The following is a 56,714-nucleotide window of genomic DNA, read 5'->3' on the forward strand; positions in this document are numbered from 1 at the left end:
GATGTCGCCGATGCAGAGGACTTCGAGGCCCTCTATCAGATCCAGGCGCTGACCAATCCACGGTTACAGAACGAGATTGGCCGCCTGGAGCTGATACCGCGTGACCAGATTCCCTTTGGCATTGTCGGTTGCTCCTATGCAACGGCGCCCTTTACTCACGTCAATCCGGCAGGCTCGCGCTTCAGTGATGGCCGTTTCGGCGTGCTGTACCTGGCGGACAGAATGGATACCGCAATTGCCGAGGTGTGCTATCACCAGGAGCGCTACTGGTCGAAGGTGCCGGAACTCAACTATGAGCGCTTCGTATTCAGAGGGCTGACCGCCAGTTTCAACGAAGGAGGATTCAGAGACGCGACGGTCGTGCCACTGTCAGACCCCATCTATAAGCCGGGCGATTACACCGACTCCAACCGATTGGGGGCTGAGGCCAAAAAGGCCGGATGCAGTGGCCTGCGCTATCACTCGGTCCGCTCTGCCGGCAGTATCTGCTGGGCACTGATGACCCCACGCCCTGTCACCTCGATCATCCAGAGTGCTCATTACGAAATGATCTGGAGCGGACAGGTAATCAGCGTCAATCAGATCGCGACGCTGCTGCCGACATAGTTGTCCTCTCCCTGACGCCCACCCTACGGACAATTCCCAACGCAGTTATAAGTCTGTTCAGCCGAGAAACAGTCTCCGAAACGCTGCGTTAGAGGCCTAGATATTTGAACAGTGATGGCATTCGGTCTATATGCCTTTATGCGCCAATACGACGCTGAAGCGAAGAACCGATGCGCCCACTGCTCAGCAATATTCGCAGAAGGGAAATCCCAAGGGAGGGAGCCATGGAGTTTGAAGAGAAGCTGGCCAGTCTGGCCGCCAAGATTCGGCAACAGAAATCTGCCATCCAAACAGAAGAAGCGACCAAGACTGCATTCGTCATGCCTTTCATCCAGTCGGTTATGGGGTACGACGTGTTCAATCCACTCGAGGTTGTTCCGGAATTCACCGCAGATGTTGGTACCAAGAAAGGCGAGAAGGTCGACTATGCCATCTTGAAAGACGGCGAAATCCAGATACTCATCGAAAGCAAGAAAATCGGCGAACCGCTCAATATCAATCACGCCAGTCAGCTGTTCCGCTACTTCCATGTCACGAATGCCAGGATATCCATCCTGACCAATGGCCAGGTCTATAAGTTCTTCACTGACTTGGACGCACCAAACAAGATGGATGAGAAGCCGTTTCTCGAACTCGACCTCTTGGACATCGATGATCATGCGATCCCAGAACTTCAGAAGCTCACAAAGTCCGCATTTGATGTAGACTCGATCATTAGCGCAGCAGGCGAACTCAAGTATGTTGGCCAGATCAAGCGTGTCCTCGCCTCTCAATTCAGCCAGCCAGATGAAGACTTCGTTCGATTCTTCGCCTCACGTGTGTATGAAGGGATCATCACCCAGAAGGTACGCGAACAATTCACCCATCTCACTCGAAAGGCAGCGTCTCAATTTCTGAGCGACCAGATCAACGAACGCCTCAAATCTGCAATCACCGGAAACTCTCAACCGATCCTCGTGGCCCAGGCTCAAGCTGAACAGCCGACGACCAAGCAGCAGGACGAGACCGAAGAAAAAGACCGTATCGTGACCACCGCTGAAGAAATCGAGGGTTACACCATCGTCAAGGCTATCGTGCGGACCGAGGTCGACGTTAAGCGCATTGCTGCCCGTGATACACAGAGTTATTTCGGCATTCTGCTGGACGACAACAATCGCAAGCCGATTGCACGCCTCCACTTCAATCGCACGCAGAAGTACCTTGGAACGTTCGATGCAGACAAGAACGAAACCCGGCATCCCATCGATTCATTGGATGACATTTTCTCTCATGCCGACGCGTTGAGAGCGACCGCAAGCTTGTACGACTCCCCCGAATAAGGAAACCCTCATCCAGAGTTTTAACTTGAAGAATGGTGAACGGTAATGATGGTGCCAGGTGCAAAAAACCGACATAGAAGCGGATATCCGGCATTGCAACCCCAGTGAATTAACACTTCACCGCTTCTATGTGCTATGCACAAGCACCCACATAGCGATTGATACTGTGGGCTTGCATGGGGACTTTACTAGATGGTGCCCGAAGCCGGACTCGAACCGGCACGCCCTTGCGAGCGAGAGATTTTAAGTCTCCTGCGTCTACCGATTTCGCCATTCGGGCGGTAGCGCTGTGCGAAGGGCGGACTATATACAGCCCTCCGCGTCCTCGCAAGGCATGCAAAAACATGCTTACGAGAATGAAAAAGGCCTCGTAAATCATTGATCTACGAGGCCTTTTAGATTGGAGGCTGAGGTCGGAATCGAACCGGCGTTCACGGATTTGCAATCCGGTGCATAACCACTCTGCAACTCAGCCATGAAGCAAACGAGCCGCCGTGGCGGCTCGTGTAAAACTGGAGCGGGAAACGAGACTCGAACTCGCGACCCCGACCTTGGCAAGGTCGTGCTCTACCAACTGAGCTATTCCCGCTTGTCTTGTCGACGGCCGCCATTCTATAGAATCGAATCGCGCCGTCAACCCTTTGATTCAAAAATACTTATTTCTTTTCCGAGGTGGTGCTGAGGTGCGGCCATGCTGCCAGCAGGTACTGCAGCATCGACCACAAAGTCAGCACCGCCGCGATCACCAGCAGGACATATCCGAGCACGACCCAGAAGGTGAACACCGGCGGATTGGCCAGCAGAATGACCAGCGCCACCATCTGTGCCGCGGTTTTCCATTTGCCGAGATTGGATACTGCTACCTGTGCTCGGGCCCCCAGTTCGGCCATCCACTCGCGCAAGGCAGAAACGACGATCTCGCGACCGATGATGGTCGCCGCCGCCAGGGTCAGCCACAGATTGGAATGCTCTGCAGCCAGCAGCACCAGCGCCACGGCGACCATCAATTTGTCGGCCACGGGGTCGAGGAAGGCGCCGAACGGCGTGCCCTGCTCCCAGCGACGAGCCAGATAGCCGTCGAGCCAGTCGGTCGCGGCGGCCACGGCGAAGACGCTACTGGCCGCCCAGTAGCTCCAGGAGAACGGCATATAGAACAGCAGGATGAAGACCGGAATCAGGGCGACCCGGAGCACGGTAAGCAAGTTGGGGATATTCATCGGCACAACTAGGCTGCGAAATGAACGGGCATTCTACTCACTGTGCAGAGTGTCATAAATCAACTCGGCGAGCTTTTTACTGATTCCGGGCGCTTTGGCGATTTCTTCGGCGCTGGCGCGCGACAGTTCCTGAAGGCCGCCGAAGTGATTGAGCAGCTCACGTCGCCGCTTCGGACCAATCCCGGCGACTTCTTCCAGCGTGGAAGTGCGCCGGGTCTTGCCGCGTCGTGCACGGTGCCCGGTGATCGCGAAGCGGTGCGACTCGTCACGAATCTGCTGGATCAGGTGCAATGCTGGCGAATTGCCGGGCAAGGTGAATTCGTGCTCGGCATCGTTGAGGTAAAGCACTTCGAGGCCTGGCTTGCGTGTCGTGCCCTTGGCCACACCGAGCAGGATCAGATCCGGCACCGCCAGCTCCTGCAGCACCTCACGGGCCATGGCCAACTGGCCCTTGCCGCCGTCTACCAGCAGCACATCAGGCAGCTTGCCTTCCCCGTCCCTGATCTTGCTGAATCGGCGAGTCAGAGCCTGATGCATGGCGGCGTAGTCGTCGCCAGCGGTCACACCTTCGATATTGAAACGACGGTAATCGGACTTCAGCGGGCCTTCTGGGCCGAACACCACGCAGGAAGCGACCGTCGCTTCGCCGCTGGAGTGACTGATATCGAAGCACTCCATACGCTGTGGCGGCTCGTCCATCTCCAGCACGGTGGCCAGCGCTTCGAAGCGCTCAGCCAGGTGCTGTCGGTTGGCCAGGCGCGCGGCCAGTGCCTGCTCGGCGTTGGTAATGGCCAGTTGTTGCCAGCGTGCCCGAGTACCGCGCACACGCAGGCTGATGCTGAGACTACGCCCACGCAGCGATTCGATGGCTTCGATCAGCGTGGCGAAGTCTTCATGCTGCACGTTGACGATCAGTTCGCTGGGCAGGTCGCGCTCGGCGTTGCCCAGGTAGTACTGAGCGAGAAAGGCCATCAGTACATCACCGCCCTCCTCCTCGATCGCCACCTGCGGGAAAAAGTTCTTGCTGCCCAGCACACGCCCGCTACGCACGCTGATCAGGTGCACGCACGCGCCGCCCGGCGAGAGCATTACGGCGACCACGTCGACGTCGCCGGTGCCGCCCTCCATGCTCTGCTGATCCTGAACACGGCGCAGCATGGCGATCTGGTCACGCAGCTCGGCAGCGCGCTCGAACTCCAGAGCCATGGAGGCCTTTTCCATGCTGGCGGAAAGCTCCTCGCTGAGTGCATTGCTGCGACCGTCGAGAAACATCACCGAATGGCGGACGTCTTCGGCGTATTCTTCCGGGCTGACCAGCCCAACACAGGGTCCCTTGCAGCGCTTGATCTGATACTGCAGACAAGGTCGCGTACGGTTCCTGTAATAACTGTCCTCGCACTGACGAACCAGAAAGGTCTTCTGCAGCAGACTCAGGCTCTCGCGAATCGCCAGAGCGCTGGGGTAAGGACCGAAATAGCGCCCCTTGGCCTTCTTCGCGCCGCGGTGGATGCCAAGGCGTGGGAATTCGCCGTCGGAAAGAAATACATACGGGTAGGACTTATCGTCGCGCAGCAGGATGTTGTACGGCGGCCGCCATTCCTTGATCAGGGTCTGCTCGAGCAGCAGCGCCTCGGTTTCGTTGGCGGTAATGGTAGTTTCGATCTGCGCGATACGGGCAACCAGAGCGGCGGTCTTGGGCGCCTGCCCGGTCTTGCGGAAATAACTGGAGAGACGCTTCTTGAGGTTCTTCGCCTTGCCGACGTAAAGCAGCCGGCCCTCGCCATCGAACATGCGATAGACGCCAGGGCGACCACTGCAGGTCGCCAGGAAGGCACTTGAATCGAAGGGAGCAGACATCTTCAGCTGACGGCGTCGACCATGCCGTGGCGTACCGCAAGCAGGGCCAGCTCGACGTCGCTGGTAATGGAGAGCTTCTCGAAGATGCGATAACGGTAGGTGTTGACCGTCTTTGGCGACAGGCACAGCTTGTCGGAGATGTTCTGCACCTTGTGACAGTTGGCGATCATCAGCGCGATCTGAATTTCACGCTCGGACAGAAGATCGAAAGGTGAACCACTGGTCTGCGGCTGGAAGGATTTCAGCGCCAGCTGCTGGGCAATCTGCGGGTCGATGTAGCGTTGGCCGCCGAACACCAGGCGGATGGCCTGCACCATTTCCTCCAGCGCGGCTCCCTTGGTCAGATAACCGGCGGCGCCGGCCTGCAGCAGACGAGTCGGGAACGGGTCTTCCTCACATACGGTCACTGCAACGACCTTGATATCGGGGTGACTGCGCATCAGCTTGCGGGTGGCTTCCAGGCCGCCGATGCCGGGCATCTTGACGTCCATCAGGACGACATCGGGCTTGAGCTCTCGGACCTTGAGCAGGGCTTCTTCGCCGGTGCAGGCTTCACCTACGACTTGCAGGCCATCGATGTCGGCCAGCATGCGGGTGATGCCCGTACGGACCAGATCGTGATCGTCGACCACCAGGACCCTAATCAATCGCCACCTCGTTGCATCTTGTCAGCCACCGTGTAACGACGGTGGGATTGAAACTTGCCGGCCACACCTTAACAAAAAGCCAGAACCTGACCTAGCTTGGCGCACAACAGTCAAAAAGCAAGCGCCAGATTAAGGTCAGCAATCGCAACAAGGCAATATGGGGAATTGGCGGAAGCGGTGAGATTCGAACTCACGGATAGTTGCCCATCGACGGTTTTCAAGACCGTTGCCTTAAACCACTCGGCCACGCTTCCGAACTTCGAGCGCGGAGTCTGAAATTCGACCTCCGCAGCAGTGCGGGCGGCAATCTTACCCGAACGCAACACACTGTCAAACTCTCTGTCTTGGCACCTCGCCAGGCTCTGTTATGATCCGGGACATTCGAATAACGGAATTCTTGTGTTACAGGAGCGTGCCATGCAAGAGCGAGACTACGTACTAAACCATTCGCAAGCCGAACAGCTGGAAGTCAGCAAGGTTCTGCGCAACACCTACGGCCTGCTGGCCATCACTCTGGCCTTCAGTGGCCTGGTCGCATTCCTCAGCCAGCGCGCCAACGTGGCCTACCCGAACTTCTTCGTGGTGCTGATCGGCTTCTATGGCCTGTTCTTCCTCACCTACAAGCTGCGTGATTCCGCCTGGGGTCTGGTGTCCACCCTCGCCCTGACCGGTTTCATGGGTTACACCCTCGGCCCGATCCTCAACCGTTACCTGGGCATGGCCAACGGTGCCGAAGTAATCAGCTCGGCATTCTCCATGACCGCACTGGTGTTCTTCGGCCTGTCTGCCTACGTGCTGACCACCCGCAAGGACATGAGCTTCCTCAGCGGCTTCATCACCGCCGGCTTCTTCGTCCTGCTCGCCGCCATCCTGGCCAGCTTCTTCTTCCAGATCAGCGGTCTGCAACTGGCAATCAGCGCCGGTTTCGTGCTGTTCTCCTCGGTCTGCATCCTGTTCCAGACCAGCGCCATCATCCATGGCGGTGAGCGCAACTACATCATGGCGACCATCAGCCTGTACGTTTCGATCTACAACCTGTTCGTCAGCCTGCTGCAGATCTTCGGCATCATGGGCGGCGACGACTGATCACGGTTCGTCCCCCTTGGAGCCCGCTTCGGCGGGCTTTTTCTTGCGCGCCTGACAGCTAGGCGTAGTGATTCTTTGTTTGCCACTCCCCCTGGCCTTATCATTGCCTCAGTTTGCCTCGCCGGACATCCCATGAAGTTTGCCATCGCCCTGTTCGCCGCCCCTCACCAACCCACCTCGCGCCGTGCACTGCGCTTTGCCCAGGCCGCATTGGCCGGCGGTCACGAGATCGTTCGCCTGTTCTTCTATCAGGACGGCGTGCACAGCGCCGCCAGCAATGTCGTGAACTCACAGGACGAGCTGGACCTGCCGCGAGAGTGGCGGGAATTCGTCACGGCCAACCGGCTCGATGCCGTGGTGTGTATCGCCGCCGCATTGCGTCGTGGCGTGCTGAATGCTGAGGAAGCGCAGCGCTATGCGCGCCCGGCAGCCAATCTGGAGGCACCCTGGGCGCTTTCCGGCCTTGGCCAGCTGCATGAAGCGGCGCAGCAGGCTGACCGACTGATCTGCTTCGGAGGCCACTGAATGAGCAAGTCACTGTTGATCATCAGCCGCCAGGCCCCTTGGAGCGGCCCCGGCGCACGCGAAGCGCTGGATATCGCCCTGTCCGGCGGCGCCTTCGATCTACCCATCGGCATGCTGTTTCTCGATGACGGCGTCTTTCAGCTCTGCGCCGGGCAGCAACCCGGCCAACTGCAACAGAAAGACCTCGGCGCCAATCTGCAGGCCCTGCCGATGTTCGGTGTAGAGAGTCTGTACGCCAGCCAGCGCAGCCTGGCCGAACGCGGTCTTGGCGACAGCGAACTGAATCTGCCGGTAGAGCGCCTCGATGACAACGCTCTGACTGCCCTCCTCGATCGTTACGACCAGGTGATCACCCTCTGATGGCCACCCTGCATATCCTTTCCCACTCGCCTTTCGCCGACAGCCGTCTGGCCAGCTGCCTGCGCCTGCTGGGTGCCGACGACGCGCTGCTGCTCACCGGTGACGCGGTGTACGCCCTGCAACCCGGCACCGCCAATCTGCAGGCCCTGCAACTGATGCCGGACAACATCATGCTCTACGCACTGGAAGAAGACCTCGCCGCACGCGGCCTGCAGGCTTCCGGGCGCGCTCAGGCCGTGGACTACCCGACATTCGTCGAACTCTGCACCCGCTACGCCAAGGTCAACAGCTGGCTATGAGCACCTTGAACGTCGGCGGACGCGATATCGCCCTGGACAAGGATGGCTACCTCATCGACCTGCAGGACTGGTCGCGCCCGGTTGCCGAGGCGCTTGCCGCTGCCGAAGAGCTGCAGCTGAGCGGCGAGCACTGGGAAATTCTCGATCAGCTGCGCGCCTTCTATGACGAGTTCCAGCTGTCACCGGCCAACCGTCCGCTGATCAAGTACGTGGCGCTGAAGCTGGGACCAGACAAGGGCAACAGCCTGCACCTCAACCGCCTGTTCAAGGGCACGCCCGCCAAACTCGCCGCCAAGCTCGCCGGCCTGCCGAAACCGACCAATTGTCTATGAAACTGATCACGCCTGAAGAACACCCTTTTGCCCAGTTCGTGCGCGTACTCGGCAAGGGCAAACGCGGCGCTCGCGGCCTGACCCGCGAGGAAGCCCGCGAAGCCATGGGCATGCTGCTCGACGGCAAGGTCGAAGATGCCCAGCTTGGGGCCTTTCTGATGCTGCTGCGGCACAAGGAGGAAAGCGCCGAGGAGCTCGCCGGCTTTACCGAAGCCATTCGCCCGCGACTGGCCGCGCCCGCCATCCAGGTCGATCTGGACTGGCCCAGCTACGCCGGCAAGAAACGTCATCTTCCCTGGTATCTGCTGGCCGCCAAGGCGCTGGCTGCCAGTGGTGTGCGCATCTTCATGCACGGCGCTGGCGCCCATACCGCAGGCCGCCTGTATACCGAACAACTGCTGACAACACTGGATATCCCCTACTGCCGCGACTGGCAGAGTGCGGCAGCGGCGCTCGATCAGCACGGTCTCGCCTACAGCTATCTGGGCGACTGGATGCCGACGCTGCAGCGCATGATCGACTTGCGCAACACCCTTGGCCTGCGCTCGCCCATTCACTCCCTGGCACGCGTGATCAACCCGCTGAGCGCACGCTGCGGACTGCAGAGCATCTTTCATCCTGGCTACCAGGCCGTACACCGCGAGGCCAGCCGACTGCTGGGCGATGAGGCCATCGTGATCAAGGGCGAAGGCGGCGAGATCGAGGCCAACCCGGACGTGGCCTGCCATCTGTACGGTACCCGTAACGGCGAAGCCTGGGACGAGGAATGGCCGCCACTGTCGGCACAGCGCCACGTCAAACCCGAGCGACTGGATCCGGACGTACTGGGCGCGTTCTGGTACGGCGAGCATGAAGACGCCTACGGCGGGCTGGCGGTGATAGCCACCATGGCCATCGCGTTGCGCGGATTGGGCATGACCCGCGAAGAGGCCTTCCAACAGGCGCAACAACGCTGGGATGCACGCCTTCAATCTAACTGACCGATCTTTTCAGCCAGCTTTTTCCACCTTTCAATCGACTTCATATCGCTAGACTTCGGGTTCATTCAGAACGAAGGCACGCGTTATGGGCTTATTGATCGATGGACGCTGGCATGACCAGTGGTATGACACCGGCGACAGTGGCCGCTTCCAGCGCGAAAGTGCACAGCGGCGTAGCTGGGTGACCGCGGATGGCAGCGCCGGCCCGAGTGGTGAAGACGGCTTCAAGGCTGAGGCCGGGCGCTATCACCTGTACGTCTCGCTGGCCTGCCCCTGGGCACATCGCACCCTGATCCTGCGCAAGCTCAAGGGGCTGGAATCCCTGATCGACGTGTCGGTTGTCAGCTGGCTGATGCGCGAACAAGGCTGGACCTTCGATCGCGACACCGGCTCGACCGGCGATCAGCTCGACAGTCTGAGCTACATGCATCAGCGCTACACCGCAGATGACCGGCACTACAGCGGCCGTGTCACCGTACCCGCACTGTGGGACAAGCAGAGCGGTGGCATCGTCAGCAATGAATCGGCCGAGATCATCCGCATGTTCAACAGTGCATTCGATGGTCTGACCGGCAACCAACTGGACTTCTACCCCGAGCCGCTGCGCGAGCGTATCGACCAGCTCAACGAACTCATCTACCCGGCGGTGAACAACGGCGTCTACCGCGCCGGCTTCGCCACCACTCAGGAAGCGTATGAAGAAGCCTTCGACGAGCTGTTCGCCATGCTTGACGAGCTGGAAGCACTACTGGACGAAAACCGTTACCTGGCTGGCGAATACCTGACCGAGGCAGACATTCGCCTGTTCACCACGCTGATTCGCTTTGATGCCGTCTATCACGGGCACTTCAAGTGCAACCTGCGGCGTATCGAGGATTATCCGAGCCTGTCCAACTGGCTGCGCGAGCTTTATCAGTGGCCGGGCATCGCCGAGACGGTGGACTTCACCCACATCAAGTCGCACTACTATGCCAGCCACGCCACCATCAATCCGACCGGTGTGATTCCCAAGGGGCCGCAGCAGGACGTCATGCGTGCGCATGATCGCCGGCGCCTGCCAGGAAAAGGTGTGTTCAAACGCTGACAGATGACAGAAGCCTCGCCAAGAGGCTTCTGTTTTCAGATACCGCCCTGAGCGCCTTCGAACCAGGCCAGCTTGTCGCGCAGGGTGACCACCTCGCCGACGATCACCAGGGTGGGCGCGTGCACTTCGTGCTCGGCCACCAGTTCCGGCAGGGTTTCCAGCGTGCCGGTGAAGACCCGCTGATTCTGCGTTGTGCCCTGCTGCACCAGCGCAGCCGGCGTTGCGCCTGAACGGCCGTGAGCGATCAGCTGTTCGCAGATACCCGGCAAGCCCACCAGGCCCATGTAGAACACCAGCGTCTGCCCGGGCGCCACCAGATCCTTCCAGGGAAGGTTGCTGCTGCCATCCTTGAGGTGCCCGGTAACGAAACGCACCGATTGCGCGTGGTCGCGATGGGTCAGCGGAATGCCCGCATAGGCTGCACAGCCTGACGCGGCGGTGATGCCTGGCACGACCTGAAACGGAATGCCTTCGACCGCCAGCTGCTCGATCTCCTCGCCGCCGCGGCCGAAGATGAACGGGTCACCGCCCTTCAGACGCAGCACACGCTTGCCCTGGCGCGCCAGATCGATCAGCAGGTGGTTGATCTGTTCCTGCGGCACTGCGTGATCGGCGCGGCGCTTGCCTACATAAATACGCTCGGCATCGCGCCGGCACAGCTCGATGATCGCAGGCGCCACCAGGCGATCGTAGAGCACCACGTCGGCCTGCTGCATCAGACGCAGGGCCCGGAAGGTCAGCAGGTCCGGATCCCCCGGGCCGGCGCCGACCAGGTACACCTCACCCAAAGCGCGCGGTGCAGCATCTGCCAGACGCTCTTCCAGCAGTCGTTCGGCTTCGTGTGGCTTACCGGAAAAGACGCTCTCGGCGATCTGCCCCTGAAAAACATCCTCCCAGAACACCCGGCGCTGCTGCACATCGGGAAACAACTGCTTGACCCGCTCGCGGAAGCGCTTGCCCAGGTTGGCCAGCTGGCCATAGGTAGCCGGAATCCAGGTTTCGATCTTGGCGCGAATCAGCCTGGCCAGAACCGGCGCGTCGCCCCCACTGCTGACCGCGACGATCAGCGGAGAGCGATCGACGATGGCCGGAAAGATCACGCTGCATAGCGCTGGAGCATCCACCACGTTGACGGGTATGCCCAGCGCCTGAGCGTCAGCGGAAATCTGCGCATTGAGCGACACGTCATCGGTGGCGGCGATGACCAGGGAGACGCCCTGCAGGTCGCCGCTTTCATAGCCGCGCAGGACGAAACTCTCGGGGCCTGCCAACGCCTGCAGTTCGCTACGGATCTGCGGCGCGACAACCCGCAGCCGGGCACCGGCATCGCTCAGCAGACGCGCCTTGCGCAGCGCGACCTCACCGCCACCGATCACCAGCACCGGACGATCCTGCAGCTTGTGGAACAGCGGAAGGAATTGCATCAGATCAGCCTCATAGAGGTCGGCGTAGGGTGCGCTTGGCGCACCCTAACCATGAAGCGAGGCAGCTGCTGCCGCCGCGCTTCGTATATCGGGGATGGCCGCTCAGCCGATCACCTCGATGCCGCCCATGTATGACTTCAGCACCTCGGGGACGCGAATGCTGCCGTCGGCCTGCTGGTAGTTCTCCAGCACCGCCACCAGCGTACGGCCAACCGCCAGGCCGGAACCGTTGAGGGTGTGCACCAGCTCCGGCTTGCCGGTTTCCGGATTGCGATAGCGTGCCTGCATGCGGCGCGCCTGGAAGTCGCCGCAGTTGGAGCAGGAGGAAATCTCGCGGTACTTGTCCTGGCTCGGCACCCAGACCTCAAGATCGTAGGTTTTCACTGCAGAGAAGCCCATGTCGCCGGTGCACAGCGCCAGTTTGCGGTACGGCAGCTCCAGCAGTTGCAGCACACGCTCGGCGTTGGCGGTCATGCCTTCCAGCGCTTCGAAGGATTTGGACGGCTCGACGATCTGCACCATCTCGACCTTGTCGAACTGGTGCTGGCGAATCATGCCGCGGGTATCACGACCGGAAGCGCCTGCTTCGCTACGGAAGCACGGCGTGTGGGCGACGAACTTCAGTGGCAGCTGCTTGGCGTCGAGAATTTCGCCAGCAACGATATTGGTCAGCGAGACTTCGGCAGTCGGGATCAGGTACAGGTCGGCCTGGTCCTCACGGCGGATCTTGAACAGGTCTTCCTCGAACTTCGGCAACTGGCCGGTACCCTGCAGTGCCGGAGCCTGCACCAGATAAGGGGTGTAAGCCTCTTCGTAGCCATGCTCGCCGGTGTGCAGGTTGATCATGAACTGCGCCAGGGCACGATGCAGGCGCGCGATGGGGCCGCGCAGGAGAGCGAAGCGCGCACCGGACAGCTTGGCCGCGGTCTCGAAGTCCAGCCAGCCGTGCTGCTCGCCGAGAGCGACATGATCCTTGATTTCGAAATCGAAGCTGCGCGGCGTACCCCAGCGTGCCACCTCGACGTTGCCGTCCTCGTCGGCGCCGACCGGCACGGACTCGTGCGGCAGGTTGGGGATGTTCAGCAGCAGGTTGTCCAGTTCGCTCTGGATGGCGTCCAGCTCACGCTTGCCGGCCTCCAGATCGCTGCCCATCTGATCGACTTCCGCCAGCAGCGGCGCGATGTCTTCGCCGCGCGCCTTGGCCTGGCCGATGGACTTGGAACGGCTGTTGCGCTCGGCCTGCAGCTGTTCGGTGCGCACCTGCACCGACTTGCGCTGACTCTCCAGGGCCTCGAAGCGGGCGACGTCGAGGACGAAGCCACGAGTAGCCAGACGCTCGGCGATTTCGGAGAGTTGCGTGCGGACGAGTTTGGAATCGAGCATGTTCGGGTCTCAATACAACAGCGTAATGGTGAAGGCCAGCACTGTGGCGCGGGTTGTGGAGTGTAAAGCCTTAACAGGCGGTTGAAAAACCACCTGCGTTGTTTTCAGCGCCCTGCAGACAGTTCAGGCAGCCAAACGAGCCAGGCTCAAGCCAGCCCAGGCCGCCAGCAGACCGCCGATGATGCTGAACGCCAGGTAACCGAGGGCTTCGGCAGCGCGCCCCCCCTCGATCAGGTTCATGATTTCCAGACTGAAGGAGGAAAAGGTGGTAAAGCCCCCCAACACGCCGGTAATCAATCCGCTGCGCAGCTCCAGCGGTATGTCGGAACGCGTGAGAAACAGCCCGGAAAGCACGCCGATCAACAGGCAGCCAATGACATTGACGGCAAAGGTGCCCAGATAAAAGTGCCGGGGCCAGTTCCCGGCGACCCAACCGGACACCAGAAACCGCAGCACCGAACCGGCCGCGCCGCCAGCGGCCACGGCAAGCACCACACGTATCATGGGGTTCTCCTTTGCCTCGGGCTCGCAGCGTCCAGCTTGCGCAAATGCTGCAGTTTGTCGCGAATCTTCAGCTCCAGGCCACGCGGCACCGGTTGGTAATACTGGCGCGGCTGCAGGTGCTCGGGGAAGTAATCTTCACCCGCTGCGTAGGCATCCGGCTCGTCATGGGCGTAGCGGTATTCATCGCCATAACCTAGTTGCTTCATCAGCTTGGTCGGCGCGTTGCGCAGGTGCAGCGGAACCTCCTGCGAGCCCTGCTCGGCGGCATCGCGCATGGCAGCCTTGAAGGCCGTGTACACCGCATTGCTCTTCGGCGCACAGGCCAGATAGACGATGGCCTGTGCCACCGCCAGCTCGCCCTCCGGACTGCCCAGGCGCTCCTGCACGTCCCAGGCATTGAGACACAGGGTCAACGCCCGCGGATCGGCATTGCCGATGTCCTCGCTGGCCATGCGCACCACACGCCGGGCGATGTACAGCGGATCGCAACCGCCGTCGAGCATGCGTGCATACCAGTACAGAGCGCCGTCCGGACTGGAGCCGCGCACCGACTTGTGCAGCGCGGATATCTGGTCGTAGAAGGCCTCGCCGCCCTTGTCGAAACGGCGACGGCTGTCGCCCAGCAGATTCTGCAGCAGCTCGACGCCGATCTCGCCATCGTCCTCTGCCAGGTCCGCGGCGTTCTCGAGGAAGTTGAGCAGCCGGCGACCATCGCCATCGGCGGCAGCCAGAAGAATCTGGAAAGCGTCGTCCGGCAGGCTCAGACGCCGATCGCCCAGCCCCTTCGGGTCGGTCAGGGCACGATTGACCAGCTTGCGCATGGCCGCCTCGTCCAGACTTTTCAGCACATAGACGCGTGCGCGCGACAGCAGTGCGTTGTTCAGTTCGAACGACGGATTCTCGGTGGTGGCGCCGATGAAGATCAGGGTGCCGTCTTCAACGTAAGGCAGGAAGGCGTCCTGCTGACTCTTGTTGAAACGATGCACCTCGTCGACGAAGAGAATGGTGCGGCGGCCATACTGCGCCGCGTGCTGTTGAGCGACTTCGACCGCCTGACGAATCTCCTTCACGCCGGACAATACGGCGGAAATCGTCTCGAAATGCGCATCGGTGACCTTGGCCAGCAGGCGCGCCAGAGTGGTCTTGCCAACCCCGGGCGGCCCCCAGAAGATCATCGAGTGCAGCGCGCCCTGCTCCAGCGCCTCGCGCAGCGGCTTGCCCGGCCCCAGCACATGCTCCTGCCCGACGTATTCGTCCAGGCTGGTGGCACGCAAACGCGCAGCCAGAGGCTGCGCGACAGGTTGGCGGCCGAACAGGTCCACGGCTTACTCCTGGATGACGTCCGCACCTTCCGGAATGTCGAAGGTGAACTGGCTGTCATTGACCGGCTCGTTCATCTTCACATTGAGGAACAGAATGTTGGTGCGTTGACCGATGCTGTCGATCAGTTGCATGTCGTTGAGCACGCGGTTGCGGAACGACAGACGCAGGCTGTCGAACAGGCTGTCCTTGGCCTTCGGCTTGAGGATGAAGTCGACCACGCTACCGCCTTCCTTGTAATCGATCTCGAAGTTCTCGCGAATCTGCGATACGTCGCCGGACAGCAGCAGGGCCGGGGTATGCGTCAGGCGCTGATCGAGGGTCTGGATGGTCACCTGCTCCAGATCGGGGTCGTACAGCCAGACCTTTTCGCCGTTGGACACCAGCAACTGCTCCATCGGCTGGTCGGTATGCCAGCGGAACAGGCCTGGGCGCTTGAGCACCAGTTCACCGGCAGTTTCCTGCAGCTGCGTGCCGCTGGCATCCAGGGTCAGTTGGGAAAAACGGGCATTGATGGTTTGCGCCTGATTGAGCAGTTCGGTCAGGCGCTTGGTAGCCGCCTCTTCGTCAGCCTGGGCGGTTAGCAGGGTAAAGCTCAGAGCAGCCAGCATCAGCAGGCGAATAACACGCATATAAACCCCTTGATTCCGTATGAGAATGACGGGGCGACTCCGCACCCCGTGCTGCCCGGCAGCATCTGAGCTGCCGAGAACCCTGTAGACCGCGGATTCAGTGCTTTATCCGCGGCGCGCAACACTCAGTCACGCGATGAGCCCGGCGCCAGAACCTCGCGCGAGCCATTGGTATTCATCGAGCTGACCACACCGGCCATCTCCATCGCCTCGATCATGCGCGCGGCGCGGTTGTAGCCGATCTTCAGCTTGCGCTGCACGGCGGAAATGGAGGCGCGGCGGCTTTCCAGCACGAAATTGACGGCTTCGTCGTACAGCGGGTCCTCCTCGCTGCCCTCACCGCCTTCGCCGCCACCGCCTTCGAAGCCGCTGCCACTCTCTTCGACGCCCGCGAGGATGTCCTCGATGTAGTCCGGAGCGCCGCGCTGTTTCCAGGCCTCGACCACGCGATGTACTTCGTCGTCAGAGACGAAGGCACCATGCACGCGAATCGGCAGACCGGTACCGGGTGGCAGGTAGAGCATGTCACCATGGCCAAGCAGCTGTTCGGCGCCACCCTGATCGAGGATGGTGCGCGAGTCGATCTTGCTCGATACCTGGAAGGCCATGCGAGTCGGGATGTTGGCCTTGATCAGGCCGGTGATCACGTCCACCGACGGACGCTGGGTGGCGAGGATCAGGTGGATACCGGCCGCACGGGCCTTCTGCGCGATACGCGCGATCAGCTCTTCGACCTTCTTGCCGACTATCATCATCATGTCGGCGAATTCGTCGACCACCACGACAATGGTCGGCAGCGTCTTCAGGTGAGGCGGTTCGTCTTCCATCGACTCGCGCTTGTACAGCGGGTCATGCAGCGGCGTGCCGGCTTCGATGGCGTCCTTCACCTTGCGGTTGAAGCCGGCCAGGTTACGCACGCCCATGGCAGCCATCAGCTTGTAGCGGCGCTCCATCTCGGCAACCGACCAGCGCAGCGCATTGGCGGCTTCCTTCATGTCGGTGACTACCGGGCAAAGCAGGTGCGGAATGCCCTCGTAGATCGACAACTCGAGCATCTTCGGGTCGATCATGATCATCCGCGCCTCTTCCGGCGTGGACTTGAACAGGATCGACAGAATCATCGCGTTGACGCCCACCGACTTACCGGAACCGGTGGTACCGGCTACCAGCAGGTGCGGCATCTTGGCCAGATCCGCAATGACCGGGCGCCCGCCAATGTCATGGCCCAGCGCCAGGGTGACTGGCGACTTGGCGTCGTCGTACTCGCTCGACGACAGCACCTCGGAGAAGCGCACGATCTGCCGGTCTTCGTTGGGCACCTCGATACCCACGGTGGTCTTGCCGGGAATCACCTCGACCACACGCACGCTGACCATGGCCATCGAACGCGCCAGATCCTTGGCCAGATTGGAAATGCGGCTGACTTTCACCCCGGCAGCGGGCTGGATTTCGAAACGGGTAATCACCGGGCCGGGATGTACGGACTCGACCACCACATCGACGCCGAACTCCTTGAGCTTGATCTCCAGCAGACGCGACATGGCCTCCAGCGACTCGGGAGAGAACTGCTTCTGTTTCTTCTCGGCGACGTCGAGGATAGAAATCGGCGGCAGGCTGCCTTCGATGGCGGTATCAACGAACAGTGGCGCCTGTTTTTCCTTGAGTACACGCTTGCTCGGCTCGGCTGCCTTGGGCGGGGCTGGCGGGGTAATGACAGGTGCCGGACGCTTCTCACGCTCGCTCATGTGCTTGCTCAGCGATTCTTCGCGTTCGAGCAGGCGCTCCTTGACCTTGGCCTGCTCGCGACGATCCGAAACCACCGGCGCAGCCACCTCGGTGACCCGCTCGTCCAGTTCGCGCAGTTGAGTCTTCATCTGTTTGCGTTCGTTGCGGGCATTCCACCAACTGGTGATGGCGCCGTGGATCAGCTCGATCAGATCCAGCGTGATCTTGCCCGTCAGATCCATTACGCGGAACCAGGACAGATCGGTGAATACCGTCAGCCCGAACAGGAACAGCGCCAGGAACAGCAGCGTGCTGCCCTGCACGTTCAGCGCGTGCACTGCCAGGTCGCCCAGGCTGGCACCGAGCATGCCACCACCAGATCCCTGCATGCCAGGGGCAGCCGTGAAATGAATGTCACCCAGCGCGGAACCGGAAAGAATCAGGAAAACCAGGCCAATGCTGTGCCAGGAAAACAGCCAGCCGTTCCAGTGCCAGGGTTGATTGCGGGTGCGGAAGACCTGCCAGGTCTTGGCAGCCAACAGGAGAGGAAAGATATAGGCGAAATAACCCAGAGCACCGAACAGCGCACTGGAAAGCCAGGCACCAATGCTGCCGCCGGCATTGATGATGCGTTCGACCTGCACACTGTTGTCCCATGCCGGATCGGCAACGTTATAGGTCAACAGCGCCATCAGCACGTAGAGACACATCGCCCCCAGGGCGATCAATGCGCCTTCCTTCAGTCGATACTGAAGTTTCTGGCGCCAATCGGTGATCTGGGTGGTGGAATTCTTCAAAACAGCCATTTCCTGCGCCTCTGGCGCGTCCATCTGATGGTTAACCGCAGAAGCGGCCTATTGTAGGGCCAGCCTGACAAGTAGGCCAATCAGCGCGCTCCCGCACCTGCCCTGCTTCGGTGTAGCATAGCCGCCAGCAGCTTCCATGCGGCTCAATTGGAGCACGCATTCTCTTTTGTGACAAAGGCTTATGGGGTTTTTTTATGAGCGAAGTCAAGCATTCCCGCCTGATCATCCTGGGTTCCGGCCCTGCCGGTTACAGCGCAGCGGTTTACGCCGCCCGCGCCAATCTCAAACCCGTCGTGATCACCGGCATCCAGCCTGGCGGCCAGCTCACCACCACCACCGAAGTGGACAACTGGCCGGGTGACGTCGAAGGCCTTACCGGCCCGGCACTGATGGAGCGCATGCAGAAGCACGCCGAGCGCTTCGACACCGAGATCATCTACGACCACATCCATACCGCCGAGTTGCAGAGTCGCCCCTTCGTACTCAAGGGTGATAGCGGCACCTACAGCTGTGACGCACTGATCATCGCCACCGGCGCAAGCGCCCAGTATCTCGGCCTGCCGTCGGAAGAAGCCTTCTCCGGCAAGGGTGTTTCGGCCTGCGCCACCTGCGACGGTTTCTTCTATCGCAACCAGGTGGTCGCCGTGATCGGCGGCGGCAACACCGCTGTCGAAGAAGCGCTGTACCTGTCGAACATCGCCAAGGAAGTGCACCTGGTACACCGCCGCGACAAGCTGCGCTCGGAGAAGATTCTGCAGGACAAGCTGTTCGACAAGGTCGAAAACGGCAACATGCGCCTGCACTGGAACCACACACTAGACGAAGTGCTCGGCGACCAGAGCGGCGTGACCGGCGTACGTCTGAAGAGCACCGTCGACGGCAGCACCAAGGAGCTGGTCTTGGCCGGCGTGTTCATTGCCATTGGTCACAAACCCAACACCGAGCTGTTCGTCGGCCAGCTGGACATGCATGACGGCTATCTGAAGATCAAAGGTGGCAGCGAAGGCAACGCCACTGCCACCAGTATCGAGGGCGTATTCGCCGCTGGCGACGTGGCCGATCATGTCTATCGCCAGGCCATCACCTCGGCCGGCGCCGGCTGCATGGCTGCCCTGGACGTCGAGAAGTTCCTCGACAGCAACTGATGGATCAGGGCGAGCCGCTGCGCTTGCCCTCCCCTGCCCCGCCGGACAAGTGCACATGCTCACCTGGCTGCAACGTGACTCCCTGGAGTTCCCGCCACTGACCAAGGCCATGCGCGAGCCAAACGGCCTCCTGGCTGCTGGCGGCGATCTGAGCGTCGACCGCCTGATCAGCGCCTATCGGCATGGCTGCTTTCCTTGGTTCCAGGATGGCCAGCCGATTCTCTGGTGGTCACCAGACCCGCGCACTGTGCTCTTCCCTGAAGAGCTCCACGTATCCCGCAGCCTGGCCAAGCTCCTGCGCCAACAACGCTATCGCGTCACCTTCGATCAGGACTTCGCGGCCGTCATAGCCGCCTGCGCAGCACCGCGCTCATACGCCGACGGTACCTGGATCACCCGCGGCATGCAGGAAGCCTATCTGCAGCTGCATCAACGCGGTGTCGCTCATTCGGTCGAGGTCTGGCAGGACGGAGAACTTGTCGGCGGTCTTTACGGCCTGGCCATGGGCCAGCTGTTCTTCGGCGAATCCATGTTCAGCCGCGCCGACAACGCCTCCAAGGTCGGCTTTGCCACCCTCGTCGGCAAACTACGGCAATGGGGCTTCGTACTCATTGACTGCCAGATGCCCACCCAGCACCTACACAGCTTTGGCGCCAGGGCCATACCGCGCGCCCGCTTCGCCGGCTATCTGCAACAGCATCTCGACATCCCGAGCCAAGCCGACTGGCTCGCCTAGTCGCACAGGCGAGCCTGGCTTACACTCTTAGTCAGGCTTTTTCGAGATTTCGCCATGACCGAGCTGGCCCGCCTGAAGTTCTACGCCACTCAACCCCATCCATGCAGCTATCTGCCGGAAGAGCAGGCCACCACCCTGTTTCTCGACCCCAGTCAGCCCATGGACGTGCTGGTCTATGCCGAACTGTCGGAACTGGGCTTTCGCCGCAGTGGCGATCACCTCTATCGCCCCCACTGTCAGCAGTGCACCGCCTGCATTCCGGCACGCATACCGGCTGCACGCTTCACACCCAACCGGCAACAGCGCCGCATCCTCAAACGCAATGAAGACATCGTCGTTCGCTGCGTACGCCCGGCATTCACCGAGGAGTACTACGACCTCTATGTACGCTATATCGAGCAGCGACATGCAGACGGCGACATGTACCCCCCCAGCCGCGAGCAGTTTTCCACCTTCCTGGTGCGCGACCTGCCTTTCTCGCGCTTCTATGAATTTCGTCTGCAGGGCCGACTGGTCGCCATTGCCGTGACAGATCTTCTGCCCAACGGCCTATCGGCGGTTTACACCTTCTACGATCCGGACGAGGAACGCCGCAGCCTGGGCCGCTTCGCCATTCTCTGGCAGATCGCCGAGACCGAGCGCCAAGGGCTGGATGCCGTCTATCTCGGCTACTGGATCAAGAACTGCCGCAAGATGAACTACAAGACCCAGTACCGCCCGATCGAGCTCTTCGTCAATCAGCGCTGGACGCTGCTGACCTAGCAACCACGATGACCATCCATCCAGCTCGACAATCCAAGCCCCTTGGCGCAGCCCCCTGTTTTCGGGCACAATGCACGCCGCTTTTGCCTGGCGCCAGTTGCACCGGGCCATTTCCTGGATACCGAGGGCTTTACTGCATGTCGAAAGAAGACAGCTTCGAAATGGAAGGCACTGTCGTCGACACCCTGCCCAACACCATGTTCCGCGTGGAGTTGGAAAACGGGCACGTCGTTACCGCGCACATCTCCGGCAAGATGCGCAAGAACTACATCCGCATTCTCACTGGTGACAAGGTGCGCGTTGAGCTGACGCCTTATGACTTGAGCAAGGGCCGCATTACCTACCGCGCCCGTTAAGCCAAGCACCAAAAGAAAACGCCCGGCATCTGCCGGGCGTTTTCGTTGGCTTGGCGAAAGCCGCTGGCTTTCGCCAAGCAACCGTTCGATCAGGCAACCTCCGCCGCCGTCTCGAACTCGAAGCTGGGTTCGCCATCCTTGATGTCGACGTGCACCACGCCGCCATGCTCGGCCAGTTCGCCGAACAGGATCTCCTCCGCCAGCGGACGCTTGATCTTGTCCTGGATCAGACGCGCCATCGGTCGCGCGCCCATGGCCACATCGTAGCCACGTTCGGCCAGCCAGCTGCGCGCCGCGTCGCTGACTTCCAGCGTGACGCGCTTGTCCTCCAGCTGCGCCTGCAGTTCGGTGAGGAACTTGTCGACGATACTCTTGATGGTCTCGTGACTCAGGCGGCCGAACTGGATGATGGTATCCAGGCGGTTGCGGAACTCCGGCGTGAAGCTTTTCTTGATGACTTCCATGGCATCGGTGGAGTGATCCTGCTGGGTGAACCCGATCGATGCACGCGACGCAGTTTCCGCGCCGGCGTTGGTAGTCATGATCAGGATCACGTTGCGGAAGTCCGCCTTGCGCCCGTTGTTGTCGGTCAGCGTACCGTGGTCCATCACCTGCAGCAGCAGGTTGAAGACTTCCGGGTGCGCCTTCTCGATCTCATCGAGCAGCAGCACACAGTGCGGTTGCTTGGTGATCGCTTCGGTCAGCAGACCGCCCTGGTCGAAACCGACATAACCGGGCGGCGCACCGATCAGACGCGAGACGGTATGGCGCTCCATGTACTCGGACATGTCGAAACGCACCAGCTCGATGCCCATGGCCTTGGCCAGCTGCCGAGCGGCCTCGGTCTTGCCCACGCCGGTAGGACCGGCAAAGAGGAAGGAACCGACCGGCTTGTCCGGTGCCTTGAGACCAGCACGCGACAGTTTGATCGCGGTTGCCAGCGAGTCGATGGCGGCGTCCTGACCGAATACGGTAAGTTTCAGGTCACGCTCCAGGTTACGCAGCAACTCCTTGTCGGAGCTGGACACATGCTTCGGTGGAATGCGTGCGATCTTCGCAACGATGTCCTCGACCTGCGCCACATCGATACGCGCCACGCGCTTGTCTTCCGGCTGCAGACGCTGATAGGCACCTGCCTCGTCGATCACGTCGATGGCCTTGTCCGGCATGTGCCGGTCATTGATATAGCGCGCAGCCAGTTCGGCCGCCGCGCGCAGAGCTTCGTCGCTGTACTCGATATGATGGTGCTGCTCGAAACGTGCCTTCAGGCCCTTGAGGATGCCGTAGGTGTCGTCCACCGATGGCTCGACCACGTCGACCTTCTGGAAGCGGCGCGCCAGAGCACGGTCCTTCTCGAAGATGCCGCGAAACTCCTGGAAGGTAGTGGAACCGATGCAGCGAATCTCGCCCGATGACAGCATCGGCTTGAGCAGATTGGATGCATCCATGACCCCGCCCGACGCCGCGCCGGCACCAATGATGGTGTGAATCTCATCGATGAAGAGGATGGCATGCGGGCGTTTGCGCAGCTCGTTGAGCAGTGCCTTGAGGCGTTTCTCGAAATCGCCGCGGTACTTGGTACCGGCCAGCAGTGCGCCCAGGTCGAGGGAATAGACCACGCTGTCGGCCAGCAGATCAGGCACCTGCTCATCGACGATGCGCTTGGCCAGACCTTCGGCGATAGCGGTCTTGCCGACACCGGCCTCGCCAACCAGCAGCGGATTGTTCTTGCGCCGCCGAGCCAGGATCTGGGCGACGCGCTCGACCTCGTGCTCGCGCCCTACCAGCGGGTCGATTCGACCCTGGCGGGCCAGTTCGTTGAGGTTGCTGGCGTAGGCATCCAGCGGATTGCCGGAGGTGGACGATTCGCCGCCCTCCTCATCCTGCATATCCTGATCACTTTCGTGATGCTCGCCATGCCCCGGCACCTTGGAAATACCATGGGCGATGTAGTTGACCACATCGATGCGGGCGACGCTCTGCTGCTTGAGCAGGAATACCGCCTGACTTTCCTGCTCGCTGAAAATTGCCACCAGCACATTGGCGCCGGTCACTTCTCGCTTGCCGGAGCTCTGCACATGGAAGACGGCACGCTGCAGTACACGCTGGAAGCCCAGCGTCGGCTGAGTCTCGCGGTCCTCATCGTGCTGAGGAATCAGGGGCGTGGTGGAGTCGATGAATTCCTGCAGATCATGGCGCAGCTTGTCGAGATTGGCCCCGCAGGCCCGCAGCACACTGGCTGCTGCTTCATTATCCAGCAAGGCAAGCAGCAAATGTTCAACCGTCATGAATTCATGACGCTTGGCGCGGGCCTCCTTGAAAGCCAGATTGAGGGTGACTTCGAGCTCTCGATTCAACATAGCTTCACCTCATACCCAAGTGGCCGGCGTTAACCGTCCTTCTCTATTTCACAGAGTAGCGGATGTTGGCTCTCACGCGCGTACTGGTTGACCTGCATTGCCTTGGTCTCCGCAATATCACGGGTGTACACACCGCACACCGCACGTCCCTCTGTATGAACGGCCAACATGATCTTGGTCGCCAGCTCCCGGTTCATGCCGAAAAACGTTTCAAGCACTTCGACGACGAAATCCATCGGGGTGTAGTCGTCATTGAATAAGACCACCTTGTACATCGGTGGTGCCTGCAATGCTGGCTTGGATTCCTGAACAGCAATGCCAGAGGAGTCATCCTCATGCTCTGCCGGGTGATCCTGATTGAATGTTAGTCGAATCTGGCTACTTGCATGCATGCTGAAATCAGAGGTTCGAGGCCGGGCGAACGGGGATGCTAGAGGGATTTTGACTGACTTCTCAGCCATCCGCCGTATAGCCTTGACTAACGGCAAAAGGGTGTTACAACAAAAGAATACCCATTCGCGGGTATCAGGGATTCCACGTCTTCGCCCAGCCTGGTTGGTTATCGCGTGGAATCGAAGTGGATGATACTCCAGAGATGGAGTCCTTTGCAGAGGGATATCAGCATGCTCAGCGGTAAGGTCAAGTGGTTCAACAACGCTAAAGGCTATGGATTCATCCTGGCCGACGGCCGAGATGAGGACCTGTTCGCCCACTACTCGGCCATCCAGATGGACGGTTACAAAACGCTCAAGGCCGGTCAGTCGGTCCGTTTCGAGATCGTGCAAGGCCCCAAAGGACTGCATGCGGTCAACATCAGTACGGCCAGCGTCACTCAGGAGCCCCCTGCACCGGCCACCCAGACTCAGAACATCGCGAGCACTGTCGAAGTCTGAGTATTCAGATCCAAACTCTCATTGACTCGTAAGGCACATGGAAGGTGCCGATACGAAAAGGCCGGTCTGGTGACCGGCCTTTTTATTACGCCAAAATCAGCTTACATATGGCTGATCATCGCATCGCCGAACTCCGAGCAGGACAGCAGTTTTGCTCCGTCCATCAGGCGTTCGAAGTCATAGGTCACCGTCTTGGCCGCAATGGCGCCATTGGTGCCCTTGATAATCAGATCGGCGGCTTCGGCCCAGCCCATGTGACGCAGCATCATCTCGGCAGAGAGAATGACCGAGCCGGGGTTGACCTTGTCCTGGCCGGCATACTTGGGCGCCGTACCGTGAGTGGCCTCGAACATGGCGACCGAATCGGACAGGTTGGCGCCGGGTGCGATGCCAATGCCGCCCACCTCGGCCGCCAGGGCGTCCGACAGATAGTCACCATTGAGGTTGAGCGTGGCGATCACATCATATTCGGCCGGACGCAGCAGGATCTGCTGCAGCATGGCGTCGGCAATCACATCCTTGACCACAATGTTCTTGCCGGTGCGCGGATTCTTGAACTGCATCCACGGGCCACCATCGAGCAACTCAGCGCCGAACTCGTCGCGGGCGATCTCGTAGCCCCATTCCTTGAAGGCACCTTCGGTGAACTTCATGATGTTGCCCTTGTGCACCAGGGTCACCGAGCTGCGGTCGTTGTCGACGGCGTACTGCAGCGCCTTGCGCACCAGGCGCTTGGTACCGGCCTCGGAAACCGGCTTGATACCGATGCCGCACATGTCGGTGAAACGGATCTTCTTGACGCCCATTTCCTCGGTGAGGAACTTGATGACCTTTTCGGCCTCGGGGCTGCCAGCCTTCCACTCGACGCCGGCGTAGATGTCTTCCGAGTTTTCGCGAAAGATCACCATATCCACGTCACCCGGCTTCTTCACCGGGCTGGGTACACCTTCGAACCAGCGCACCGGACGCAGGCAGACATAGAGGTCGAGTTCCTGGCGCAGCGCCACGTTCAGTGAGCGGATACCACCACCCACAGGCGTGGTCAGCGGCCCCTTGATGGAGACCACGTAATCACGCACGGCCTCCAGGGTTTCTTTCGGCAGCCAGGTGTCCCGATCGTAAACCTGAGTGGCCTTCTCACCGGCATAAACTTCCATCCAAGAAATCTTGCGGGCGCCGCCGTAGGCTTTTTCGACGGCTGCGTCGACCACCTTGATCATCACCGGCGAGATATCGGCACCGATACCATCACCCTCAATGAACGGAATGATCGGATTGTCCGGAACATTCAGCGACATATCGGCATTGACGGTGATTTTGTCACCGCTGGCTGGCACCTGGATCTTTTGGTATCCCATGCTGGACTCCATCTTGTGGTTAGACAGTGTGCATCCCCGAGAGTAGCGCAAACCGCTCGCAGAGACACATGTGCAAAGGTCTTATTCAACTGGGCATTCTGTGGCGAGGTGCCGCAGTGGTATACTGGTTAGGTGACTAACGAGTCATAAGGGGCCACCTGTCTGGAACCAGACAGCAACCTCTTGAAACCGGTACACGGCCACCGCTGTCTGCCGGATCGAAATGCTCGACACTCTACGGGTGCATCCAACATCACCGCGGCGAGTCCTCGACCCGGCCCCGCCACCATGGGGCTCAGACGCCTACCAGTGCAGGTCGAGTTTCTATGCGCGCTCAGCAAACAAGAGAGTTAACGCTAAATGTCCACCCCTTCGAAGATCATCTACACCTTCACCGACGAAGCTCCAGCCCTTGCAACCTATTCGCTTCTGCCCATCGTGGAAGCCTTTGCCGCCTCGGCTGACATCTCCGTTGAAACCCGCGACATCTCTCTTGCTGGACGGATCCTGGCAAGCTTTGCCGACCGCCTGGATGCTGACAAACGCGTCGAAGACGACCTGGCCAAACTGGCCGAACTGACCCTGCAGCCCGATGCAAACATCATCAAGCTGCCGAACATCAGTGCCTCGGTACCCCAGCTCAAGGCTGCCATTGCCGAGCTGCAGGCGCAGGGCTACAACATCCCGAACTTCCCGGAAGACCCGCAGACCGACGAAGAGAAGGAAGTTCGTGCGCGTTACGCCAAGATCCTCGGCAGCGCGGTGAACCCGGTTCTGCGCGAAGGCAACTCCGACCGTCGCGCTCCGGCCGCGGTCAAGGCCTACGCCCGCAAGCACCCGCACAGCATGGGCAAGTGGAGCATGGCTTCGCAGTCCCACGCCGACTACATGCGCGGTGGCGACTTCTTCTCCAGCGAACAGTCGATCACCATGGCCAAGGCCGGTGACGTTCGCATCGAATTCGTCGGCAAGGACGGCAAGGTCGAGCTCAAGAAACAGCTGGCCCTGCAGGAAGGCGAAGTGTTCGACAGCATGTTCATGAGCTGCCGCAAGCTGCGCGACTTCTTCGAGAAGACCCTGCAAGACTGCAAGGAAACCGGCGTAATGTGGTCCCTGCACGTCAAGGCGACCATGATGAAGGTTTCCCACCCGATCGTCTTCGGCCACGCCGTCACCGTCTACTACAAGGACGTGTTCGACAAGTACGGCAAGCTGTTCGAAGAGCTGGGCGTCAACCCGAACAACGGCATCAGCAGCGTCTACGACAAGATCAAGGTGCTGCCTGCCTCGCAGCAGGAAGAGATCCTCCATGACATCCACGAGGTCTACGCTCATCGCCCGGAAATGGCCATGGTCGACTCGGTCAAGGGCATCACCAACCTGCACATTCCGAGCGACGTGATCGTCGACGCCTCGATGCCGGCGATGATCCGCAACTCCGGTCAGATGTGGGGCAAGGACGGCAAGCAGAAAGACACCAAGGCCGTCATGCCTGAGAGCACCTACGCTCGCATCTATCAGGAAATGATCAACTTCTGCAAAACCAACGGTGCATTCGACCCGACCACCATGGGCAGCGTGCCGAACGTCGGCCTGATGGCGCAAAAGGCCGAGGAATACGGCTCCCACGACAAGACCTTCGAAATGACCGCCGACGGCACCATGCGCGTCGTAGCGGCCGACGGCACCGTGCTGATGCAGCACGAAGTCGAGGCTGGTGACATCTGGCGTGCCTGCCAGACCAAGGACGCCCCGATCCGCGACTGGGTCAAGCTGGCCGTTACCCGTGCCCGTCAGTCCAACACCCCGGCCATCTTCTGGCTGGACCCGGAGCGCGCTCACGATCGTGAACTGCAGAAGAAGGTCGAGCTGTATCTGAAAGATCACGACCTGAGCGGTCTGGACATCCGCATGATGGGCTACAACGAAGCCATCCGCGTATCTATGGAGCGCATGATCCGCGGCCAGGACACCATCTCGGTGACCGGCAACGTACTGCGTGACTACCTGACCGATCTGTTCCCGATCATGGAACTGGGCACCTCGGCCAAGATGCTGTCCATCGTTCCGCTGATGGCTGGCGGCGGCATGTACGAAACCGGCGCAGGCGGTTCGGCGCCCAAGCATGTGCAACAGCTGGTCGAAGAGAACTACCTGCGCTGGGATTCCCTGGGCGAGTTCCTGGCCCTGGCCGTGTCGCTGGAAGAAACCGGCATCAAGACCGACAACGCCAAGGCCAAGGTACTGGGCAAGACCCTGGACCAGGCTACCGGCAAGCTGCTGGACAACAACAAGTCCCCGGCGCGCAAGGTTGGTGAAATCGACAACCGCGGCAGCCACTTCTACCTGGCGCTGTACTGGGCACAAGCCCTGGCCGAGCAGAACGACGACGCCGAGCTGAAGGCCCACTTCGCTCCGCTGGCCAAGCAGCTGACCGAGCAGGAAGCGACCATCGTTGCCGAACTGGCTGCCGTACAGGGCAAGCCGGCCGACATCGGCGGCTACTACCGCTCCAACCCTGAGCTGACCAGCAAGGTGATGCGCCCAAGCGCCACCTTCAACGCCGCTCTGGCTGCACTGAATGCCTGATAAGGCTTGAGTGCCCAAAGAACCCCGGCCTGGCGCCGGGGTTCTTTTTTTAGCGCAGAACTTTCACGAGCAGTACTCGCCCCTGCACAATCCTGCTCATTGATCTTCTCCGGAGCACCGAAATGGACTGGCAACCCCATATCACCGTGGCCACGGTGATCGAAGATGATGATCGCTTTCTCTTTGTCGAGGAATTCAAGGCTGGCCGCATGGTGCTCAACCAGCCGGCCGGACACCTGGAAGCCAACGAGTCGCTGCGCGACGCCGCGCTGCGTGAAACGCTCGAGGAAACCGGCTGGGATGTGGAGCTGACCGCCCTGCTTGGCATCTATCTGTATACCGCACCCAGCAATGGCGTGACCTATCAGCGCGTGTGCTTCAGTGCTCGCCCCGTGCAGCACAACCCCGAACGGGCACTGGACAGTGATATCAGCGGCATTACCTGGCTGACCCGCGACGAGCTGGCCGCACAGCCCGAGCGCTGGCGCAGCGAACTGGTCCTGCGCTGCGTGGACGACTACCTCGCCGGCGTCAGTGGGCCGCTGGACCTGCTGCGCGATTGATGGCACGCACCAGTCGTCGTCCAGAACGCTCTGAGCGCGTTCTCCAGCACCGCCGCGCAGGCTGAATAGCGGCGGCGCGCTCCAGCGAAAGCCGTACGTGAGCCTCCGTGGCAGCCCTCGCCAGCCGCCATCCTGTGGGGCTCGCCGAGGCTTTCTGGTAGACTCGGCAGTTTTTCAGGCTTCACTCGCAGACTCCCATGCAAGCACCTAGCACCCAACGCGTGATCGTCGGCATGTCCGGCGGCGTCGACTCGTCCGTTTCCGCCCTGCTGCTGCTGGAACAGGGCTATCAGGTCGAAGGCCTGTTCATGAAGAACTGGGACGAAGACGACGGCACCGAATACTGCACCGCCATGGACGACCTGGCCGACGCCCAGGCCGTATGCGACCGCATCGGCATCAAGTTGCACACCGCCAACTTCGCGGCTGAATACTGGGACAACGTGTTCGAGCATTTCCTGGCCGAGTACAAGGCCGGACGCACACCGAACCCGGACATCCTGTGCAACCGCGAAATCAAGTTCAAAGCCTTCCTCGACTATGCCCTGAGCCTCGGTGCCGACCTGATCGCCACCGGTCACTACGTGCGTCGCCGCGATATTGATGGCCGCACCGAACTACTCAAGGGCCTGGATCCGAACAAGGATCAGAGCTACTTCCTGCACGCAGTAGGCGGTGAGCAGATCGCCAAGACCCTGTTCCCGGTCGGCGAACTGGAAAAACCGCAGGTACGCGCCATCGCCGAGAAATACGAGCTGGCCACCGCGAAGAAGAAGGACTCGACCGGGATCTGCTTTATCGGCGAGCGCCGCTTCAGCGATTTCCTCAAGCAGTACCTGCCGGCTCAACCCGGGGATATCGAAACTACCGAAGGCCAGGTCATCGGCCGCCATCATGGCCTGATGTACCACACCATCGGTCAGCGCCAGGGCCTTGGCATCGGCGGCCTCAAGGACGCCAGCGACGATCCCTGGTACGTGCTGCGCAAGGACCTGTCGCGCAATGTACTGATCGTTGGCCAGGGCAACGAACACCCCTGGCTGTTCTCCCGCGCCCTGCTCGCCTCGGAGATCTACTGGGTCAATCCGGTGGACTTCAGCGCTCCGCGTCGCCTCACGGCCAAGGTGCGCTACCGCCAAAGTGATCAGCATTGCACCCTGGAGAAGACCGAGACCGGCTATCGCGCCGTATTCGACGAACCACAACGCGCCGTGACCCCGGGCCAGTCCGTGGTCTTCTATGACGGCGAGGTGTGCCTCGGCGGCGGCGTGATCGAAACAGCCGAAGCCTGGTACGAGGGCGCGCGATGAGCCCGGTGCAGGAACAGCTGGTCGCGCTCGGCGCGGTATTCGAAGCAGCCGTGCTGGCGGACAAGATCGCCCGCACCGGTCAGGTCAGTGAAGCGTCGATGAGCTGCATGCTCGGCAGCCTGCTGGTGCGCGATCCGGAGACCACGCTGGATGTGTACGGCGGTGACGACCTCAACCTGCGTGATGGCTATCGCGCGCTGATCAGCTCGCTGGAGCGCAATCCTTCCGCCCTGCAGCGTGAGCCGTTGCGTTATTCCCTGGCGATGATCGGCCTGGAACGCCAGCTGGATAAACGCAGCGACATGCTGCAGGTGATGGGCAGTCGCCTGGACCAGATACAGCAGCAGGTCGAGCATTTCGGCCTGGTTCATGACAATGTCATTGCCGCCTGCGGCGGCCTGTACCAGGACACCATCAGCACCTTCCGCCAGCGTATCCAGGTGCATGGCGACATGCGCTTTCTGCAGCAACCCAACAACGCGGCGAAAATTCGCGCGCTGTTGCTCGCTGGCATTCGCTCGGCGCGCCTCTGGCGCCAGCTCGGCGGCCACCGCTGGCAACTGGTGTTCAGCCGCGGCAAGCTGCTCAAAGAGCTCTACGAACTGACGCGAAACTGACCATGGAACCCGCCAGCCGCAGTGTCAAACCCCTTCAGGGTGCCCTGCTGCTGGCACTCTCGGCGCTGCTGTTCGCCTTCACCGGGGTCGGCATCCGCGAGATATCCGTCAGCGTCAACAACGAATCGGTGGTGTTCTTTCGCAACCTGGTCGGCGTGCTGTTCTTCCTGCCGCTGCTGCTGGTGCGCGGGGTCCGCCCTCTGCGCACGACACGACTGAAATCCCATCTGTGGCGCACCACCTATGGCCTGGCGGCGATGTACTGCTTCTTCTACGCCATCGCCCACCTGCCGCTGGCCGACGCCATGCTGTTCACCTACTCGGCGCCGGTGTTCACGCCACTTATCGCGCACTTCTGGCTCAAGGAACCACTGACTCGACGCATGCTGATCAGCAGCCTGATCGGCCTGTGCGGTGTACTGCTGGTGGCCAAACCCAGCTCAGCGCTATTCGAAGGCCCCGCCCTGATCGGCCTGGCCGCCAGCCTGATGGCTGCCTTCGCCTTCGTCTCGATCCGCGAGATGAGCGACACCGAGCCGGCCACCCGCATCGTTTTCTATTTCTCGCTGTTCAGCGCCCTGTTCTCCGCGATACCACTAGCCTGGAGCTGGCAACCGCTCGATGGCACGCAGTTGAGCTGGTTGCTGGTTATCGGGCTGCTGGCCACCGCCAGCCAGGTGATCATGTCTCGCGCCTACGGGCTGGCTCCGCCTGGGATCATTGGCCCGGTGGCCTACCTGGCCATCGTCTTCGCCGGCATCATCGCCTGGCTGCTCTGGAGCGAGACGCCGGACAGGCTCTCGCTGCTCGGCGCGACGCTGATCTTTGCCGCCAGTCTGTTATCGGTCGCAAGACGCAGGGCATAGGCGGCCAAGCGCCAGTTTTCATGTATGATATGCGCCCTTTTCGTCAGAGGCCGTCCAGGCACCTGAGCAACTGCCGGCTTCATCGGAGCCGGCGCGATGCACAGAGACCCGAACGGCTTTTCAGCCCGACAGCTCGAGAACGCCTACATGCAGCTTTCCTCGCTCACCGCGGTTTCCCCCGTCGACGGCCGCTACGCCGGCAAAACCAGCGCTCTGCGCCCCATCTTCAGCGAATACGGCCTGATCCGTAGCCGTGTACTGGTCGAAGTACGCTGGCTGCAGCGCCTCGCAGCGCACGAAGGCATCCCGGAAGTAGCGCCCTTCTCCGCCGAAGCCAATGCCCTGCTCAACGAGCTGGCAGAGAACTTCGCCGTCGAGCACGCCGAGCGCGTCAAGGAAATCGAACGCACCACCAACCATGACGTCAAGGCCGTCGAGTACCTGCTCAAGGAGCAGGCTGCCAAGCTGCCGGAACTGGACAAGGTCAGCGAGTTCATCCACTTCGCCTGCACCAGCGAGGACATCAACAACCTGTCCCATGCCCTGATGCTGCGCGAAGGCCGTGACAGCGTGCTGCTGCCGCTGATGAAGCAACTGGCCGACGCCATCCGCGAACTCGCGGTGAAGTTCGCCGACGTGCCGATGCTGTCGCGCACCCACGGTCAACCGGCCTCGCCAACCACCCTGGGCAAGGAGCTGGCCAACGTCGTCTACCGCCTGGAGCGCCAGATCGCTCAGGTAGCTGCCGTGCCGCTGCTGGGCAAGATCAACGGCGCCGTGGGCAACTACAACGCCCACCTGTCGGCCTACCCGAGCATCGACTGGGAAGCCAATGCCCGCCAGTTCATCGAGAACGACCTGGGCCTGACCTGGAACCCCTACACCACCCAGATCGAGCCGCACGACTACATCGCCGAACTGTTCGATGCCATCGCCCGCTTCAACACCATCCTGATCGATTTCGACCGCGACGTCTGGGGCTACATCTCCCTCGGTTACTTCAAGCAGAAGACCGTGGCCGGCGAAATCGGCTCCTCGACCATGCCGCACAAGGTCAACCCGATCGACTTCGAGAACTCCGAAGGCAACCTGGGCATCGCCAACGCCATCTTCCAGCACCTGGCCAGCAAACTGCCGATCTCCCGCTGGCAGCGCGACTTGACCGACTCCACCGTGCTGCGCAACCTGGGCGTCGGTTTCGCCCACAGCGTCATCGCATACGAGGCAAGCCTCAAGGGAATCAGCAAGTTGGAGCTTAATGCTCAACGTATTGCTGAAGACCTGGACGCCTGCTGGGAAGTGCTCGCAGAGCCGATCCAGACCGTCATGCGTCGCTACGCCATCGAGAACCCGTACGAGAAGCTCAAGGAGCTGACCCGCGGCAAGGGCATCAGCCCCGAGGCCCTGCTGGCCTTCATCGACGGCCTGGACATGCCGGCCGCCGCCAAGGAAGAGCTCAAGCAACTGACCCCGGCGCGCTACATCGGCAACGCCGTGGCCCAGGCCAAGCGCATCTGAGCGACAACAGCCGCAAGGACGCCCGGCTGAGCCGGGCGTTTTTGTTTTAAGGTTTTTATCTATTTCAAGGGCTTACTGATGAATCCTGATACTCCGCTGCAATTGCTGGGCGGCCTCACAGCCCGTGAATTCCTGCGCGACTACTGGCAGAAGAAGCCGCTGCTGGTGCGCCAGGCCATTCCTGATTTCGAAAGCCCGATCAGCCCCGACGAACTGGCCGGTCTGGCCCTGGAAGAGGAAGTCGAATCGCGCCTGGTGATCGAGCATGGCGAGCGTCCCTGGGAACTGCAGCGCGGCCCGTTCAACGAAGACACCTTCCAGGCGCTGCCCGAGCGCGACTGGACCCTGCTGGTGCAGGCCGTCGACCAGTTCGTCCCGGAAGTGGCCGAACTGCTGGAAGACTTCAAGTTCCTGCCCAAATGGCGCATCGACGACCTGATGATCAGTTTCGCCGCCCCCGGTGGCGGCGTCGGTCCGCATTTCGACAATTACGACGTATTCCTGCTGCAGGCTCACGGCCATCGCCGCTGGCAGATTGGCCAGATGTGCGATGCCGACAGCCCGCTGCTTCCCCACGCCGATCTGAAGATCCTGGCTCAATTCGAACCAACCGATGAATGGGTGCTGGCACCCGGCGACATGCTCTACCTGCCGCCCTGCCTCGCCCACTGTGGCACCGCTGAGGATGATTGCATGACCTATTCCGTGGGCTTCCGCGCGCCGAGCGCCGCTGAAGTACTGACCCATTTCACTGATTTCCTCGGCCAGTTCCTGCCCGATGAAGAGCGTTACAGCGACGCCGACATCCAGCCAAGCGAGGATCCCAACCAGATTCAGCGCGACGCCCTGGAGCGTCTCAAGGCCCTGCTCAACGAGCACATGAGCGACGAGCGCCTGCTGATGACCTGGTTTGGTCAGTTCATGACCGAGCCCAAATACCCGGAACTGGTGGCCGGCATCGAAATCGAGGAAGAAGAGTTCCTCGGCGCCCTGGAAGATGGCGCGATCATCATCCGCAATCCCAGCGCACGCATGGCCTGGTCGGAAGTCGGCGAAGACCTGGTACTGTTCGCCAGCGGCCAGAGCCGCCTGGTTTCCGCCAGCCTGCGCGAATTGCTGAAACTGATCTGCAGCGCCGATGCGTTACATGTGGAAAACCTCGGCGTCTGGCTGGCCAATGACGAGGGGCGTACCCTTCTGTGGGAACTGGTCAAACAAGGCAGCCTGGGATTCGCCGATGAGTGAGATCACTGTCCGTGTCGCGGACTGGCACAAGGACAACGCCGAGCTACGCCGTATCCGCGACAGCGTGTTCGTCGCCGAGCAATCGGTACCGCCGGAGCTGGAATGGGATGCCGAAGACGCCGAGGCCGTGCACTTTCTCGCCGAGGAAGGCGATTACCCGGTGGGTACCGCCCGCCTGTTGCCGGACGGCCATATCGGTCGCGTCTCGGTACTCAGGGACTGGCGCGGCCTCAAGGTGGGCGAAAAACTGATGCAGGCGGTGATCGCCGAAGCGGAAAAACGCGGCCTGCATCAGCAAATGCTGACCGCCCAGGTGCACGCCACGCCGTTCTATGAAAGGCTAGGCTTCAGGATTGTCAGCGAGGAGTATCTCGACGCCGGCATTCCTCACGTGGATATGGTGCGTACCAGCCAATAGAGAACCGCATGAACGACAAAGACGCCCCGCTCGAACCGACCGATACGCCAGAGCCTGCTGAACTGGCCGCCATCGAATTCGAATCGCCGGGGCGTTTTGCCGTGCATAATCCGGAACCTGCGTCGCCCGATGCCGGCCAATGGGAGCCAGCTCCATTCGTCCTCGGCCAGCACGAGCGTCTGGAACGTTTCACCCAGCCGCAGGAGGCTCGCGCCCATGTGCTGGCATTGATCCAGCAGGCCCAGCGCAGCCTGTGCCTATACAGCGACGACCTGGAGCCCTGGCTCTACCATCACAGCAGCGTGCAGCAGGCCTGCACCCGCTTTCTGCTGAGCAGCCCGCGAGCACGCCTGCGCATCCTGCTGCGTGATCCGACTCGCGCAGTGAAGGAAGGCCATCGCCTGCTTACCCTTTCCCGCCGGCTGTCCTCCAACCTGCATATCCGCAAACTCAACCCGGATTATCCCGGCGATGAACTGGCCTTCCTGATTGCCGACGACAGAGGACTGTTGTTGCGCCCGGAACTCGACCAACAATCCGGCTACACCCTCTACAATGACCCGGCCCGCGTGCGTCAGCGCCAGACCCAGTTCGATCAGGCCTGGGATACCAGCATCACCGACCCCGACCTGCGGAGCTTCCTGCTATGACCCTGCGCACGCTGTTCGCCGCCCTGCTTCTCGGCCTGTGCCTGCCGCTGCAAGCAGCCACCGAGGTAATCCCGCTGAACTACCGTACGGCAGACGATGTGCTTGGTGTGGTGCAGTCAATGCTCGGCAGCGAGGGCAAGGTCAGCGCCTATGGCAACCAGCTGATCGTCAGTGCTTCGCCTGCCAGGATCGGTGAAGTTCGCGCGCTATTGCAGCAGCTGGACACCCGCCCGCGCCGTTTGCTGATCACAGTGGAAAGCACCGACAGCAACTACCGGAACGACCGCGGCTATCGCGTCGATGGCACCCTCGGCGCCGGCAATGCCGAGGTGCAGGTCGGCCGTGGCGAAGTCAACGGACGCGACCAGGTACGCATCATCCGCCGCAGCACCGACAGCCGTGGCGGCGGAACCCAGCAGGTACAGGCCACCGAGGGCTACCCGGCGCTGATCCAGGTCGGCCAGAGCGTACCGCTGACCACCACCAGTACCGGCCCTTACGGCCAGGTTTACCGGGACACCCAGTATCGCGACGTGACTCGCGGCTTCTACGTGACGGCGAGCCTCAGCGGCGAGCTGGTGCATGTCTCCATCAGCAGCCAACGCGACCGGATGAATGATCACCGCCCTGGCGTTGTCGACGTGCAGACCACCGACACACGCGTCAGCGGCCGCCTCGGCGAATGGATAACCCTGGGCGGCGTCAGTGAGGAAACCAGCTCCAGCGGCCGCGACGTGTTGCGTCGGCAGACCACCCTGGGACGCGAAGACATGTCCTTGCGTCTCAAGGTCGAAGCCCTCGACTGACGCCCCCGACCAAAGTCGAATGCCTCCTGCGCCACAAGAACCATGGACAGGCCGCGCAACCCGCGGAACGCCTGAAATGCCCGACTCATGGGCTGTCGCGCATGACCACTCGGTCGCCGAATGAATATGTAGTAGCTTCAAAAAACCACTACAAAACGTTTGACGAAGCATTTTCCCAGAGGCATGATGGCCTCGCTCCCGCTAGCCAGGGGTCCTGAAAAGGATCTCCAGATCGTTCACGAAGCACTTCGTAACGGTCCGTATCCCAACAGCCCACAAGGCCGTACGACGAGGTTGCGACTGGAACGAAGTTGTCCTGAGGGACGGGGAAGCGTTTAGCGTCACACAGATCGACAGCCTTGCAGGTTGCCCTAGGTTTCCACGAGCCGACTGGCCCACGCAAAACACTCGAACTGTTCGCCACACCCCCCTCCTTGCGGTCAATCCTCGCCTCCAGCCGTTTTCTCGCCGTCATGCGGAAGCCTCCCGCAGCCACTGCATCCGTGCACGCATTGCGAGGGTAGTCGGTGCTCAACCAACACATTTTTTTGAAGGATTGACCATGTCCGCATATCAAAACGACATCAAGGCTGTAGCCGCTCTGAAAGAGAAGTTCGGCAGCAGCTGGAGCGCTATCAACCCCGAGTCCGTCGCCCGTATGCGCGCTCAGAACCGCTTCAAGACCGGTCTGGAAATCGCTCAGTACACTGCTGACATCATGCGCAAGGACATGGAAGAGTACGACGCCGACTCCTCCCTCTACACCCAGTCCCTGGGCTGCTGGCACGGCTTCATCGGTCAGCAGAAGCTGATTTCGATCAAGAAGCACCTGAAGACCACCAACAAGCGCTACCTCTACCTGTCCGGCTGGATGGTCGCTGCCCTGCGTTCCGACTTCGGCCCGCTGCCGGATCAGTCGATGCACGAGAAGACCGCCGTCTCCGACCTGATCGAAGAGCTCTACACCTTCCTGCGTCAGGCTGACAGCCGCGAACTGGACCTGCTGTTCACCGCTCTGGACGCTGCCCGTGACGCTGGCGACCATGCCAAGGCTGCCGAGATCCAGAACCAGATTGACAACTTCGAAACCCACATCGTGCCGATCATTGCCGACATCGATGCCGGTTTCGGTAACCCGGAAGCCACCTACCTGCTGGCCAAGCGCATGATCGAAGCGGGTGCCTGCTGCATCCAGATCGAAAACCAGGTATCCGACGAGAAGCAGTGCGGCCACCAGGACGGCAAAGTTACCGTTCCGCATGCCGACTTCCTCGCCAAGATCGCTGCCGTTCGCTACGCCTTCCTGGAACTGGGTATCGACAACGGTGTAATCGTTGCTCGTACCGACTCCCTGGGTGCCGGCCTGACCAAGCAGATCGCCGTGACCAACAAACCGGGCGACCTGGGCGACCTGTACAACAGCTTCCTGGACTGCGAAGAAATCTCCGAAGCTGAACTGGGCAACGGCGACGTCGTGATCAAGCGCGAAGGCAAACTGCTGCGTCCGAAGCGCCTGCCGTCCAACCTGTTCCAGTTCCGCGCCGGCACCGGCGAAGACCGCTGCGTACTGGACTGCATCACCAGCCTGCAGAACGGCGCCGACCTGCTGTGGATCGAAACCGAGAAGCCGCACGTTGGCCAGATCAAAGGCATGGTTGACCGCATCCGCGAAGTCATCCCGAACGCCAAGCTGGTGTACAACAACAGTCCGTCCTTCAACTGGACCCTGAACTTCCGCCAGCAGGTGTTCGACGCGTTCGTTGCCGAAGGCAAAGACGTTTCCGCCTACGACCGCGCCAAACTGATGAGCGTCGAGTACGACAACACCGAACTGGCCCAGATCGCTGACGAGAAGATCCGTACCTTCCAGCGCGACGGTTCCGCTCACGCCGGCATCTTCCACCACCTGATCACTCTGCCGACCTACCACACTGCCGCTCTGTCGACCGACAACCTGGCCAAGGGCTATTTCGCCGACCAGGGCATGCTGGCCTACGTGAAAGGCGTACAGCGTGAGGAAATCCGTCAGGGTATCGCCTGCGTCAAGCACCAGAACATGGCTGGCTCGGACATCGGCGACAACCACAAGGAGTACTTCGCTGGCGAAGCTGCTCTGAAAGCTAGCGGTAAAGACAACACCATGAACCAGTTCCACTAAGAACGGTTCCACTGCTGCAGACCACGTTTCTGCAGCAGTTCGATTGCCTAATCCGCCCCGGCTCTGCTGGGGCTTTTTTTGCCTTCTTCATGCAACCGCCACATCAGAGCTTTCGCAGAACCTGCCATTGCAGATTCAGGCGGCACATTGCGATGCCTCTGAAGCAAGAACCAGCCCCCGCTCAGCGATGTGACAGATGCCTGAGGCGGCACTTTCGCTGCTTTGGCCTTAACACCAAAGTGGCAATGAATTGCTCATCTTGGCGCGGACAATCACACCGGAAAATAAGGCAGATTAGGCGGATGAATGATCAGCGAAATAGTCAGACCAAGGCTGCCGACTATAGCCCTGTAAGCGCCGTGCCAGGTGGCTCGCTGCAAATTTGCATGGATGCGACAAATCAATCAGAAGCTCGACAGAATCGTTCAAAGTGCAGGAAGAATATTTCTCTGAAAAATTTACTTACAGCTAGTCTGCACATAGTATTGTGTACACACTTTGCGTCAGCGCCCTTGGCGGAGCTTGGCGATCAACCCAATATAAAAGCCGTTCCTTAGTTCAAGGAGTACCGGCATGCCTGATGCGGTAACGACCATGTCCCACAACTGGGCCTTCGCTGTTTTCTTGCTGGGTGTCTGCGGACTCATCGCCTTCATGCTCGGCCTTTCCAGCCTGCTTGGCAGCAAGGCCTGGGGACGCAGCAAGAACGAGCCCTTCGAATCCGGCATGCTTCCTACCGGCAGCGCACGTCTGCGCCTGTCGGCCAAATTCTATCTGGTCGCGATGCTCTTCGTGATCTTCGACGTTGAAGCCCTCTATCTCTTCGCTTGGGCAGTCTCGGTGCGTGAAAGCGGCTGGGCGGGCCTGATCGAAGCTACAGTTTTCATAGCAATTCTGTTGGCAGGTCTTGCCTATCTTTGGCGTATCGGGGCGCTCGACTGGGCACCTCAGGGACGCCGTGAACGGCAGGCGAAGCTAAAACAATGAGGCTTTGGCGATGCAATACAAACTTACTCGGGTCGACCCGAATGCGCCCAATGAGGCGTATCCGATCGGCCAGCGGGAGGTCGTCTCCGACCCGCTGCTAGAGGATCAGGTTCACAAGAACATCTACATGGGCAAGCTCTCGGACGTGCTTAACGGCGCGGTCAACTGGGGGCGCAAGAACTCCTTGTGGCCGTACAACTTCGGCCTGTCCTGCTGCTATGTGGAAATGACCACTGCCTTCACCGCCCCGCACGACGTGGCGCGTTTTGGCGCGGAAGTCATTCGCGCATCACCCCGCCAGGCAGACTTCATGGTCATCGCCGGCACCTGCTTCATCAAGATGGCGCCGGTCATCCAGCGTCTCTACGAGCAGATGCTGGAGCCCAAGTGGGTCATTTCCATGGGGTCATGCGCCAATTCCGGCGGCATGTACGACATCTACTCGGTCGTTCAGGGTGTGGACAAGTTCCTCCCCGTGGACGTCTACATTCCCGGCTGCCCGCCCCGCCCCGAGGCGTTCCTGCAAGGCCTTATGCTGCTGCAGGAATCCATCGGCCAGGAGCGTCGCCCGCTATCCTGGGTCGTTGGCGATCAAGGCATCTACCGTGCCGAAATGCCTTCGCAGAAGGAACAGCGACGCGAGCAGCGAATCGCCGTTACCAACCTGCGTAGCCCCGACGAAGTCTGAGCCGATGCTTGCCTGCGCAAGCGTCACGCCTACTTTCTACGTTGATCGACAGCGACCGAGACCATGACTCAAGACACCGTTGTGTCCATACCGCCTTACAAGGCTGACGACCAGGACGTCGTCGCAGAGCTGCGTGCCCGTTTTGGCGAAGACAGCTTCACCCTGCAAGCGACCCGCACCGGCATGTCGGTACTCTGGGTCGCCCGTGAGCGCCTGATCGAAGTGCTCACCTGCCTGCGCAACCTGCCGCGTCCCTATGTGATGCTCTACGACCTGCACGGCGTCGACGAGCGCCTGCGCACGCAGCGCCGCGGTCTGCCGGACGCCGACTTCACGGTCTTCTATCACCTGATGTCGCTGGAGCGTAACAGTGACGTGATGATCAAGGTCGCCTTGTCCGAGCGTGACCTCAACCTGCCCACCGCCACCGGCATCTGGCCCAACGCCAACTGGTACGAGCGCGAAGTCTGGGATCTGTACGGCATCACCTTCACCGGCCACCCGCACCTGAGCCGCATCATGATGCCGCCGACGTGGGAAGGTCACCCGCTGCGCAAGGACTACCCGGCGCGCGCCACCGAATTCGATCCGTTCAGTCTGACCCTGGCCAAGCAACAACTGGAAGAAGAAGCCGCGCGCTTCCGTCCCGAAGACTGGGGCATGAAACGCGGCGGCGAGCACGAGGACTACATGTTCCTCAACCTCGGCCCCAACCACCCGTCCGCCCACGGCGCGTTCCGCATCATCCTGCAACTCGATGGCGAAGAAATCGTCGACTGCGTGCCGGAGATCGGCTACCACCATCGTGGTGCCGAGAAGATGGCCGAGCGGCAGAGCTGGCACAGTTTCATCCCCTACACCGACCGCATCGACTACCTCGGCGGGGTGATGAACAACCTGCCCTATGTGCTCTCGGTGGAGAAACTCGCCGGCATCAAGGTGCCGGCCCGCGTCGACTTCATCCGCGTGATGCTGGCAGAGTTTTTCCGCATCACCAGCCACCTGCTGTTCCTCGGTACCTACATCCAGGACGTTGGCGCCATGACGCCGGTGTTCTTCACCTTCACCGACCGCCAGCGTGCCTACAAGGTGATCGAGGCCATCACCGGCTTCCGCCTGCACCCAGCCTGGTATCGCATCGGCGGCGTCGCTCACGACTTGCCGCGCGGCTGGGACAAGCTGGTCAAGGAATTCGTCGACTGGCTGCCCAAGCGCCTCGACGAATACGAGAAGGCGGCGCTGAAGAACAGCATCCTCAAGGCCCGTACCATCGGCGTGGCACAGTACAACACCAAGGAAGCGCTCGAATGGGGCACCACCGGCGCCGGCCTGAGGGCCACCGGCTGCGATTTCGACCTGCGCAAGGCGCGCCCCTACTCCGGCTACGAGCACTTCGATTTCGAGGTACCGCTGGCCCACAACGGTGACGCCTACGATCGCTGCATGGTGCGAGTGGAAGAGATGCGCCAGAGCATCCGCATCATCGACCAGTGCCTGAAGAACATGCCGGAAGGCCCGTACAAGGCCGACCATCCGCTGACCACGCCGCCCCCGAAAGAGCGCACGCTGCAGCACATCGAAACCCTGATCACCCACTTCCTGCAGGTTTCCTGGGGCCCGGTCATGCCGGCCAACGAAGCCTTCCAGATGATCGAGGCGACCAAGGGCATCAACAGCTACTACCTGACGAGCGACGGCAGCACCATGAGCTACCGCACCCGGATTCGCACCCCCAGCTTCGCCCACCTGCAGCAGATCCCCTCGGTGATCCGCGGCAGCATGGTGGCGGATCTGATCGCCTACCTGGGCAGTATCGACTTCGTCATGGCCGACGTGGACCGCTGATCATGAACACGCTTATCCAGACAGACCGTTTCGTCCTCAGCGAAACCGAGCGCTCGGCCATCGAGCACGAGATGCATCACTACGAAGATCCGCGCGCCGCGAGCATTGAGGCGCTGAAGATCGTGCAGAAGGAGCGTGGCTGGGTGCCGGACGGCGCCGCTGACGCCATCGGCGAGGTGCTCGGCATCCCCGCCAGCGATGTCGAGGGTGTGGCCACCTTCTATAGCCAGATCTTCCGTCAGCCAGTCGGCCGTCACGTGATCCGCGTATGCGACAGCATGACCTGCTACATCGGCGACCACGAGAGCCTGCTGGCCAGCATCAAGGACAAGCTGGGCATCGCTCCTGGCCAGACCAGCGCCGACGGACGTTTCACCCTGCTGCCGGTGTGCTGCCTGGGCAACTGCGACAAGGCCCCAGCCGTGATGATCGACGACGACACCTACGGCAACCTCGATGCCCAGGGCATCGCCCAGCTGCTGGAGGACTACGAATGAAGACCCTGACCTCCATCGGCCCGGCCAACCGCATCGAACGCCGTGAGGAAACCCATCCGCTGACCTGGCGCCTGCGTGACGATGCCCAGCCGGTGTGGCTGGATGAGTACAAGCAGAAGAACGGCTACGCGGCCGCACGCAAGGCACTGACCGAGATGGCCCAGGCCGACATCGTGCAGACCGTCAAGGAATCTGGCCTCAAGGGCCGTGGCGGTGCAGGCTTCCCCACCGGGGTGAAGTGGGGCCTGATGCCGGCCGACGAATCCATGAACATCCGCTATCTGCTGTGCAATGCGGATGAAATGGAACCCAACACCTGGAAAGACCGCATGCTGATGGAGCAGCTGCCGCACCTGCTGGTGGAAGGCATGCTGATCTCCGCGCGCGCGCTCAAGGCCTATCGGGGCTACATCTTCCTGCGCGGCGAGTACGTCGACGCTGCAGCCAACCTCAACCGTGCCATTGAGGAAGCCAAGGCTGCCGGCCTGCTCGGCAAGAACATTTTCGGCAGCGGCTTCGATTTCGAGCTGTTCGTGCACACCGGCGCCGGCCGCTACATCTGCGGCGAAGAGACCGCGCTGATCAACTCGCTGGAAGGCCGCCGCGCCAACCCGCGCGCCAAGCCGCCCTTCCCGGCGGCCGTCGGCGTCTGGGGCAAACCCACCTGCGTCAATAACGTCGAGACCCTGTGCAACGTGCCGGCCATCGTCGGTCAGGGCGTGGACTGGTACAAGGGCCTCGCCCGCCCGGGAAGCGAAGACCATGGCACCAAGCTGATGGGCTTCTCCGGCAAGGTGAAGAACCCCGGCCTGTGGGAACTGCCGTTCGGCATTACCGCGCGCGAGCTGTTCGAGGACTACGCCGGCGGCATGCGTGATGGTTACAAACTCAAATGCTGGCAACCCGGCGGCGCCGGTACCGGCTTCCTGCTGCCCGAGCATCTGGACGCGCAGATGTACGCCGGCGGCATCGGCAAGGTCGGCACGCGTATGGGCACCGGCCTGGCGCTGGCGGTCGACGACTCGATCAACATGGTTTCCCTGCTGCGCAACATGGAAGAGTTCTTCGCCCGCGAGTCCTGCGGCTGGTGCACACCATGCCGCGACGGATTGCCCTGGAGCGTGAAGATTCTCCGAGCCCTGGAACGCAAGCAAGGCACTGCCGAAGATATCCAGACCCTGCTCGGCCTGGTCAACTTCCTCGGCCCCGGCAAGACCTTCTGCGCTCACGCGCCAGGTGCCGTGGAGCCCTTGGGCAGTGCCATCAAGTATTTCCGTGAAGAGTTCGAAGCCGGTGTGGCCCAGATGGCGACCACGCCCCGCGTACCGGCGACCACGAACTGAACAGACGAATTCCCTTAGCCAGCCGCCTTAACAGGCGGGTAAACGAAGACTTGAAGAAATGGCCACTATCCACGTAGACGGCAAAGATTTCGAAGTCGATGGTGCAGACAACCTGCTGCAGGCCTGTCTGTCCCTCGGACTCGACATCCCCTACTTCTGCTGGCACCCGGCGCTTGGCAGCGTCGGCGCCTGCCGCCAGTGCGCGGTCAAGCAGTACAGCGACGAGAACGACACCCGCGGTCGTCTGGTCATGTCCTGCATGACGCCTGCCACCGACAACACCTGGATTTCCATCGACGACGAGGAAGCCAAGCAGTTCCGCGCCAGCGTCGTCGAATGGCTGATGACCAACCACCCGCACGACTGTCCGGTGTGCGAGGAAGGCGGCCACTGCCACCTGCAGGACATGACGGTGATGACCGGGCATAACGCCCGCCGCTATCGCTTCACCAAGCGCACCCACAAGAATCAGGAACTCGGCCCGTTCATCGCCCACGAGATGAACCGCTGCATCGCCTGCTACCGCTGCGTGCGCTACTACAAGGACTACGCTGGCGGCACCGACCTGGGCGTCTACGGCGCGCATGACAACGTGTACTTCGGCCGCGTCGAGGACGGCACGCTGGAAAGCGAGTTCTCCGGCAACCTGGTCGAGGTCTGCCCGACCGGCGTGTTCACCGACAAGACCCACTCCGAGCGCTACAACCGCAAGTGGGACATGCAGTTCGCTCCGAGCATCTGCCATGGCTGCTCCAGCGGCTGCAACATCAGCCCCGGCGAGCGCTACGGCGAGCTGCGGCGCATCGAGAACCGTTTCAACGGCTCGGTGAACCAGTATTTCCTCTGCGACCGCGGTCGCTTCGGCTATGGCTACGTCAACCGCGAAGACCGTCCGCGTCAACCGCTGCTGGCGGGCCAGGCGATCAGCATCGATGCCGCGCTGGACAAGGCTGCCGAGTTGCTCAAGGGCAAGCGTGTGATCGGCATCGGCTCACCGCGCGCCAGCCTCGAATCCAACTTCGCCCTGCGCGAACTGGTCGGTGCCAATAACTTCTATAGCGGCATCGCCGCTGCCGAACTGGCCAATATCCGCCTGATCCGCAACATCCTGCAAAACGGCCCGCTGCCGACCCCGACCTTGCGCGATATCGAGCTGCACGATGCGATCTTCGTCCTCGGCGAAGACCTGACCCAGACTGCCGCCCGCCTGGCCCTGGCCCTGCGCCAGGCCGTCAAGGGCAAGGCCACCGAGATCGCCGCCGGTGCGCGTATTCAGGACTGGCACATGGCAGCCGTGCAGAACGTTGCCCAGCACGCCCTGCATCCGCTGTTCATCGCCAGCGTCGCTGAAACCCGCCTTGACGACGTGGCCGCCGAAAGCGTGCATGCCGCTCCGGCCGATCTGGCCCGTATCGGTTTTGCCGTGGCTCACGCCATCGACCCGAGTGCTCCAGCCGTCGACGGTCTGGAAAGCGAAGCACGCGAACTGGTACAGCGCATCGCCGACGCCCTGCTGGCAGCCCAACGCCCGCTGATCGTTTCCGGCGCCTCGCTGGGCCACAAAGCCCTGATCGAAGCTGCCGCCAATATCGCCAGCGCACTGAAGAACCGCGAGAAAAACGGCTCGCTGAGCCTGGTGGTGCCCGAGGCCAACAGCCTGGGCCTGGCCCTGCTCGGTGGCGAGTCTGTCGATGCCGCACTCGATGCCCTGAGTGGCGGCCAGGCCGATGCCGTGATCGTGCTGGAGAACGATCTGTACCGCCGCGCCGATGCGGCCAAGGTCGACGCCGCGTTCAACGCCGCTCAGACGGTGATCGTCGCCGATCACCAGCGCACCGCCACCAGCGAACGTGCCCAGCTGCTGCTGCCGGTGGCGAGCTTCGCCGAAGGCGACGGCACCCTGGTCAGCCTCGAAGGTCGCGCCCAGCGCTTCTTCCAGGTATTCGAACCGAGCTACTACGACGCGGGCATTCTGATCCGTGAAGGCTGGCGCTGGCTGCACGCACTGCACAGCACCCTGCAGGGCAAGGCCGTGGACTGGACGCAACTGGATCAGGTCACCGCAGCCTGCGCCGCGAGCAATCCGTTGCTGGCCGGGATCAAGGACGCCGCACCGAGCGCGTCGTTCCGCATCAAGGGCCTCAAGCTCGCCCGCGAGCCACACCGCTACAGCGGCCGCACCGCCATGCGCGCCAACATCAGCGTGCACGAGCCGCGTCAGCCGCAGGATCAGGACTCCGCCTTCGCCTTCTCCATGGAAGGCTACGCCGGCAGCAAGGAAGACCGGCAGCAGATTCCGTTCGCCTGGTCGCCGGGCTGGAACTCGCCGCAGGCCTGGAACAAGTTCCAGGACGAGGTCGGTGGTCATCTGCGTGCCGGCGACCCCGGCGTGCGTCTGCTGGAGGCCGCCGGTAACGTTCTGCCCTGGTTCGCCGTCAACGCGGCGTTCAACCCGGCAGCCGGCACCTGGCAGGTGGCGCCGCTGCATCACCTGTTCGGCAGCGAGGAAAACTCCGCGCGCGCCAAACCGATCCAGGAACGCATGCCCGAGCCCTACGTGGCCCTGGCCCGCGATGAAGCGGCACGCCTGGGCGTGAACGACGGTGCGCTGCTGGCGGTGCGGGTCAATGGCCAGGCGCTGCGCCTGCCGCTGCAGATGCGTGACGATCTGGCCATCGGTCTGGTCGGCCTGCCGGTCGGCCTGCCGGGTATCCCGGCGGTGATCGCCGGGGCCAGCGTGACCCTGATGCAGGAGGCCGCGCAATGAGCTGGCTGACGCCCGAACTGATCGAGATCGTCATCGCGGTACTCAAGGCCATCGTCATCCTGCTGGTGGTGGTGGTCTGCGGCGCGCTGCTGAGCTTCATCGAGCGGCGCCTGCTCGGCTGGTGGCAGGATCGTTACGGCCCCAACCGTGTGGGGCCGTTCGGCATGTTTCAGATCGCCGCCGACATGATCAAGATGTTCTTCAAGGAGGACTGGACCCCGCCGTTCGCCGACAGGTTCATCTTCATCCTGGCACCGATGATCGCCTTCTCGGCGATGCTGATGGCCTTCGCCATCATCCCCATCACCCCGACCTGGGGCGTGGCGGATCTGAACATCGGCATCCTGTTCTTCTTCGCCATGGCGGGTTTGTCGGTCTATGCCGTGCTGTTCGCCGGCTGGTCGAGCAACAACAAGTTCGCCCTGCTCGGCAGCCTGCGTGCCTCGGCGCAGACCATCTCTTACGAGGTGTTCCTGGCCCTGGCGCTGATGGGCGTGGTGGCGCAGGTCGGCTCGTTCAACATGCGCGACATCGTCGACTACCAGGCGCAGAATCTGTGGTTCATCATTCCGCAGTTCTTCGGCTTCTGTACCTTCTTCATCGCTGCCGTCGCGGTGACCCACCGTCACCCGTTCGACCAGCCGGAAGCCGAGCAGGAGCTCGCCGACGGTTACCACATCGAATACGCCGGGATGAAATGGGGCATGTTCTTCGTTGGCGAGTACGTCGCCATCGTCACCGTGTCCGCCCTGCTGGTGACGCTGTTCTTCGGCGGCTGGCACGGCCCGTTCGGCCTCCTGCCGCAGATCCCGTTCTTCTGGTTCGCGCTCAAGACCTGCTTCTTCATCATGATCTTCATTCTGCTGCGGGCCTCGATTCCTCGTCCGCGCTATGACCAGGTCATGGCGTTCAGCTGGAAGTTCTGCCTGCCGCTGACCCTGATCAACCTGCTGGTGACCGGCGCATTCGTGCTGGCCGCGGCCCAGTAAGGAGATATGACAATGTTCAAGTACATCTGGGACGTGCTGGTCGGTACCGGCACCCAATTGCGCAGCCTGGTCATGGTGTTCGGCCATGGCTTTCGCAAGCGCGACACCCTGCAATATCCAGAAGAGCCGGTCTACCTGCCGCCGCGCTACCGTGGCCGCATCGTCCTGACCCGCGACCCCGACGGCGAGGAACGCTGCGTGGCCTGCAACCTGTGCGCCGTGGCCTGCCCGGTGGGTTGCATCTCGCTGCAGAAGGCCGAGACCGATGACGGGCGCTGGTACCCGGAGTTCTTCCGCATCAATTTCTCGCGCTGCATCTTCTGCGGCCTGTGCGAGGAAGCCTGCCCGACCACCGCGATCCAGCTCACCCCCGACTTCGAGATGGGCGAGTTCAAGCGCCAGGATCTGGTGTACGAGAAGGAAGACCTGCTGATCAGCGGCCCCGGGAAGAACCCGGATTACAACTTCTACCGCGTTGCCGGTATGGCCATCGCCGGCAAGCCCAAGGGCGCCGCGCAGAACGAGGCCGAGCCGATCAACGTGAAGAGTTTGTTGCCATGATTCGTTCTTACCCTCTCCCCCAGCCCCTCTCCCGCAAGCGGGAGAGGGGTGCAATGAGGAGCTTCTGATGGAATTCGCGTTCTACTTCGCCGCCGGTGTGGCGGTGGCATCGACCGTGGGTGTGGTCACCAACACCAACCCGGTGCATGCCCTGCTCTACCTCATCGTCTCGCTCTTGGCGGTGTCGATGGTGTTCTTCGCCCTTGGCGCGCCCTTTGCCGGCGCACTGGAAATCATTGTCTACGCCGGCGCCATCATGGTGCTGTTCGTCTTCGTGGTGATGATGCTCAACCTTGGCCCGGCTGCTGCCGAGCAGGAGCGCAAGTGGCTGACGCCCGGCATCTGGGTCGGCCCGGCGATTCTCAGCGCCCTGCTACTCGGCCAGTTGCTCTATGTGCTGCTGAATCACGACAGCGGCGCCCATATCGGCCATGCCAGCGTCGAAGCCAAAGCCGTCGGCATCAGCCTGTTCGGCCCCTACCTGCTGGCCGTGGAGCTGGCCTCCATGCTGCTGCTCGCCGCACTGGTTGCTGCCTACCACCTGGGCCGCCACGACGCCAAGGAGCCAACTGTATGACCGGCATTCCACTCGAGCACGGCCTGGCCCTGGCCGGCGTGCTGTTCTGCATCGGCCTGGTCGGCCTGATGGTGCGGCGCAATATCCTGTTCATCCTGATGAGCCTGGAAGTGATGATGAACGCCGCTGCGCTGGCCTTCGTGGTTGCTGGCGCCCGATGGGGCGTAGCTGACGGCCAGGTGATGTTCATTCTGGTGATTACCCTGGCAGCCGCCGAGGCCAGTATCGGCCTGGCGATCCTGCTGCAGCTGTATCGCCGCTTCAACACCCTCGACATTGACGCTGCCAGCGAGATGCGCGGATGAATTTTCTAGCCCTGACTCTATTGTTCCCGCTGCTCGGCTGGCTGCTGCTGGCCTTCTCCCGCGGACGACTCTCGGAAAACACCAGCGCGCTGATTGGTGTCGGCTCCATCGGCCTGGCTGCTGCCTGCGCTGGCTGGGTCATTGCTGCATTTCTCGGCAACCCACCGGCCGGCGGCGCCTACAGCCTGACCCTCTGGCAATGGATGAGCGTCGAAGGCCTGGCGCCGAGCTTCACCCTGTATCTGGACGGCCTGTCGGTGACCATGCTCGGCGTGGTCACCGGCGTGGGTTTTCTGATCCACCTGTTCGCCAGCTGGTACATGCGCGGCGAGGAAGGCTATTCGCGCTTCTTCGCCTACACCAACCTGTTCATCTTCAGCATGCTGCTGCTGGTATTGGGCGACAACCTGCTGGTGCTGTTCTTCGGCTGGGAAGGCGTGGGCCTGTGCTCGTACCTGCTGATCGGCTTCTACTACAAGCACGTGCCCAACGGTAATGCGGCGCTCAAGGCCTTCATCGTCACCCGCGTCGGCGACGTGTTCCTGATGATCGGTATGTTCCTGCTGTTCATCAACCTGGGCACGCTGAACGTCCGGGAGCTGATGGAGCTGGCGCCGCAGCGTTACGTTGCAGGTGACGCCTGGCTGTGGGTCGCCACGCTGATGCTGCTCGGTGGTGCGGTGGGCAAGTCCGCCCAGCTGCCGCTGCAGACCTGGCTGGCCGACGCCATGGCCGGCCCGACTCCGGTATCGGCACTGATCCACGCGGCGACCATGGTCACCGCCGGCGTCTACCTGATCGCCCGTACCCACGGCCTGTTCCTGCTGACCCCGGAGATTCTCGAGCTGGTCGGCATTGTCGGTGGCATGACCCTGGTGCTGGCCGGCTTCGCCGCGCTGGTACAAACCGACATCAAGCGCATCCTCGCCTACTCGACCATGAGCCAGATCGGCTACATGTTCCTGGCACTGGGCGTCGGCGCCTGGGATGCGGCGATCTTCCATCTGATGACCCACGCCTTCTTCAAGGCCCTGCTGTTCCTCGCCTCTGGTGCGGTGATCCATGCCTGCCACCACGAGCAGAACATCTTCAAGATGGGCGGACTGTGGAAGAAACTGCCGCTGGCCTACGCCAGTTTCGTCGTCGGCGGTGCCGCCCTGGCCGCCCTGCCACTGCTGACCGCTGGTTTCTACTCCAAGGATGAAATCCTCTGGGAAGCGTTTGCCAGCGGCCATGGCGAGCTGCTCTACGCGGGCCTGCTCGGCGCCTTCCTGACCTCGATCTACACCTTCCGCCTGATCTTCATCGCCTTCCACGGCGAGCAGAAGACCGAGGCACACGCCGGCCATGGCATCGCCCACAACCTGCCGCTGGTGGTGCTGATCGTGCTGTCGACCTTCGTCGGCGCCTGGATCACCCCGCCGCTGGCCGGTGTGCTGCCGCAGAGCATCGGTCATGCCGGTGGCGAGGCCAAGCACAGCCTGGAGCTGCTCTCGGGTCTGGTCGCGGTATCCGGCATCGTCATCGCAGCCCTGCTCTTCCTCGGCCAGCGCCGCGTCGCTTCCGCCGTGGCGCAGAGCGCGCCGGGTCGTTTGCTGAGCGCCTTGTGGTTCGCCGCCTGGGGCTTCGACTGGCTCTACGACAAGCTGTTCGTGCGCCCCTACCTGCTGCTCTGCCATCTGCTGCGCCGTGACCCGATCGACCGCAGCATCGGCCTGATTCCGCTGTTTGCGCGTGGAGGCAACGCCGCGCTGGTGCGCAGCGAGAACGGTCAGGTGCGCTGGTACGCCGCTTCGATCGCCGGGGGCGCCGTACTGGTGCTCGCCGCCATCCTATTTTTGAGTTAAGGAAAACAGCCTGTCATGATTCTGCCCTGGCTAATCCTGATTCCCTTCATCGGCGGCCTGCTGTGCTGGCAAGGCGAGCGCTTCGGCCATCTCCTGCCACGCTGGATCGCCCTGATCACCATGGCACTGCTGTTCGGCCTGAGCCTGTGGCTGTGGGTCAGCGGTGACTTCACCCTGGCGCCGAGCCCGGACAGCGGCCCGCGCTGGGCCCACGAGTTCGTCATCGACTGGATCCCGCGGCTCGGCATCACCATTCACCTGGCGATGGACGGTCTGTCGGTACTGATGGTGGTGCTCACCGGCCTGCTCGGCGTGCTCTCGGTACTGTGCTCGTGGAACGAGATCCAGCACCGCGTCGGTTTCTTCCACCTCAACCTGATGTGGATTCTCGGCGGCGTGGTCGGCGTGTTCCTCGCCGTGGACCTGTTCCTGTTCTTCTTCTTCTGGGAAATGATGCTGGTGCCGATGTACTTCCTCATCGCGCTCTGGGGTCATAGCGGCAGCGACGGTCGTACCCGCATCACCGCTGCGACCAAGTTCTTCATCTTTACCCAGGCCAGTGGCCTGATCATGCTGCTGGCGATCCTGGCCCTGGTATTCGTGCACTTCAACCAGACCGGCGTGCTGACCTTCAATTACGCCGACCTGCTGAAGACCGAACTGGCGCCCGGCACCGAATACCTGCTGATGCTCGGTTTCTTCGTCGCCTTCGCGGTGAAGTTCCCGGTGGTGCCTGTGCATTCCTGGCTGCCGGACGCCCACGCCCAGGCACCGACCGCAGGCTCCGTGGACCTGGCCGGTATCCTGCTGAAGACCGCCGCCTACGGCCTGTTGCGCTTCGCCCTGCCGCTGTTCCCCAATGCCTCGGCGGAGTTCGCGCCCATCGCCCAGTGGCTCGGTGTGTTCGCCATCATCTACGGCGCCCTGCTGTCGTTCGCACAGACCGACATCAAGCGCCTGGTGGCCTACTCCAGCGTCTCGCACATGGGCTTCGTGCTGATCGCCATCTATTCGGGCAGCCAGATCGCCCTGCAGGGTGCGGTGGTGCAAATGGTCGCCCACGGTCTGTCTGCCGCTGCGCTGTTCATCCTCTGCGGCCAGCTCTACGAGCGCCTGCACACCCGCGACCTGCGCCAGATGGGCGGAATCTGGGCACGCATGCCCTGGCTGCCGGCCATCAGCCTGTTCTTCGCCGCCGCCGCGCTCGGCCTGCCGGGTACCGGCAACTTCGTCGGCGAATTCCTCATTCTGATCGGTAGCTTCCCCAGCGCGCCCTGGGTCGTGGTGCTCGCCGCCAGCGGCCTGGTGCTCGGCTCGGTATACGCCCTGGCGATGATCCATCGCGCCTACTTCGGCCCGGTGCAGCAGGAAGCGCCGCTGCCGGGGCTGAAAGCTCGCGAGATGGCCATGGTGCTCGGCCTCGGCGTGCTGCTGATTCTGCTTGGCGTTTACCCGCAACCGGTGCTCGACACCTCCGCTGCCAGCATGCATGGCGTGCAGCAGTGGATGGCTGGCGCCCTCGATCAACTCGCCTCGGGCCGGTAAGGGTAAGGATTAGAGACTCATGGAACATCACGCTGTAGAATTCACCGTGCAACATCTGATCGCCCTGCTGCCATTGCTGGTAACCAGCCTTACCGTGGTGGTGGTGATGCTGGCAATCGCCGTCAGGCGCAATCACGGCCTGACCTTCTTGCTTTCGGTGGTCGGTCTGAATCTGGCGCTGCTGTCGCTCATTCCAACCCTGGAGGTGGCCCCGCTGCAGGTTACCCCGCTGCTGCTGATCGACAACTTCGCCTGCTACTACATGGCACTGGTACTGGCCGCCAGCCTGGCCTGCATCACCCTGATCCATGCCTATCTGGGCGGCGAATCCGGCAAGGGTTACCCGGGCAACCGCGAGGAGCTGTACCTGCTGGTGTTGCTGTCCGCCGCTGGCGGCCTGGTACTGGTCAGTGCCCAGCACCTGGCCGGGCTGTTCATCGGCCTGGAACTGCTGTCGGTGCCGACCTACGGCATGATCGCCTACGCCTTTTTCAACAAGCGCTCGCTGGAGGCCGGCATCAAGTACATGGTGCTTTCGGCTGCCGGCAGCGCCTTCCTACTGTTCGGCATGGCGCTGCTGTACGCCGAGTCCGGCAACCTGGGCTTCGCCGATATCGGTGCCACTCTGATGCGCGAGAGCAGCCAATTGGTGCAGATCGGCATCGGCATGATGCTGATCGGCCTGGCTTTCAAACTGTCGCTGGTGCCCTTCCACCTGTGGACGCCGGATGTCTACGAAGGCGCCCCGGCGCCGGTGGCAGCCTTCCTCGCCACCGCCAGCAAGGTGGCGGTGTTTGCCGTGCTGCTGCGCCTGTACCAGATATCTCCAGCCATGAGCGGCGGCTGGCTGAGCGAGCTGCTGACCCTGATCGCCATCGCTTCGATCCTGTTCGGCAACCTGCTGGCGCTGCTGCAGAACAATCTCAAGCGCCTGCTGGGCTACTCCTCCATCGCTCACTTCGGTTACCTGCTGGTGGCGCTGATCGCCAGCAAGGGGTTGGCCGTGGAGGCGGTTGGCGTGTACCTGGCCACCTACGTATTGACCAGCCTTGGCGCGTTCGGCGTGATCACCCTGATGTCCACGCCCTACAGCGGCCGTGATGCCGATGCACTGTACGAGTACCGGGGTCTGTTCTGGCGCCGTCCGTACCTGACTGCGGTACTCACGGTGATGATGCTGTCGCTGGCCGGCATTCCGCTGACCGCCGGCTTTATCGGCAAATTTTACGTGATCGCAGCCGGTGTCGAGGCGCAGCTGTGGTGGCTGCTCGGTGCGATGGTGCTGGGCAGCGCCATCGGCGTGTTCTATTACCTGCGGGTGATGGTCACCCTGTTCATGCGCGAACCCAACATGCATCACCACGATGCCCCCTTCGACTGGGGCCAGCGCGCTGGCGGCATCATGCTGCTGGTGGTCGCCCTGCTCGCCTTCATCCTCGGCGTCTACCCGCAACCGCTGCTGGAGCTGGTGCAGCAGGCCGGCCTGGTCGCACTGGCGCAGTAAACGGAAAAGCCCCGCAGATGCGGGGCTTTTTCTTTGCGGGCCGCGCCTAGCGCCGAGCCACCAGAAACAGCCGCGGAAAAGGCAGCAGCACCCGCCCGTCGGCCTGTGCCGGATAGGCCTCGGCGATAGCCTCCTTGTACCGCTCGAGGAAAGCCGACTGCTGCTCGGCCTGCAGCGGTTGCAGGAACGGCAGCAATGCCGTGGACTTGAACCACTCCACTATCGCAGCGGCGCTATCGAGTATGTGGAAATAGGTGGTGCGCCAGATATCCAGTTCGCTGGCGTGGGCACCGAGGATGTCGTAGTAGGCCTGCACGCTGTGCCGCTCGGCATGACGCACCTCACCGATTTGTGCCGCCCAGGGCCCGTCAGCCGCTACCTCGCGGGCCAGTCGGTGGGCCGGTTCCTGCAGGTTGTCGGGCGTCTGGATCGCCAACCAGCCACCGGGCGCCAGTTGCGCCAGTAGTCTCGGATAAAGCCGGGCGTGATCCGGCAGCCATTGCAGCGAGGCGTTGGCCAGGATCAGTTGTGGCGCGACCTCAGCCCCCAGGACTGGATATCCGCGAGCTGGAAACAGACCTGAGGCAGCCGCTCACGCGCCGCGCGCAGCATGTCATCGCTGCTGTCGATACCGATCACTTGCGCGTGTGGCGCATGCGCCTGCAGTACCGCGGTGGAATTGCCGGGGCCGCAGCCCAGGTCCACGGCCAGTTCGATGCCGCCCCGTGGCACGGCTGCGAGCAGGTCATGTACCGGGCGGGTACGCTGGCGTTCGAAAAGGGAATATTGCTGGGCGGACCAACTCATCAGGGGCGCTCCTGCTTCAGACGACCGCCTCAGAATAACAGCCGACACGTATCACTCACGCAAACAGGCAATTTTCCGCCGCCAAAATGCAAGCACATGGCGATAATCCGCCACTCACTGTGCTACACATCACATGCTTTTATCCGCATCAGGCTGGCTGGCGGAAATTCGCCACAATGGCATAACCCTTGCCCTGCAAGACCAGCTCTGAACTGTCTGGGGTGCTGCCTACCCACCCTCACAGCAGAACAGTGGAGCGACCAACACAAGGCGCCTGCAAGGCTCCGCAACCGACAAGAAAAAAAGGAAGCAGTATGTTCAATCCAGTCCGCGCTCTGGCCGCCTGCGCCTTGGCGCTAGCCTCTCTCGGTGCCGCCACGGCACTGGCCGATGAACCTATCCTGATCAAATTCTCCCACGTCGTCGCCGATGGCACCCCCAAGGGCCAGGGCGCACTGCTGTTCAAGCAGCTGGTGGAGGAACGTCTGGAAGGCAAAGTGAAGGTCGAGGTCTATCCGAACTCCAGCCTCTACGGTGACGCCAATGAGCTGCAGGCGTTGCGCGACAACGAGGTGCAGATGCTGGCCCCGTCGCTGGCCAAGTTCGAGCAATTCACCAAGCAGTTGCAGGTGTTCGACCTGCCCTTCCTGTTCGATGACATCGAGGCGGTCAATCGCTTTCAGAAACGCTCCAAGGGTCGCCAGCTGCTGCGTTCGATGGAAAGCCACAACATCGTCGGGCTGGGCTACTGGCACAACGGCATGAAGCAGCTCTCGGCGACTCGCGCACTGCATACGCCCGGTGATGCCAATGGCCTGAGCTTCCGCATTCAGCCCTCGGCGGTACTGGAAGCACAATTCGGCCAGGTTGGCGCCAGCACTCAGAAGCTGCCGTTCGCGGAAGTGTTCAAGGCCCTGCAGAGCGGCCAGGTACAAGGTGCGGAGAACCCCTGGTCGAACATCTACAGCCAGAAACTGCACGAAGTACAACCCTTTATCAGCGAAACCAACCATGGCGTGCTGGATTACATGCTGGTGAGCAACTCACGCTTCTGGTACGGCATTCCGCACCAGGTCCGGGTGGAACTGGAAGCCATCATCGATGAAGTCACCTACGCGGTGAACAAGCAAGCCGAAGCCGCCAACCAGGCCGATCGCCAGCGCATCATCGATTCGGGCCGCAGCCAGGTCATCACCCTCAGCAGCGAAGAGCGCGAGGCCTGGCGCGATGCCATGCGCCCGGTGTGGCAACAGTTCGAGTCGGTGATCGGCAGCGACGTGATCAAGGCAGCACAGACGGTCAATCGCAAGCAGCGCCACTGACCGGAATTCGGCATGGCGGAAATCCGCCATGCCGAGCGTTTCACTCCTTCCCCTGCTCTTGCTGTGGGTGCAACTGTTCCAGCTGCCAACCGCCACCCAGTGCAGCGATCAGTTGCACGCTGGCAGTCAGGCGACTGCCCAGCAAGGTGAGGTTGCTGCGCTCATTGTTCAACGCGGTAGCCTGTACGTTGACCACACTGTTGAAATCGACAGTACCGGCGCGGTACTGGTTCTCGATCAGACGCAGTGCCTCGCGCGCCGCATCCAGCGCCTCCTGCTGCACGTCGCTCTCCTGCTCCAGCACGCGCAACTGCACCATGTAGTCCTCCACTTCGCGGAAGCTGTCCAGCACGGCCTGGCGGTACTGCGCCACCGTCTGGTCGTAGGCGGCTTCGCTACGCTCCAGCTCGGCCCGCCGCGCGCCGCCGTCGAACAGGCTCAGGGCCAGCTGTGGCCCCAGCGACCAGAAGCGATTGGGCACCTCGATCCAGTCAGCAAAGCTGCTACCGCGGTAGCCACCACTGGCCGAGATCGTCAGGTCGGGGAACCAGGCGGCCTCAGCCACACCGATCTGCGCATTGGCAGCCATCACCCGACGCTCGGCGGCAGCTACATCAGGGCGACGCTCAAGCAACTGAGAAGGTAGCGCCACGGGTACCTCGGGCAGCGCCGGC

52 protein-coding genes, 4 tRNA genes and 1 pseudogene (2 of these 57 running past the window's edge) are annotated in these 56,714 nt (G+C 61.7%); 39 read left to right on the forward strand and 18 right to left on the reverse strand.

The window, feature by feature from the left end; all coding sequences use genetic code 11:
• Window positions 1-606 carry the 3' portion of an RES family NAD+ phosphorylase gene (locus tag OEG79_RS10970; RefSeq protein WP_264145064.1) on the forward strand. It extends 90 nt beyond the left edge of the window, so only the last 606 of its 696 coding nucleotides appear in the window; the start codon falls outside the window, past its left edge; its stop codon occupies window positions 604-606.
• Window positions 607-830: 224 nt separating this feature from the next.
• Window positions 831-1,925, forward strand: a complete 1,095-nt coding sequence (locus tag OEG79_RS10975; protein ID WP_264145065.1) for a type I restriction endonuclease — start codon at window positions 831-833, stop codon at window positions 1,923-1,925.
• Window positions 1,926-2,118: 193 nt separating this feature from the next.
• Here the strand turns inward: OEG79_RS10975 and OEG79_RS10980 are convergent.
• The 7 genes from OEG79_RS10980 to OEG79_RS11010 form a co-directional block, all read right to left on the reverse strand.
• Window positions 2,119-2,205 (reverse strand) — tRNA-Leu (locus tag OEG79_RS10980).
• A 121-nt stretch (window positions 2,206-2,326) separates the two neighbouring features.
• A tRNA-Cys gene (locus OEG79_RS10985) sits at window positions 2,327-2,400 on the reverse strand.
• Between the two features lie 38 nt (window positions 2,401-2,438).
• Window positions 2,439-2,514, reverse strand: a tRNA-Gly gene (locus OEG79_RS10990).
• 67 nt (window positions 2,515-2,581) lie between these two features.
• A complete protein-coding gene (pgsA, locus tag OEG79_RS10995; protein WP_264145066.1) occupies window positions 2,582-3,142 on the reverse strand; it encodes a CDP-diacylglycerol--glycerol-3-phosphate 3-phosphatidyltransferase in 561 nt (186 codons plus the stop codon).
• Window positions 3,143-3,175: 33 nt separating this feature from the next.
• Entirely contained in the window at window positions 3,176-4,999 is a 1,824-nt protein-coding gene (uvrC, locus tag OEG79_RS11000) for an excinuclease ABC subunit UvrC (RefSeq protein ID WP_264145067.1), read from the reverse strand.
• A gap of 2 nt (window positions 5,000-5,001) precedes the next feature.
• Complete coding sequence (gene uvrY / locus OEG79_RS11005; protein WP_264145068.1) at window positions 5,002-5,646, reverse strand: UvrY/SirA/GacA family response regulator transcription factor; 645 nt, start codon at window positions 5,644-5,646, stop codon at window positions 5,002-5,004.
• 166 nt (window positions 5,647-5,812) lie between these two features.
• Window positions 5,813-5,900 (reverse strand) — tRNA-Ser (locus OEG79_RS11010).
• 163 nt (window positions 5,901-6,063) lie between these two features.
• On the opposite strand from OEG79_RS11010, the gene OEG79_RS11015 reads away from it, so the two are divergent.
• The 7 genes from OEG79_RS11015 (at window position 6,064) to OEG79_RS11045 (ending at window position 10,312) form a co-directional block, all read left to right on the forward strand.
• Entirely contained in the window at window positions 6,064-6,732 is a 669-nt protein-coding gene (locus tag OEG79_RS11015; RefSeq protein ID WP_264145069.1) for a Bax inhibitor-1/YccA family protein, read from the forward strand.
• A 132-nt stretch (window positions 6,733-6,864) separates the two neighbouring features.
• Window positions 6,865-7,257, forward strand: coding sequence for a sulfurtransferase complex subunit TusD (tusD, locus tag OEG79_RS11020; RefSeq protein ID WP_264145070.1), 393 nt, complete (start codon window positions 6,865-6,867; stop codon window positions 7,255-7,257).
• A complete protein-coding gene (tusC, locus tag OEG79_RS11025; RefSeq protein ID WP_264145071.1) occupies window positions 7,258-7,617 on the forward strand; it encodes a sulfurtransferase complex subunit TusC in 360 nt (119 codons plus the stop codon).
• Window positions 7,617-7,916, forward strand: coding sequence for a sulfurtransferase complex subunit TusB (gene tusB, locus OEG79_RS11030; RefSeq protein WP_264145072.1), 300 nt, complete (start codon window positions 7,617-7,619; stop codon window positions 7,914-7,916). The genes tusC and tusB overlap by 1 nt, the downstream gene beginning before the upstream one ends.
• On the forward strand, window positions 7,913-8,248 hold the full coding sequence (locus OEG79_RS11035) for a TusE/DsrC/DsvC family sulfur relay protein (protein WP_264145073.1): 336 nt from the start codon (window positions 7,913-7,915) through the stop codon (window positions 8,246-8,248). The genes tusB and OEG79_RS11035 overlap by 4 nt, the downstream gene beginning before the upstream one ends.
• Entirely contained in the window at window positions 8,245-9,228 is a 984-nt protein-coding gene (locus OEG79_RS11040) for a glycosyl transferase family protein (protein WP_264145074.1), read from the forward strand. The genes OEG79_RS11035 and OEG79_RS11040 overlap by 4 nt, the downstream gene beginning before the upstream one ends.
• 85 nt (window positions 9,229-9,313) lie before the next feature.
• Window positions 9,314-10,312 (forward strand): glutathione S-transferase family protein, encoded by a 999-nt coding sequence (locus OEG79_RS11045; RefSeq protein WP_264145075.1) that lies wholly within the window; start codon window positions 9,314-9,316, stop codon window positions 10,310-10,312.
• Between the two features lie 35 nt (window positions 10,313-10,347).
• Here OEG79_RS11045 and cysG read toward each other — a convergent pair whose 3' ends face one another.
• The 6 genes from cysG to ftsK form a co-directional block, all read right to left on the reverse strand.
• A complete protein-coding gene (gene cysG, locus OEG79_RS11050; RefSeq protein ID WP_264145076.1) occupies window positions 10,348-11,736 on the reverse strand; it encodes a siroheme synthase CysG in 1,389 nt (462 codons plus the stop codon).
• Window positions 11,737-11,838: 102 nt separating this feature from the next.
• Window positions 11,839-13,119 carry a serine--tRNA ligase gene (serS, locus tag OEG79_RS11055; protein ID WP_264145077.1) on the reverse strand — a complete coding sequence of 427 codons (1,281 nt, stop codon included), beginning with the start codon at window positions 13,117-13,119 and terminating at the stop codon, window positions 11,839-11,841.
• 123 nt (window positions 13,120-13,242) lie between these two features.
• A complete protein-coding gene (gene crcB, locus OEG79_RS11060; protein WP_264145078.1) occupies window positions 13,243-13,623 on the reverse strand; it encodes a fluoride efflux transporter CrcB in 381 nt (126 codons plus the stop codon).
• On the reverse strand, window positions 13,620-14,945 hold the full coding sequence (locus tag OEG79_RS11065; RefSeq protein ID WP_264145079.1) for a replication-associated recombination protein A: 1,326 nt from the start codon (window positions 14,943-14,945) through the stop codon (window positions 13,620-13,622). Before OEG79_RS11065 ends, crcB begins: the two co-directional genes overlap by 4 nt.
• 3 nt (window positions 14,946-14,948) lie before the next feature.
• Window positions 14,949-15,575 (reverse strand): outer membrane lipoprotein chaperone LolA, encoded by a 627-nt coding sequence (gene lolA / locus OEG79_RS11070; protein ID WP_264145080.1) that lies wholly within the window; start codon window positions 15,573-15,575, stop codon window positions 14,949-14,951.
• Window positions 15,576-15,700: 125 nt separating this feature from the next.
• A complete protein-coding gene (gene ftsK, locus OEG79_RS11075; protein ID WP_413247502.1) occupies window positions 15,701-18,106 on the reverse strand; it encodes a DNA translocase FtsK in 2,406 nt (801 codons plus the stop codon).
• Window positions 18,107-18,300: 194 nt separating this feature from the next.
• Between ftsK and trxB the strand changes: the two genes are divergently transcribed.
• The 4 genes from trxB (at window position 18,301) to infA (ending at window position 21,105) form a co-directional block, all read left to right on the forward strand.
• Window positions 18,301-19,251, forward strand: a complete 951-nt coding sequence (gene trxB / locus OEG79_RS11080) for a thioredoxin-disulfide reductase (protein WP_264145082.1) — start codon at window positions 18,301-18,303, stop codon at window positions 19,249-19,251.
• A 55-nt stretch (window positions 19,252-19,306) separates the two neighbouring features.
• Window positions 19,307-19,987, forward strand: coding sequence for a leucyl/phenylalanyl-tRNA--protein transferase (gene aat / locus OEG79_RS11085; protein ID WP_264145083.1), 681 nt, complete (start codon window positions 19,307-19,309; stop codon window positions 19,985-19,987).
• Between the two features lie 54 nt (window positions 19,988-20,041).
• A complete protein-coding gene (locus OEG79_RS11090) occupies window positions 20,042-20,749 on the forward strand; it encodes an arginyltransferase (RefSeq protein WP_264145084.1) in 708 nt (235 codons plus the stop codon).
• A gap of 137 nt (window positions 20,750-20,886) precedes the next feature.
• Entirely contained in the window at window positions 20,887-21,105 is a 219-nt protein-coding gene (infA, locus tag OEG79_RS11095; protein WP_002553999.1) for a translation initiation factor IF-1, read from the forward strand.
• 89 nt (window positions 21,106-21,194) lie between these two features.
• Here infA and clpA read toward each other — a convergent pair whose 3' ends face one another.
• Both clpA and clpS read right to left on the reverse strand, forming a co-directional pair.
• Window positions 21,195-23,465, reverse strand: coding sequence for an ATP-dependent Clp protease ATP-binding subunit ClpA (gene clpA / locus OEG79_RS11100; protein ID WP_264145085.1), 2,271 nt, complete (start codon window positions 23,463-23,465; stop codon window positions 21,195-21,197).
• A gap of 29 nt (window positions 23,466-23,494) precedes the next feature.
• The gene (clpS, locus tag OEG79_RS11105) at window positions 23,495-23,857 is read right to left on the reverse strand and encodes an ATP-dependent Clp protease adapter ClpS (RefSeq protein WP_003460431.1); all 363 of its coding nucleotides are present in this window, start codon (window positions 23,855-23,857) and stop codon (window positions 23,495-23,497) included.
• 231 nt (window positions 23,858-24,088) lie between these two features.
• On the opposite strand from clpS, the gene cspD reads away from it, so the two are divergent.
• Window positions 24,089-24,358, forward strand: coding sequence for a cold shock domain-containing protein CspD (gene cspD / locus OEG79_RS11110; protein WP_264145086.1), 270 nt, complete (start codon window positions 24,089-24,091; stop codon window positions 24,356-24,358).
• 101 nt (window positions 24,359-24,459) lie between these two features.
• Here cspD and icd read toward each other — a convergent pair whose 3' ends face one another.
• Window positions 24,460-25,716: an NADP-dependent isocitrate dehydrogenase gene (icd, locus tag OEG79_RS11115; RefSeq protein WP_264145087.1), complete on the reverse strand. Its 1,257-nt coding sequence runs from the start codon at window positions 25,714-25,716 to the stop codon at window positions 24,460-24,462.
• A 360-nt stretch (window positions 25,717-26,076) separates the two neighbouring features.
• Between icd and OEG79_RS11120 the strand changes: the two genes are divergently transcribed.
• The 24 genes from OEG79_RS11120 to nuoN all read left to right on the forward strand — a co-directional run bounded on the left by OEG79_RS11120 (window position 26,077) and on the right by nuoN (window position 53,911).
• Window positions 26,077-28,305 carry an NADP-dependent isocitrate dehydrogenase gene (locus OEG79_RS11120; protein WP_264145088.1) on the forward strand — a complete coding sequence of 743 codons (2,229 nt, stop codon included), beginning with the start codon at window positions 26,077-26,079 and terminating at the stop codon, window positions 28,303-28,305.
• A gap of 122 nt (window positions 28,306-28,427) precedes the next feature.
• A complete protein-coding gene (locus tag OEG79_RS11125) occupies window positions 28,428-28,868 on the forward strand; it encodes an NUDIX hydrolase (protein WP_264145089.1) in 441 nt (146 codons plus the stop codon).
• A gap of 197 nt (window positions 28,869-29,065) precedes the next feature.
• A complete protein-coding gene (gene mnmA, locus OEG79_RS11130; RefSeq protein ID WP_264145090.1) occupies window positions 29,066-30,178 on the forward strand; it encodes a tRNA 2-thiouridine(34) synthase MnmA in 1,113 nt (370 codons plus the stop codon).
• Entirely contained in the window at window positions 30,175-30,795 is a 621-nt protein-coding gene (gene hflD, locus OEG79_RS11135; protein ID WP_264145091.1) for a high frequency lysogenization protein HflD, read from the forward strand. The genes mnmA and hflD overlap by 4 nt, the downstream gene beginning before the upstream one ends.
• 2 nt (window positions 30,796-30,797) lie before the next feature.
• The gene (locus OEG79_RS11140) at window positions 30,798-31,661 is read left to right on the forward strand and encodes a DMT family transporter (protein ID WP_264145092.1); all 864 of its coding nucleotides are present in this window, start codon (window positions 30,798-30,800) and stop codon (window positions 31,659-31,661) included.
• 147 nt (window positions 31,662-31,808) lie between these two features.
• Window positions 31,809-33,179: an adenylosuccinate lyase gene (purB, locus tag OEG79_RS11145; protein ID WP_264148710.1), complete on the forward strand. Its 1,371-nt coding sequence runs from the start codon at window positions 31,809-31,811 to the stop codon at window positions 33,177-33,179.
• A 78-nt stretch (window positions 33,180-33,257) separates the two neighbouring features.
• A complete protein-coding gene (locus OEG79_RS11150; RefSeq protein ID WP_264145093.1) occupies window positions 33,258-34,424 on the forward strand; it encodes a cupin domain-containing protein in 1,167 nt (388 codons plus the stop codon).
• Window positions 34,417-34,842, forward strand: coding sequence for a GNAT family N-acetyltransferase (locus OEG79_RS11155; protein WP_264145094.1), 426 nt, complete (start codon window positions 34,417-34,419; stop codon window positions 34,840-34,842). The genes OEG79_RS11150 and OEG79_RS11155 overlap by 8 nt, the downstream gene beginning before the upstream one ends.
• An 8-nt stretch (window positions 34,843-34,850) precedes the next feature.
• Window positions 34,851-35,492 (forward strand): histone acetyltransferase HPA2, encoded by a 642-nt coding sequence (locus OEG79_RS11160; RefSeq protein ID WP_264145095.1) that lies wholly within the window; start codon window positions 34,851-34,853, stop codon window positions 35,490-35,492.
• A complete protein-coding gene (locus OEG79_RS11165) occupies window positions 35,489-36,298 on the forward strand; it encodes a secretin N-terminal domain-containing protein (RefSeq protein WP_264145096.1) in 810 nt (269 codons plus the stop codon). The genes OEG79_RS11160 and OEG79_RS11165 overlap by 4 nt, the downstream gene beginning before the upstream one ends.
• 562 nt (window positions 36,299-36,860) lie before the next feature.
• A complete protein-coding gene (locus OEG79_RS11170; protein ID WP_264145097.1) occupies window positions 36,861-38,456 on the forward strand; it encodes an isocitrate lyase in 1,596 nt (531 codons plus the stop codon).
• 573 nt (window positions 38,457-39,029) lie between these two features.
• Window positions 39,030-39,443 carry an NADH-quinone oxidoreductase subunit A gene (locus OEG79_RS11175; RefSeq protein ID WP_264145098.1) on the forward strand — a complete coding sequence of 138 codons (414 nt, stop codon included), beginning with the start codon at window positions 39,030-39,032 and terminating at the stop codon, window positions 39,441-39,443.
• A gap of 10 nt (window positions 39,444-39,453) precedes the next feature.
• Complete coding sequence (locus OEG79_RS11180) at window positions 39,454-40,131, forward strand: NuoB/complex I 20 kDa subunit family protein (RefSeq protein ID WP_013715478.1); 678 nt, start codon at window positions 39,454-39,456, stop codon at window positions 40,129-40,131.
• A 63-nt stretch (window positions 40,132-40,194) separates the two neighbouring features.
• On the forward strand, window positions 40,195-41,976 hold the full coding sequence (nuoC, locus tag OEG79_RS11185) for an NADH-quinone oxidoreductase subunit C/D (RefSeq protein ID WP_264145099.1): 1,782 nt from the start codon (window positions 40,195-40,197) through the stop codon (window positions 41,974-41,976).
• A gap of 2 nt (window positions 41,977-41,978) precedes the next feature.
• Entirely contained in the window at window positions 41,979-42,473 is a 495-nt protein-coding gene (nuoE, locus tag OEG79_RS11190) for an NADH-quinone oxidoreductase subunit NuoE (protein WP_413247503.1), read from the forward strand.
• The gene (nuoF, locus tag OEG79_RS11195; RefSeq protein ID WP_264145100.1) at window positions 42,470-43,816 is read left to right on the forward strand and encodes an NADH-quinone oxidoreductase subunit NuoF; all 1,347 of its coding nucleotides are present in this window, start codon (window positions 42,470-42,472) and stop codon (window positions 43,814-43,816) included. The genes nuoE and nuoF overlap by 4 nt, the downstream gene beginning before the upstream one ends.
• A 58-nt stretch (window positions 43,817-43,874) precedes the next feature.
• Window positions 43,875-46,583, forward strand: a complete 2,709-nt coding sequence (gene nuoG, locus OEG79_RS11200) for an NADH-quinone oxidoreductase subunit NuoG (protein WP_264145101.1) — start codon at window positions 43,875-43,877, stop codon at window positions 46,581-46,583.
• On the forward strand, window positions 46,580-47,572 hold the full coding sequence (gene nuoH, locus OEG79_RS11205; protein ID WP_264145102.1) for an NADH-quinone oxidoreductase subunit NuoH: 993 nt from the start codon (window positions 46,580-46,582) through the stop codon (window positions 47,570-47,572). Before nuoG ends, nuoH begins: the two co-directional genes overlap by 4 nt.
• 12 nt (window positions 47,573-47,584) lie before the next feature.
• The gene (gene nuoI / locus OEG79_RS11210) at window positions 47,585-48,133 is read left to right on the forward strand and encodes an NADH-quinone oxidoreductase subunit NuoI (RefSeq protein WP_115291638.1); all 549 of its coding nucleotides are present in this window, start codon (window positions 47,585-47,587) and stop codon (window positions 48,131-48,133) included.
• A gap of 67 nt (window positions 48,134-48,200) precedes the next feature.
• Window positions 48,201-48,710: an NADH-quinone oxidoreductase subunit J gene (nuoJ, locus tag OEG79_RS11215; protein WP_264145103.1), complete on the forward strand. Its 510-nt coding sequence runs from the start codon at window positions 48,201-48,203 to the stop codon at window positions 48,708-48,710.
• Window positions 48,707-49,015: an NADH-quinone oxidoreductase subunit NuoK gene (gene nuoK, locus OEG79_RS11220; RefSeq protein ID WP_264145104.1), complete on the forward strand. Its 309-nt coding sequence runs from the start codon at window positions 48,707-48,709 to the stop codon at window positions 49,013-49,015. The genes nuoJ and nuoK overlap by 4 nt, the downstream gene beginning before the upstream one ends.
• Window positions 49,012-50,862 carry an NADH-quinone oxidoreductase subunit L gene (nuoL, locus tag OEG79_RS11225; RefSeq protein ID WP_264145105.1) on the forward strand — a complete coding sequence of 617 codons (1,851 nt, stop codon included), beginning with the start codon at window positions 49,012-49,014 and terminating at the stop codon, window positions 50,860-50,862. Before nuoK ends, nuoL begins: the two co-directional genes overlap by 4 nt.
• Window positions 50,863-50,877: 15 nt before the next feature.
• A complete protein-coding gene (nuoM, locus tag OEG79_RS11230; RefSeq protein ID WP_264145106.1) occupies window positions 50,878-52,407 on the forward strand; it encodes an NADH-quinone oxidoreductase subunit M in 1,530 nt (509 codons plus the stop codon).
• Between the two features lie 19 nt (window positions 52,408-52,426).
• The gene (gene nuoN / locus OEG79_RS11235) at window positions 52,427-53,911 is read left to right on the forward strand and encodes an NADH-quinone oxidoreductase subunit NuoN (protein WP_264145107.1); all 1,485 of its coding nucleotides are present in this window, start codon (window positions 52,427-52,429) and stop codon (window positions 53,909-53,911) included.
• 46 nt (window positions 53,912-53,957) lie between these two features.
• On the opposite strand, the pseudogene tam reads toward nuoN, so the two are convergent.
• Window positions 53,958-54,718: pseudogene (gene tam, locus OEG79_RS11240) on the reverse strand (trans-aconitate 2-methyltransferase).
• Between the two features lie 314 nt (window positions 54,719-55,032).
• Here tam and OEG79_RS11245 point away from each other — a divergent pair.
• Window positions 55,033-56,040, forward strand: coding sequence for a TRAP transporter substrate-binding protein (locus OEG79_RS11245; protein ID WP_264145108.1), 1,008 nt, complete (start codon window positions 55,033-55,035; stop codon window positions 56,038-56,040).
• Between the two features lie 40 nt (window positions 56,041-56,080).
• On the opposite strand, the gene OEG79_RS11250 is transcribed toward OEG79_RS11245, so the two are convergent.
• Window positions 56,081-56,714 carry the 3' end of an efflux transporter outer membrane subunit gene (locus OEG79_RS11250; RefSeq protein WP_264145109.1) on the reverse strand. The gene runs 845 nt beyond the window's last position, so only the last 634 of its 1,479 coding nucleotides appear in the window; the start codon falls outside the window, past its right edge; the stop codon is at window positions 56,081-56,083.

The sequence above is a fragment of the Pseudomonas sp. Z8(2022) genome, assembly GCF_025837155.1.
In the GTDB taxonomy this organism is placed as follows: Bacteria; Pseudomonadota; Gammaproteobacteria; order Pseudomonadales; family Pseudomonadaceae; genus Aquipseudomonas.

Bases quoted from the DNA above. Each gene is read 5' to 3' on its own strand.
- cysG (WP_264145076.1), bottom strand. From the start codon at position 11,736: ATGCAATTCCTTCCGCTGTTCCACAAGCTGCAGGATCGTCCGGTGCTG.
- icd (WP_264145087.1), bottom strand. From the start codon at position 25,716: ATGGGATACCAAAAGATCCAGGTGCCAGCCAGCGGTGACAAAATCACC.
- purB (WP_264148710.1), top strand. From the start codon at position 31,809: ATGCAGCTTTCCTCGCTCACCGCGGTTTCCCCCGTCGACGGCCGCTAC.
- nuoH (WP_264145102.1), top strand. From the start codon at position 46,580: ATGAGCTGGCTGACGCCCGAACTGATCGAGATCGTCATCGCGGTACTC.
- clpS (WP_003460431.1), bottom strand. From the start codon at position 23,857: ATGCATGCAAGTAGCCAGATTCGACTAACATTCAATCAGGATCACCCG.
- nuoG (WP_264145101.1), top strand. From the start codon at position 43,875: ATGGCCACTATCCACGTAGACGGCAAAGATTTCGAAGTCGATGGTGCA.
- pgsA (WP_264145066.1), bottom strand. From the start codon at position 3,142: ATGAATATCCCCAACTTGCTTACCGTGCTCCGGGTCGCCCTGATTCCG.
- OEG79_RS11165 (WP_264145096.1), top strand. From the start codon at position 35,489: ATGACCCTGCGCACGCTGTTCGCCGCCCTGCTTCTCGGCCTGTGCCTG.
- nuoC (WP_264145099.1), top strand. From the start codon at position 40,195: ATGACTCAAGACACCGTTGTGTCCATACCGCCTTACAAGGCTGACGAC.
- mnmA (WP_264145090.1), top strand. From the start codon at position 29,066: ATGCAAGCACCTAGCACCCAACGCGTGATCGTCGGCATGTCCGGCGGC.
- tusB (WP_264145072.1), top strand. From the start codon at position 7,617: ATGGCCACCCTGCATATCCTTTCCCACTCGCCTTTCGCCGACAGCCGT.
- ftsK (WP_413247502.1), bottom strand. From the start codon at position 18,106: ATGGCTGTTTTGAAGAATTCCACCACCCAGATCACCGATTGGCGCCAG.
- tusD (WP_264145070.1), top strand. From the start codon at position 6,865: ATGAAGTTTGCCATCGCCCTGTTCGCCGCCCCTCACCAACCCACCTCG.
- nuoF (WP_264145100.1), top strand. From the start codon at position 42,470: ATGAAGACCCTGACCTCCATCGGCCCGGCCAACCGCATCGAACGCCGT.
- OEG79_RS11170 (WP_264145097.1), top strand. From the start codon at position 36,861: ATGTCCGCATATCAAAACGACATCAAGGCTGTAGCCGCTCTGAAAGAG.
- OEG79_RS11035 (WP_264145073.1), top strand. From the start codon at position 7,913: ATGAGCACCTTGAACGTCGGCGGACGCGATATCGCCCTGGACAAGGAT.
- OEG79_RS11160 (WP_264145095.1), top strand. From the start codon at position 34,851: ATGAACGACAAAGACGCCCCGCTCGAACCGACCGATACGCCAGAGCCT.
- cspD (WP_264145086.1), top strand. From the start codon at position 24,089: ATGCTCAGCGGTAAGGTCAAGTGGTTCAACAACGCTAAAGGCTATGGA.
- OEG79_RS11045 (WP_264145075.1), top strand. From the start codon at position 9,314: ATGGGCTTATTGATCGATGGACGCTGGCATGACCAGTGGTATGACACC.
- aat (WP_264145083.1), top strand. From the start codon at position 19,307: ATGCTCACCTGGCTGCAACGTGACTCCCTGGAGTTCCCGCCACTGACC.
- nuoJ (WP_264145103.1), top strand. From the start codon at position 48,201: ATGGAATTCGCGTTCTACTTCGCCGCCGGTGTGGCGGTGGCATCGACC.
- nuoN (WP_264145107.1), top strand. From the start codon at position 52,427: ATGGAACATCACGCTGTAGAATTCACCGTGCAACATCTGATCGCCCTG.
- OEG79_RS10975 (WP_264145065.1), top strand. From the start codon at position 831: ATGGAGTTTGAAGAGAAGCTGGCCAGTCTGGCCGCCAAGATTCGGCAA.
- OEG79_RS11155 (WP_264145094.1), top strand. From the start codon at position 34,417: ATGAGTGAGATCACTGTCCGTGTCGCGGACTGGCACAAGGACAACGCC.
- OEG79_RS11245 (WP_264145108.1), top strand. From the start codon at position 55,033: ATGTTCAATCCAGTCCGCGCTCTGGCCGCCTGCGCCTTGGCGCTAGCC.
- OEG79_RS11180 (WP_013715478.1), top strand. From the start codon at position 39,454: ATGCAATACAAACTTACTCGGGTCGACCCGAATGCGCCCAATGAGGCG.
- lolA (WP_264145080.1), bottom strand. From the start codon at position 15,575: ATGCGTGTTATTCGCCTGCTGATGCTGGCTGCTCTGAGCTTTACCCTG.
- trxB (WP_264145082.1), top strand. From the start codon at position 18,301: ATGAGCGAAGTCAAGCATTCCCGCCTGATCATCCTGGGTTCCGGCCCT.
- OEG79_RS11015 (WP_264145069.1), top strand. From the start codon at position 6,064: ATGCAAGAGCGAGACTACGTACTAAACCATTCGCAAGCCGAACAGCTG.
- clpA (WP_264145085.1), bottom strand. From the start codon at position 23,465: ATGTTGAATCGAGAGCTCGAAGTCACCCTCAATCTGGCTTTCAAGGAG.
- nuoK (WP_264145104.1), top strand. From the start codon at position 48,707: ATGACCGGCATTCCACTCGAGCACGGCCTGGCCCTGGCCGGCGTGCTG.
- OEG79_RS11040 (WP_264145074.1), top strand. From the start codon at position 8,245: ATGAAACTGATCACGCCTGAAGAACACCCTTTTGCCCAGTTCGTGCGC.
- infA (WP_002553999.1), top strand. From the start codon at position 20,887: ATGTCGAAAGAAGACAGCTTCGAAATGGAAGGCACTGTCGTCGACACC.
- nuoM (WP_264145106.1), top strand. From the start codon at position 50,878: ATGATTCTGCCCTGGCTAATCCTGATTCCCTTCATCGGCGGCCTGCTG.
- tusC (WP_264145071.1), top strand. From the start codon at position 7,258: ATGAGCAAGTCACTGTTGATCATCAGCCGCCAGGCCCCTTGGAGCGGC.
- crcB (WP_264145078.1), bottom strand. From the start codon at position 13,623: ATGATACGTGTGGTGCTTGCCGTGGCCGCTGGCGGCGCGGCCGGTTCG.
- serS (WP_264145077.1), bottom strand. From the start codon at position 13,119: ATGCTCGATTCCAAACTCGTCCGCACGCAACTCTCCGAAATCGCCGAG.
- hflD (WP_264145091.1), top strand. From the start codon at position 30,175: ATGAGCCCGGTGCAGGAACAGCTGGTCGCGCTCGGCGCGGTATTCGAA.
- uvrC (WP_264145067.1), bottom strand. From the start codon at position 4,999: ATGTCTGCTCCCTTCGATTCAAGTGCCTTCCTGGCGACCTGCAGTGGT.
- OEG79_RS11150 (WP_264145093.1), top strand. From the start codon at position 33,258: ATGAATCCTGATACTCCGCTGCAATTGCTGGGCGGCCTCACAGCCCGT.
- OEG79_RS11090 (WP_264145084.1), top strand. From the start codon at position 20,042: ATGACCGAGCTGGCCCGCCTGAAGTTCTACGCCACTCAACCCCATCCA.
- OEG79_RS11140 (WP_264145092.1), top strand. From the start codon at position 30,798: ATGGAACCCGCCAGCCGCAGTGTCAAACCCCTTCAGGGTGCCCTGCTG.
- nuoI (WP_115291638.1), top strand. From the start codon at position 47,585: ATGTTCAAGTACATCTGGGACGTGCTGGTCGGTACCGGCACCCAATTG.
- OEG79_RS11125 (WP_264145089.1), top strand. From the start codon at position 28,428: ATGGACTGGCAACCCCATATCACCGTGGCCACGGTGATCGAAGATGAT.
- OEG79_RS11175 (WP_264145098.1), top strand. From the start codon at position 39,030: ATGCCTGATGCGGTAACGACCATGTCCCACAACTGGGCCTTCGCTGTT.
- nuoE (WP_413247503.1), top strand. From the start codon at position 41,979: ATGAACACGCTTATCCAGACAGACCGTTTCGTCCTCAGCGAAACCGAG.
- nuoL (WP_264145105.1), top strand. From the start codon at position 49,012: ATGAATTTTCTAGCCCTGACTCTATTGTTCCCGCTGCTCGGCTGGCTG.
- OEG79_RS11120 (WP_264145088.1), top strand. From the start codon at position 26,077: ATGTCCACCCCTTCGAAGATCATCTACACCTTCACCGACGAAGCTCCA.